56 protein-coding genes (2 of these 56 only partly in view) are annotated in these 55,542 nt (G+C 61.2%); 25 read left to right on the forward strand and 31 right to left on the reverse strand.

Annotated elements, in window-relative coordinates; genetic code table 11:
• Positions 1-113, reverse strand: the 5' end (the start) of a protein-coding gene (locus ACP7BX_RS21650; protein WP_426129935.1) for a DUF2076 domain-containing protein. 625 nt of this gene lie to the left of the window's left edge; only the first 113 of its 738 coding nucleotides appear in the window; it begins with the start codon at positions 111-113; its stop codon lies beyond the left edge, outside the window.
• A 176-nt stretch (positions 114-289) separates the two neighbouring features.
• Between ACP7BX_RS21650 and ACP7BX_RS21655 the strand changes: the two genes are divergently transcribed.
• The gene (locus ACP7BX_RS21655) at positions 290-949 is read left to right on the forward strand and encodes a YciC family protein (RefSeq protein WP_426129933.1); all 660 of its coding nucleotides are present in this window, start codon (positions 290-292) and stop codon (positions 947-949) included.
• Positions 950-989: 40 nt separating this feature from the next.
• Positions 990-2,078: an endonuclease/exonuclease/phosphatase family protein gene (locus ACP7BX_RS21660; protein ID WP_426129931.1), complete on the forward strand. Its 1,089-nt coding sequence runs from the start codon at positions 990-992 to the stop codon at positions 2,076-2,078.
• On the opposite strand, the gene hrpB is transcribed toward ACP7BX_RS21660, so the two are convergent.
• The 4 genes from hrpB to ACP7BX_RS21680 form a co-directional block, all read right to left on the reverse strand.
• Positions 2,079-4,586, reverse strand: coding sequence for an ATP-dependent helicase HrpB (hrpB, locus tag ACP7BX_RS21665; RefSeq protein ID WP_426129929.1), 2,508 nt, complete (start codon positions 4,584-4,586; stop codon positions 2,079-2,081).
• A 54-nt stretch (positions 4,587-4,640) separates the two neighbouring features.
• A complete protein-coding gene (locus tag ACP7BX_RS21670; RefSeq protein ID WP_426129927.1) occupies positions 4,641-5,318 on the reverse strand; it encodes a hypothetical protein in 678 nt (225 codons plus the stop codon).
• A gap of 240 nt (positions 5,319-5,558) precedes the next feature.
• On the reverse strand, positions 5,559-7,028 hold the full coding sequence (locus ACP7BX_RS21675; RefSeq protein WP_426129925.1) for an N-6 DNA methylase: 1,470 nt from the start codon (positions 7,026-7,028) through the stop codon (positions 5,559-5,561).
• A complete protein-coding gene (locus ACP7BX_RS21680; RefSeq protein WP_426129923.1) occupies positions 7,021-7,593 on the reverse strand; it encodes a restriction endonuclease subunit S in 573 nt (190 codons plus the stop codon). The genes ACP7BX_RS21675 and ACP7BX_RS21680 overlap by 8 nt, the downstream gene beginning before the upstream one ends.
• A gap of 253 nt (positions 7,594-7,846) precedes the next feature.
• On the opposite strand from ACP7BX_RS21680, the gene ACP7BX_RS21685 reads away from it, so the two are divergent.
• Together ACP7BX_RS21685 and ACP7BX_RS21690 are read left to right on the forward strand one after the other, a co-directional pair.
• On the forward strand, positions 7,847-8,266 hold the full coding sequence (locus ACP7BX_RS21685; protein WP_010206751.1) for a hypothetical protein: 420 nt from the start codon (positions 7,847-7,849) through the stop codon (positions 8,264-8,266).
• A gap of 15 nt (positions 8,267-8,281) precedes the next feature.
• A complete protein-coding gene (locus tag ACP7BX_RS21690) occupies positions 8,282-9,175 on the forward strand; it encodes a cation diffusion facilitator family transporter (RefSeq protein WP_033896460.1) in 894 nt (297 codons plus the stop codon).
• On the opposite strand, the gene ACP7BX_RS21695 is transcribed toward ACP7BX_RS21690, so the two are convergent.
• Complete coding sequence (locus tag ACP7BX_RS21695; protein ID WP_033896459.1) at positions 9,172-10,248, reverse strand: DUF6515 family protein; 1,077 nt, start codon at positions 10,246-10,248, stop codon at positions 9,172-9,174. The genes ACP7BX_RS21690 and ACP7BX_RS21695 overlap by 4 nt on opposite strands.
• Positions 10,249-10,645: 397 nt before the next feature.
• Between ACP7BX_RS21695 and ACP7BX_RS21700 the strand changes: the two genes are divergently transcribed.
• Positions 10,646-11,125 (forward strand): Lrp/AsnC family transcriptional regulator, encoded by a 480-nt coding sequence (locus ACP7BX_RS21700; RefSeq protein ID WP_003194418.1) that lies wholly within the window; start codon positions 10,646-10,648, stop codon positions 11,123-11,125.
• Positions 11,126-11,326: 201 nt separating this feature from the next.
• Entirely contained in the window at positions 11,327-11,536 is a 210-nt protein-coding gene (locus ACP7BX_RS21705) for a DUF2788 domain-containing protein (protein WP_347906284.1), read from the forward strand.
• Here the strand turns inward: ACP7BX_RS21705 and ACP7BX_RS21710 are convergent.
• The 4 genes from ACP7BX_RS21710 to ACP7BX_RS21725 form a co-directional block, all read right to left on the reverse strand.
• Positions 11,531-12,166 carry a pseudouridine synthase gene (locus ACP7BX_RS21710; protein ID WP_314535096.1) on the reverse strand — a complete coding sequence of 212 codons (636 nt, stop codon included), beginning with the start codon at positions 12,164-12,166 and terminating at the stop codon, positions 11,531-11,533. The genes ACP7BX_RS21705 and ACP7BX_RS21710 overlap by 6 nt on opposite strands.
• Positions 12,167-12,237: 71 nt before the next feature.
• The gene (gene amn, locus ACP7BX_RS21715) at positions 12,238-13,710 is read right to left on the reverse strand and encodes an AMP nucleosidase (protein ID WP_161630243.1); all 1,473 of its coding nucleotides are present in this window, start codon (positions 13,708-13,710) and stop codon (positions 12,238-12,240) included.
• 66 nt (positions 13,711-13,776) lie between these two features.
• Positions 13,777-15,423 carry an acyl-CoA dehydrogenase family protein gene (locus tag ACP7BX_RS21720; protein ID WP_314535100.1) on the reverse strand — a complete coding sequence of 549 codons (1,647 nt, stop codon included), beginning with the start codon at positions 15,421-15,423 and terminating at the stop codon, positions 13,777-13,779.
• A 68-nt stretch (positions 15,424-15,491) separates the two neighbouring features.
• Positions 15,492-17,882, reverse strand: a complete 2,391-nt coding sequence (locus ACP7BX_RS21725) for a hybrid sensor histidine kinase/response regulator (protein WP_426129919.1) — start codon at positions 17,880-17,882, stop codon at positions 15,492-15,494.
• Positions 17,883-18,158: 276 nt separating this feature from the next.
• On the opposite strand from ACP7BX_RS21725, the gene ACP7BX_RS21730 reads away from it, so the two are divergent.
• From ACP7BX_RS21730 to ACP7BX_RS21745, 4 genes are all read left to right on the forward strand, one after another.
• Complete coding sequence (locus ACP7BX_RS21730) at positions 18,159-18,956, forward strand: hydroxymethylpyrimidine/phosphomethylpyrimidine kinase (RefSeq protein WP_426129917.1); 798 nt, start codon at positions 18,159-18,161, stop codon at positions 18,954-18,956.
• Between the two features lie 18 nt (positions 18,957-18,974).
• On the forward strand, positions 18,975-19,598 hold the full coding sequence (gene thiE / locus ACP7BX_RS21735) for a thiamine phosphate synthase (RefSeq protein WP_314535106.1): 624 nt from the start codon (positions 18,975-18,977) through the stop codon (positions 19,596-19,598).
• A gap of 17 nt (positions 19,599-19,615) precedes the next feature.
• Positions 19,616-20,899, forward strand: a complete 1,284-nt coding sequence (hemL, locus tag ACP7BX_RS21740; RefSeq protein ID WP_016973898.1) for a glutamate-1-semialdehyde 2,1-aminomutase — start codon at positions 19,616-19,618, stop codon at positions 20,897-20,899.
• 225 nt (positions 20,900-21,124) lie between these two features.
• Positions 21,125-21,679, forward strand: coding sequence for a tetratricopeptide repeat protein (locus ACP7BX_RS21745; protein WP_314535109.1), 555 nt, complete (start codon positions 21,125-21,127; stop codon positions 21,677-21,679).
• Between the two features lie 8 nt (positions 21,680-21,687).
• Here the strand turns inward: ACP7BX_RS21745 and ACP7BX_RS21750 are convergent, their stop codons facing one another.
• A complete protein-coding gene (locus ACP7BX_RS21750; protein WP_003194436.1) occupies positions 21,688-22,014 on the reverse strand; it encodes a DUF1820 family protein in 327 nt (108 codons plus the stop codon).
• Between the two features lie 131 nt (positions 22,015-22,145).
• Here ACP7BX_RS21750 and miaB point away from each other — a divergent pair, with 131 nt between their 5' ends.
• The 5 genes from miaB (at position 22,146) to lnt (ending at position 27,456) form a co-directional block, all read left to right on the forward strand.
• A complete protein-coding gene (gene miaB / locus ACP7BX_RS21755) occupies positions 22,146-23,474 on the forward strand; it encodes a tRNA (N6-isopentenyl adenosine(37)-C2)-methylthiotransferase MiaB (protein ID WP_038847522.1) in 1,329 nt (442 codons plus the stop codon).
• 113 nt (positions 23,475-23,587) lie between these two features.
• On the forward strand, positions 23,588-24,592 hold the full coding sequence (locus tag ACP7BX_RS21760; protein WP_033896449.1) for a PhoH family protein: 1,005 nt from the start codon (positions 23,588-23,590) through the stop codon (positions 24,590-24,592).
• Positions 24,585-25,043 (forward strand): rRNA maturation RNase YbeY, encoded by a 459-nt coding sequence (gene ybeY / locus ACP7BX_RS21765; protein ID WP_426129914.1) that lies wholly within the window; start codon positions 24,585-24,587, stop codon positions 25,041-25,043. The genes ACP7BX_RS21760 and ybeY overlap by 8 nt, the downstream gene beginning before the upstream one ends.
• Before the next feature lie 41 nt (positions 25,044-25,084).
• Positions 25,085-25,924 carry an HlyC/CorC family transporter gene (locus ACP7BX_RS21770; RefSeq protein WP_010206772.1) on the forward strand — a complete coding sequence of 280 codons (840 nt, stop codon included), beginning with the start codon at positions 25,085-25,087 and terminating at the stop codon, positions 25,922-25,924.
• A gap of 8 nt (positions 25,925-25,932) precedes the next feature.
• Complete coding sequence (lnt, locus tag ACP7BX_RS21775; RefSeq protein WP_426129912.1) at positions 25,933-27,456, forward strand: apolipoprotein N-acyltransferase; 1,524 nt, start codon at positions 25,933-25,935, stop codon at positions 27,454-27,456.
• 14 nt (positions 27,457-27,470) lie between these two features.
• Here the strand turns inward: lnt and ACP7BX_RS21780 are convergent, their stop codons facing one another.
• Positions 27,471-28,232 carry a YdcF family protein gene (locus ACP7BX_RS21780; RefSeq protein ID WP_269132107.1) on the reverse strand — a complete coding sequence of 254 codons (762 nt, stop codon included), beginning with the start codon at positions 28,230-28,232 and terminating at the stop codon, positions 27,471-27,473.
• Positions 28,233-28,346: 114 nt separating this feature from the next.
• Positions 28,347-28,664 (reverse strand): hypothetical protein, encoded by a 318-nt coding sequence (locus tag ACP7BX_RS21785; RefSeq protein ID WP_426129910.1) that lies wholly within the window; start codon positions 28,662-28,664, stop codon positions 28,347-28,349.
• Positions 28,665-28,925: 261 nt separating this feature from the next.
• Between ACP7BX_RS21785 and leuS the strand changes: the two genes are divergently transcribed.
• The 5 genes from leuS to ACP7BX_RS21810 all read left to right on the forward strand — a co-directional run bounded on the left by leuS (position 28,926) and on the right by ACP7BX_RS21810 (position 34,939).
• Positions 28,926-31,532: a leucine--tRNA ligase gene (gene leuS, locus ACP7BX_RS21790; RefSeq protein WP_426129908.1), complete on the forward strand. Its 2,607-nt coding sequence runs from the start codon at positions 28,926-28,928 to the stop codon at positions 31,530-31,532.
• A gap of 88 nt (positions 31,533-31,620) precedes the next feature.
• A complete protein-coding gene (lptE, locus tag ACP7BX_RS21795) occupies positions 31,621-32,226 on the forward strand; it encodes an LPS assembly lipoprotein LptE (protein ID WP_314535124.1) in 606 nt (201 codons plus the stop codon).
• Positions 32,227-32,265: 39 nt separating this feature from the next.
• On the forward strand, positions 32,266-33,303 hold the full coding sequence (gene holA / locus ACP7BX_RS21800) for a DNA polymerase III subunit delta (protein ID WP_426129905.1): 1,038 nt from the start codon (positions 32,266-32,268) through the stop codon (positions 33,301-33,303).
• Positions 33,304-33,387: 84 nt separating this feature from the next.
• Entirely contained in the window at positions 33,388-33,552 is a 165-nt protein-coding gene (gene arfA / locus ACP7BX_RS21805; RefSeq protein WP_003176285.1) for an alternative ribosome rescue factor ArfA, read from the forward strand.
• 61 nt (positions 33,553-33,613) lie between these two features.
• On the forward strand, positions 33,614-34,939 hold the full coding sequence (locus ACP7BX_RS21810) for a lytic murein transglycosylase (protein WP_033896442.1): 1,326 nt from the start codon (positions 33,614-33,616) through the stop codon (positions 34,937-34,939).
• 125 nt (positions 34,940-35,064) lie between these two features.
• On the opposite strand, the gene ACP7BX_RS21815 is transcribed toward ACP7BX_RS21810, so the two are convergent.
• The 13 genes from ACP7BX_RS21815 to ACP7BX_RS21875 form a co-directional block, all read right to left on the reverse strand.
• Positions 35,065-35,982, reverse strand: coding sequence for a S66 peptidase family protein (locus ACP7BX_RS21815; RefSeq protein WP_426129903.1), 918 nt, complete (start codon positions 35,980-35,982; stop codon positions 35,065-35,067).
• 151 nt (positions 35,983-36,133) lie between these two features.
• Positions 36,134-37,135 (reverse strand): lipoyl synthase, encoded by a 1,002-nt coding sequence (lipA, locus tag ACP7BX_RS21820; protein ID WP_017735632.1) that lies wholly within the window; start codon positions 37,133-37,135, stop codon positions 36,134-36,136.
• A 26-nt stretch (positions 37,136-37,161) separates the two neighbouring features.
• A complete protein-coding gene (lipB, locus tag ACP7BX_RS21825; RefSeq protein ID WP_426129901.1) occupies positions 37,162-37,809 on the reverse strand; it encodes a lipoyl(octanoyl) transferase LipB in 648 nt (215 codons plus the stop codon).
• Positions 37,809-38,084 (reverse strand): DUF493 domain-containing protein, encoded by a 276-nt coding sequence (locus ACP7BX_RS21830; protein WP_010206784.1) that lies wholly within the window; start codon positions 38,082-38,084, stop codon positions 37,809-37,811. Before ACP7BX_RS21830 ends, lipB begins: the two co-directional genes overlap by 1 nt.
• 84 nt (positions 38,085-38,168) lie before the next feature.
• Entirely contained in the window at positions 38,169-39,326 is a 1,158-nt protein-coding gene (locus ACP7BX_RS21835) for a D-alanyl-D-alanine carboxypeptidase family protein (RefSeq protein WP_033896439.1), read from the reverse strand.
• A gap of 180 nt (positions 39,327-39,506) precedes the next feature.
• The gene (locus tag ACP7BX_RS21840) at positions 39,507-40,505 is read right to left on the reverse strand and encodes a septal ring lytic transglycosylase RlpA family protein (RefSeq protein ID WP_033896438.1); all 999 of its coding nucleotides are present in this window, start codon (positions 40,503-40,505) and stop codon (positions 39,507-39,509) included.
• Positions 40,505-41,515 (reverse strand): lytic murein transglycosylase B, encoded by a 1,011-nt coding sequence (mltB, locus tag ACP7BX_RS21845; RefSeq protein ID WP_010206788.1) that lies wholly within the window; start codon positions 41,513-41,515, stop codon positions 40,505-40,507. Before mltB ends, ACP7BX_RS21840 begins: the two co-directional genes overlap by 1 nt.
• Before the next feature lie 17 nt (positions 41,516-41,532).
• Positions 41,533-42,636: a rod shape-determining protein RodA gene (gene rodA / locus ACP7BX_RS21850; protein ID WP_314535250.1), complete on the reverse strand. Its 1,104-nt coding sequence runs from the start codon at positions 42,634-42,636 to the stop codon at positions 41,533-41,535.
• Positions 42,637-42,667: 31 nt separating this feature from the next.
• Complete coding sequence (gene mrdA, locus ACP7BX_RS21855; RefSeq protein WP_033896437.1) at positions 42,668-44,566, reverse strand: penicillin-binding protein 2; 1,899 nt, start codon at positions 44,564-44,566, stop codon at positions 42,668-42,670.
• A 15-nt stretch (positions 44,567-44,581) separates the two neighbouring features.
• A complete protein-coding gene (gene rlmH, locus ACP7BX_RS21860; RefSeq protein ID WP_003176297.1) occupies positions 44,582-45,049 on the reverse strand; it encodes a 23S rRNA (pseudouridine(1915)-N(3))-methyltransferase RlmH in 468 nt (155 codons plus the stop codon).
• A 9-nt stretch (positions 45,050-45,058) separates the two neighbouring features.
• On the reverse strand, positions 45,059-45,553 hold the full coding sequence (gene rsfS, locus ACP7BX_RS21865; protein ID WP_003237041.1) for a ribosome silencing factor: 495 nt from the start codon (positions 45,551-45,553) through the stop codon (positions 45,059-45,061).
• A 69-nt stretch (positions 45,554-45,622) separates the two neighbouring features.
• Positions 45,623-46,267: a nicotinate-nucleotide adenylyltransferase gene (gene nadD / locus ACP7BX_RS21870; protein WP_033896435.1), complete on the reverse strand. Its 645-nt coding sequence runs from the start codon at positions 46,265-46,267 to the stop codon at positions 45,623-45,625.
• A complete protein-coding gene (locus ACP7BX_RS21875) occupies positions 46,267-47,532 on the reverse strand; it encodes a glutamate-5-semialdehyde dehydrogenase (RefSeq protein WP_038847496.1) in 1,266 nt (421 codons plus the stop codon). The genes nadD and ACP7BX_RS21875 overlap by 1 nt, the downstream gene beginning before the upstream one ends.
• Before the next feature lie 175 nt (positions 47,533-47,707).
• Here ACP7BX_RS21875 and ACP7BX_RS21880 point away from each other — a divergent pair, with 175 nt between their 5' ends.
• Positions 47,708-48,391: a DNA-3-methyladenine glycosylase gene (locus ACP7BX_RS21880; protein WP_426129896.1), complete on the forward strand. Its 684-nt coding sequence runs from the start codon at positions 47,708-47,710 to the stop codon at positions 48,389-48,391.
• A gap of 16 nt (positions 48,392-48,407) precedes the next feature.
• Positions 48,408-49,724 carry a bifunctional DedA family/phosphatase PAP2 family protein gene (locus ACP7BX_RS21885; RefSeq protein ID WP_177059117.1) on the forward strand — a complete coding sequence of 439 codons (1,317 nt, stop codon included), beginning with the start codon at positions 48,408-48,410 and terminating at the stop codon, positions 49,722-49,724.
• Here the strand turns inward: ACP7BX_RS21885 and ACP7BX_RS21890 are convergent.
• From ACP7BX_RS21890 to ACP7BX_RS21900, 3 genes are read right to left on the reverse strand one after another with little or no spacing between them, the layout of a single operon-like run.
• Positions 49,721-50,311, reverse strand: coding sequence for an LON peptidase substrate-binding domain-containing protein (locus ACP7BX_RS21890; RefSeq protein ID WP_314535221.1), 591 nt, complete (start codon positions 50,309-50,311; stop codon positions 49,721-49,723). The genes ACP7BX_RS21885 and ACP7BX_RS21890 overlap by 4 nt on opposite strands.
• Before the next feature lie 21 nt (positions 50,312-50,332).
• A complete protein-coding gene (locus tag ACP7BX_RS21895) occupies positions 50,333-51,049 on the reverse strand; it encodes an LrgB family protein (protein ID WP_061434303.1) in 717 nt (238 codons plus the stop codon).
• Positions 51,046-51,399 carry a CidA/LrgA family protein gene (locus ACP7BX_RS21900; protein ID WP_016978575.1) on the reverse strand — a complete coding sequence of 118 codons (354 nt, stop codon included), beginning with the start codon at positions 51,397-51,399 and terminating at the stop codon, positions 51,046-51,048. Before ACP7BX_RS21900 ends, ACP7BX_RS21895 begins: the two co-directional genes overlap by 4 nt.
• A 177-nt stretch (positions 51,400-51,576) precedes the next feature.
• Between ACP7BX_RS21900 and ACP7BX_RS21905 the strand changes: the two genes are divergently transcribed.
• The 3 genes from ACP7BX_RS21905 (at position 51,577) to ACP7BX_RS21915 (ending at position 54,527) form a co-directional block, all read left to right on the forward strand.
• Complete coding sequence (locus ACP7BX_RS21905; protein WP_269132112.1) at positions 51,577-52,032, forward strand: MaoC family dehydratase; 456 nt, start codon at positions 51,577-51,579, stop codon at positions 52,030-52,032.
• Between the two features lie 105 nt (positions 52,033-52,137).
• Entirely contained in the window at positions 52,138-53,856 is a 1,719-nt protein-coding gene (locus tag ACP7BX_RS21910; RefSeq protein ID WP_426129893.1) for a C13 family peptidase, read from the forward strand.
• Between the two features lie 29 nt (positions 53,857-53,885).
• Entirely contained in the window at positions 53,886-54,527 is a 642-nt protein-coding gene (locus tag ACP7BX_RS21915; protein WP_426129891.1) for an oxidoreductase, read from the forward strand.
• Between the two features lie 122 nt (positions 54,528-54,649).
• On the opposite strand, the gene ACP7BX_RS21920 is transcribed toward ACP7BX_RS21915, so the two are convergent.
• Positions 54,650-54,934: a YceK/YidQ family lipoprotein gene (locus ACP7BX_RS21920; protein ID WP_016978571.1), complete on the reverse strand. Its 285-nt coding sequence runs from the start codon at positions 54,932-54,934 to the stop codon at positions 54,650-54,652.
• Positions 54,927-55,542, reverse strand: the 3' portion of a protein-coding gene (ubiX, locus tag ACP7BX_RS21925) for a flavin prenyltransferase UbiX (RefSeq protein WP_017735613.1). 14 nt of this gene lie beyond the right edge of the window; 616 of the gene's 630 nt are visible here — the last part of the coding sequence; its start codon lies off the right edge, out of view; its stop codon occupies positions 54,927-54,929. The genes ACP7BX_RS21920 and ubiX overlap by 8 nt, the downstream gene beginning before the upstream one ends.

Consider the following 55,542-nt stretch of genomic DNA (forward strand, 5'->3'; position numbering starts at 1 on the left):
ATGTGCTCCTTGATCCGCGCTTCGGCCTGGGCGTCGCGGGGGGCTGAGTCCGTTTCGGCTTGTTGCAACCGTGAAAACAGTCCATCGATCAGGGTTTGCTCTTCGCTGTTCATGGCGACCTCGTTAGATTGCCGGTAGAAATCGTGGTCTCGCCTTTAATCAGGCGCCGTCCTAGTTATGGGGGTGTTACGAGTTGTTTCAATGGTCTTTACTCAAGGTTTACGTTTGCTTACCTCCGGTGATGATCGGTTAAAGTGTTGCCCTTGCTTTCAGGCCTGCGATGAACTTGATGAATCCGTTAGACGTGCTGCGCGACTCCTTCCGTTTCACCCAACGCAACCTGGGCGCCATCGTCCAACTGTGTCTGCCGTTGGTGATTTTCGAAGCCCTGCTGCAACAGGTGCTCAACCACGTCGTCGGCCCGGATGCGTTTCCCGGCTATAGCGTGGTGGTGGGGTTGCTGGTGTACCCGCTGTATACCGGCGCGCTGATCCTGTTTCTGGATGCTCGCACCCGTGGCGAGTCGCCGGGCATTAAAGATGTCTGGGCCATGGCCCTCACCCTATGGCCGCGCTTCGCCCTGCTGACGGCCATGAGCACGCTGCTGATTCTGCTGGGGCTGTCGCTGTATTTCCTGCCGGGGCTGTGGCTGATGGTGGTCCTGGCGTTTGCCGAGTACTTGCTGGTGCTGCGCGGCATGCCGGCGTTGGAGGCAATGAAGGAAAGCTTCCGCCTGAGCCGTGGGCATTTCTGGCTGATCCTGGTGTGCCTGCTGTGCGTGATGACGCCGCTGTGGTTGCTCAAAGGCGCCAGCGTCGCGGCATATCCAACGCCCGCGCCGCTGCTGGGGCTGTTTCTGGACAGCGCCCACAGCTTCCTGCAGTTGTTTACCAGCGTGGTGCTGTTCCGTTTATTCATGCTGATCGGTGGCGATGCCGACGCGCGGTGATATGCTCCGTGCCACCTCTGAAACGCTATAAGCCGAGCCGATGACCCGTTTATTGCGCATCACCTTGCTGGGCCTGCTGATCATCGCAGGCCTGCTCACCGCCCTGATCTACAGCCTGACCTGGCGCCCCGAGGCGAAGGAAACCCTGCCGGTGAGCTGCGTCGCACCCCGCGCGCCCACGCTGTTGCCGGGGCAGGCGCTCAAGGTCATGACCTGGAACGTGCAATACCTGGCCGGCAAGAATTATGTGTTCTGGTACGACACCGCCGACGGCAGCGGCCCCGACGACCGCCCCACCGTGGAAGACATGGCCGCCAGCCTCGACGAAGTGGCGCGGGTGATTCGCGATGAACAGCCCGACATCCTCCTGCTGCAGGAACTCGACGAAAACGCCAAGCCCTCCCACTATCAGGACCAACTGGCCCTTTTGCAGGAGCGCCTGGTCGACCTCTACCCGTGCAGCGCCCAGGCCTTCGACTGGAAAGCCGACTTCGTGCCAGACCTGCACATCTTCGGCAGTGTCGGCCGCAAACTGGCGACCCTCAGCCGCTACCAGATCGAACACGCCGAACGCCTGCAACTGCCGACGCCCGAGGCCAATATCCTCAGCCGCCAATTCCAGCCCAAACCCGCCTTGTTGTTGACCTACCTGCCCTTGAGCGACGGTGGCCAACTGGCGGTGCTCAACACACGCCTGGACGGCGATGCTCCTGGCCGCAGTGCGGTGCTGGAACAGGTCAAAACCACGGTCAAACTGCTGGATAAATTCGAAGGCCGTGGCACGCCCTGGCTGATCGGCGGGGACTTCAACCTGCTGCCCCTTGGCCAGTTCCTGCGCCTGGACGCCACCAAGCGCGGGCAGTATTCACCGGACAGCGAGCTGCATCTGCTGTGGGACAAATACCCGATGATCCCGAGCAACAGCCAATCCAGCGGGATTGACCGTGAGCAATGGCTGACGCACTTCCCCAACGACCCGAGCGTGGACGGGCCGGATCGTACGCTGGATTACCTGTTCTACAGCCCGCGGATCAAACGGGTGGAGGCCAAGGTGCGGCAGGAGGATACGTTGCGTATTTCCAACCATTTGCCGGTGATTGCGCGGTTCCTGCTACCGGCCGCGCAATAGTCACTTGCGCGGTTTGATCCGCGCCGTCGCCTCGGCCACCAATGGATCATCCGGCCAATAGTGCTTGGGGTACCGCCCCTTCAAATCCTTCTTCACCTCGGCATAAGTACTGCGCCAGAAGTTCGCCAGATCCTGCGTGACCTGCACCGGCCGCCGCGCCGGGGACAGCAAATGCAGCTTCACCACCTGGCGGCCGCCAGCAATGCGCGGGGTGTCGGCCAGCCCGAACAGTTCCTGCAAACGCACCGCCAGGATCGGCGGCTGTTCGCTGTAGTCCAGACGCACTGACGAACCCGACGGCACTTTCACATGTTGCGGCGCCAGTTCGTCCAAACGTTGGGGCAGCGGCCAGGGCAGCAGGTTGTGCAGGAAGCTTGAGATATCCAGGTTGGCGAAATGGCTCAAGCGCGAGACTTTGCCCAGGTAGGGCATCAGCCAGTGTTCGAGGCTGGCGAGTAGCGCCTTGTCACTGAGGTCGGGCCATTCGCTGGTTTTGCCGGCGTCGAGCTGGCGCAGCAACATGACGCGGGCCTGCCATTGGCGCAGTTCCGGCGTCCACGGCAGCAGCTCCAGGCCTTTGCGGCGGACCAGGTTGACCAGAGCCTGGCTGCGGGCGGACTCGTCGAGGCCGGTGAGCGGTTCGCGGCTGAGCACCAGTTCACCGACTTTGCGTTGGCGTTCGGCGCGCAGGACGCCTTCGCGTTCGTCCCAATCCAATTGGTCGACATTGCGCACTTGCTCGGCCAGCACCGTGTCGAACAGCGCTGGATCAAAATCTGCCGCCAGGTAGATGCGCTCTTCACGCTGGCCCTGGCGGCTGCCCAGGTCGGCGATGACCAGCCAGGCTTGTTTCATCAGGCTGTCCGCTTCGGCGAACAACGCCGCGCGGCCGTTGGCCAGGCGATATTCGGCACCGCCGGGGCGACGCTGCTGGGCGACGCGATCCGGGTAGGCCAGTGCCAGCAAGGCGCCAAGCCAGCGCGAGTGATCGGGGTCGGCAACCGCTTGAGTCGCCTGGCCTCTCAAGTAACCGCGATATTGTCGCGCCAGTTGCTTGGCCCGCTGCACGCCGCCTTGGGTGCCGCGTGCGCGTTCTTCGCCGGACAACAGCGCCAAGCGACTGTGCAAATCCGCACCGCCACCGCGCAAGATATCGCGCTCTCCCAACAAGGCTGCCACGTCGCAGGCCGTCGCGGCCAACCCAAGATCCTGCCCGCGCAGCAGCAGGTGGGCGATACGCGGATGGGCCGGCAGCTCGGCCATTTTCTGCCCATGGGCGGTGAGTTTGTCTTCATTCAACGCACCGAGGCGCACCAGCAAGTCCTGGGCCTGGGCATACGCGGCGGTTGGCGGCACATCCAGCCACACCAGTTGATTGGGCGTGACGCCCCAGCGCGCCAGTTGCAAGGCGAGGCCGGCCAGGTCGGCGGCGAGGATTTCCGCACTGCCATAAGCGGCCAGGCCTTCGTGCTGGTCTTCGGACCACAGGCGATAACACACGCCCGGCTCCAGGCGCCCCGCCCGACCGGCGCGCTGGGTGGCGCTGGCGCGAGAGATACGTTGGGTGTCGAGGCGGGTCATGCCGCTGCCGGGGTCGAAACGCGGCACCCGCGCCAACCCAGCGTCGATCACCACGCGCACGCCGTTGATGGTCAGGCTGGTCTCGGCAATGTTGGTCGCCAGCACCACTTTGCGTTTGCCGGCCGGGGCCGGGTCGATGGCGGCGCGTTGGGCGTTGAGGTCCAGTTCGCCATGCAGTGGGCACAACAGCACATCGGCGCGCTCACCGAGGGCGTCGGCCAGTTGCTGGTTGACCCGACGAATCTCGGCCTGCCCCGGCAGGAACACCAGCACGCTGCCGGTTTCGTCATGCAGGGCTTCGAGAATGGTCTGCACCACACGCGGTTCGATGAATTCACCGGGTTGATAGGGGCGCCCCCAGCGCATCTGCACCGGGAACATGCGGCCTTCGCTGCGCAGGATCGGCGCGTCGTCCAGCAGACTGGCCAGGCGCTCGCCTTCAAGGGTGGCGGACATCAGCAGGATTTTCAGCGGTTGATCATCGCGAAACAGTTCGCGGCCGTTGAGGCTCAGGGCCAGCGCCAGGTCGGCGTCGAGGCTGCGTTCGTGGAACTCGTCGAAGATCAGCAAACCCACGCCGTCCAGCGCCGGGTCATCCTGCAGGCGGCGGGTGAGGATGCCTTCAGTGACCACTTCGATGCGCGTATTGGGGCCGACCTTGCTGTCCAGACGAATGCGATAGCCGACGGTTTCACCGACCTTTTCGCCCAACTCACTGGCCAGGCGTTCGGCCGCCGCACGGGCTGCGAGACGGCGGGGTTCGAGCATCAGGATGGTCTGCCCGGCCAACCAGGGCTCGTTCAACAACGCCAAGGGCACGCGGGTGGTTTTACCGGCGCCGGGGGGCGCTTCGAGCACGGCTTCATGGCGATTCGCCAAGGCGTCACGCAGTGCAGGTAAAACGTCATCGATGGGCAACGAATTCATACTGGCTCCCGAATAGGTCGGGAATGATAACAACGGCCTCTCTAAATGCACGAATCAAAAAGGTCGCGCATCCAGTACTGCAATCACCCGTTCAGCCTGGAGCATCATGGCTGCCGTATCAGCACAACGGAACTCGACCAATTCACAAATTTTCAGTAAATCGCTTCTGAGATTACGATTGAAAATGGGCTCGTGGTGAGCAATACGATTTCGAAGGCGGCGTACAGCCTCCAAGTCGCTAGCGATTCGCTGTCGATGGATTTTCACCGAGCCCCTAGGGTCCAGGTTAGGAAACAACTTAAAAAGATAGGGCTCCCAAAGCCGCTGATCGTTTCGTTTTGTAAATTGTTTTTCCCAAAATACGTTTTTCAACTCTGCAACCACGCCCCCAGTTGTTCGGTGTTTTTTACTGGTTAGGCTAAGGTCCATCTTTGCGTCATAGCCCGCCCCTCCACCCGTTGGAAGGCTGCGCAGTAAACCCACGCTCCAAGGCCACTCAGGTCCATACTGACGAATCAGCGCTTCAGATACAGCGTTGCGCACCACGACTTCGCAGATATGTAAAGGCGTCAGGAAAACGCTGGATACTTCCGCGTTCCATGCGTAAAGCTCCACCGCCCGTTCAATTGGCAAGCCGGCGCCCGCAGCGGCCTGCTCATAGGTCGCAACTCTTGCGAGAGAAAGCGACGCACGCAATGCGTCAAGGTGTTGAATCTGGGGTCCGGTGTCCACGAAACAAAAAGGCCTCGGCCCCTCAATCTGTACCGTTACAGCCACCTCTGTGTGGATGGCACACGGCTCTGTCGATGAAGTTGACATTGACGACATCCCAGTACTTCCCTATAGTCGACCCACTTGCCGAGGGACTTGTTGGCGAAAGCCTCCCCCCACGGACGTACGAAAGTGATTCAAAAAAAGCCCACCCCACGGTGGGCTTTTTCGTTTCTGCTGAGTTCAGCAGCTACCTAATGATCAGCCATCACGTAACCCTTCACAAAGCATCGTCAGCTTCGCCTCAAGTACTTCAAATTCTGTCTTGAGCCGAGCCCGCTCTATCCGCAGCGCAGACAAATCCACCTGCACTTCATCCTCGGAAAGATCGATATAGCGCGCAATATTAAGCGTGTAGTCATTCGCTTCAATCTCCTTGAGTGAGGCGCACATCGCGTATCGCGCCACGCTTTGTCGGCTAGTGTAGGTCTGCTCAATTTTGTCCAGATCAAAATCGCGTAGGACGTTACAAACTTTTCCCGGTTGAAAATCACGACTGGCATCGATAAACAAGACATCTTCACTTGACTTGTTCCGACGCAGAACAAGAATCGCCATGGCGATGGGCGTATGCGAAAGCAGTTTTGGGGGCAGTCCAATTACTGCATCAACCAAATTTTCCTCAATCAATTGTTTTCTAATTTGCTGCTCTGAGGCCCCTCGAAACAGCACGCCCAGCGGAACGAGCACGGCCATACGACCCACGCCCGCTGCAAGGGTCTCCACCATATGGCTTATGCATGCATAATCACCCAATGCGCGCGGAGGCACACCTCGCCGAAAACGGTGGTATGCATCGCGTTCAGCGTGCTCAAAGCCCCAATCCCTGAGTGAAAAAGGAGGGTGAGATACCACAATCTCGAATTTCTTCAGGTGGTAGCAATCCAATAATTTTGGATCGCGCAGCGTATCGCCCCACTCCAATTGAAACTGGGTTTCCCCATGAAGAATCATGCTCATACGTGCTAGAGCCAACACGCTGCCGTTTGCATCTTGTCCGTATAGCCCCCCCCCCCATTCGCCGTGTGTTTTCAGGGCATATTCTCTGCAGGCAATCAAAGTTGCGGCTACGCCACAAAAGGGATCACTAATACGGTCCCCCTCCACGGGCCGCATCACACGGGCCATCAACTTAGAAATCTGAGGCGCGGTAAAAAACTCGCCCCCTCGCTTCCCACTGCTGCTTGAGGCATAAGTAATAACTGCATCACAGGCATAGGCAGCAACTTCCTGCGCTAAGTCTCGATCCCCACGAAATTCAAGTGCAGGGCTCCTAAACGCATCGAAAAAATTGCCGAGTACGCGGTCTTTTGGCGTTTTGCTGCTCACCGCAATGGCATCAAAATTTATGCCCCAAAACACATCATTCATCTGAAGGTTGGCATTCTGCAAAGCCTGCATGGCCCGGTTCAAACGCCAGCCAATATCGGGCTCGCGAGCATTGTTCAACAAGCGATAGAAGTCGGACTCCTCAGGCACCAACAGATAGGGGTCTTCTATTGCTTTACGCCCTTCGCCAGTGTTCTCAAAAAGAACATCTGACAGAAACTTGAGCAAGAGCAGAGCCAAGGTGAAACCAACACTTTCAATGGGTTCACAGTAACCTCGGAATACTTCAACGGCGCTCAAAACAGCCGCATCAATTTCACTTTTCTTTTCTTGATCAAGCATGGCCAATCCCCTGCCGCAAGATGAGACTGGTCAGAACTGACGTTTCTAAACGATCCAGCTCGTTCAGCCGGAGTCTGATAGCAGCCATTTTTTCTGTGGTCTCATCCATTTCAGCGATTTTTTTTTGTCGGTCCATTGCGGGGACTTCAATATCCAAAGAAAGCAGTGCCGCCTTTGTAAGTGCCTTGATACCGGTGCCTGTCAACATCACATTAATCTTGGCTTGCGTTGCAGGTTGATTGATATACCAAGCGAGATAACGCCCCTCTAACCCTTCACCTGGAGTAATAATGTTCAACTGCCCCATTGGAAACACCGGCTCTTCAGCTCCGCCGAAAAACCAAGCTTGGTAGTAGTCTCCGCGCGAGGGCAGCACAACATCACCTGGCCGAAGGCAATGAGACAGGTACTTACTTTCCAAGCTCAAGCGAGGCAATTCACACCATTGCAAAGGCTTTCGTGCGACCAGGTCTCGAATCGCCACAGCGCGCACATTACCGTCAGGATTTTCCTGAGGCGGATTGTTTCGAAATACCACTGCCGTGCGAATTTGGGTAAGCTTCATAGGGCACTCACTGTAGAGCTCTTCTGTAACGACGAAGCAATCATATGCTACCTATCTTAAACATGCAAACAGTAGCGAAGTACTGCATGAGTTTTTTGATATCCACGGAACCTACTCCCCCAAAAACAAGCCTCAAGGCGTTTTTCACGCGGAAAAAACACAAGCCGCGAGCAGCACATCCTGATTACACGCGTTATCGTTGACGCCTTTCGCGAGCAAGCTCGTTCCTACACCTAAACTACGGAGATTCCCCATGCGTATCGCTTCCCGTGTCATTGGCGGTGTCCTCGCCGTCACCCTGCTGAGCCAACTGACGGCCTGCGGTTCGATCTTCTATCCGGACCGCCGTGGCCAGATCGACGGCAAGATCGACCCAACCATCGCCGTGCTCGACGCCGTGGGCCTGCTGTTCTATGTGATCCCTGGCCTGATCGCGTTCGGCGTGGACTTCGCCACCGGCGCCATCTACTTCGAACCGGGCAAGACCGCCCAGGTCGACCCGCAAAAACTTCATGAAGCCATCGGCGCCGACGGCAAGGTCGACAACGCCAAGCTGCAAAGCATCATCCAGAAGGAAACCGGCCGCAGCCTGCCGCTGGACGACCCGCGCATGATCCAGTTCAAGGGCAGCGTGCAACAGCTCGCCAGCCTGGGTCTGCAACCCGCCGCTTAAGGATTCGAGCCGCCTATGACCAGCAGTCCCGAACACGCCAGGCTCTTGCGCCTGGCCACTCGCGCCTCGGTGGGCGTGGCTTGTGCGCTGATTATCACCAAGGCCATCGCCTGGTGGCTCAGCGGCTCGGTGAGCATGCTCGCCGGGTTGACCGACTCACTGCTGGACGGTGTGACCTCGCTACTGAACCTGCTGGCAGTGCATTACGCCCTGCGCCCGGCCGATGACGATCACCGTTATGGGCACGGCAAGGCGGAGTCGCTGTCGGGCATGGCCCAGGCGCTGTTTATCGGTGGCAGTGCGGTGTTGATCGCGTTTCAGGCGTATCAGCGTCTGCAACACCCGGAACCGGTGGGCGCGCCGTGGTTGAGCATTGGCGTGATCGTGTTTTCCCTGGTGCTGACCGTGGCGTTGCTGATGCTGCAACACCGGGTGATCCGCGAAACCGGCTCCAATGCCGTGCGCGCGGACTCATTGCATTACCGCTCCGACCTGATGCTCAACGGCAGCATTTTGGTGGCGCTGGTGTTGGCGGGGTTTGGCTACCATCAGGTCGACGCCTGGTTCGGCCTGGGCATTGCCGCCTACATTTTGTGGAGCGCCATCCAGATCGCCCGTGAAAGCTTTGCGGTATTGATGGATGAAGAACTACCACCGGACGTCAGCCAGCACATGCTGGAACTGGCCCGTGGGGTACCGGGCGTCTTGGGCGCGCATGATTTGCGCACGCGGATTTCCGGCAGCCACTGGTTTGTGCAGCTGCACCTGGAATTGCCGGGGGAATTGACGCTGTCAGTGGCCCACGGCATCAGCGACCAGGCCGCCGATGCGATTCACAAGGCTTACCCGCGTGCCGAAGTGCTGGTGCACGCCGACCCGCGGGAAGTGGTCACCGGCAATAAAACCTAGTACTGCACCTGATAACCACGACTGCTCAGGCAGTTGCCCTGGGCCTGGCGGTAGGTTTGCACCACCGCCGGGTCGGGGGCGTAGGTCACTTGCTGCGGGTCGAAGCCACTTTGCTGCACGGCCCAGCGATAACAGTCATACCCGTCCTGCTGCACCTGGGCCGGTGACTGGCCGTTGGCGGGGTACGCCACCACGTCATAGCCATTGCCTTGCGGCGCGGGCTGCGGTGCCGGTACGGCGGCCGGCGGTTGCACCACCACGTACTGCTGGGAGCTGCTTTCGTAGGTGTAGTAGGAGCCTGCCGCGAGGAAGAACAGCGCGCTGCCGATCCACACTTCACGCGCGTAGTCCGGCAGGTAATGCACACGGATACCATAGGGCGGCGTCACCACCACATAGCGCGGGCCTTGCGGGCGATACCAATAGCCGCCGGAGTAGAAGTAATCCTGGCCACGGTAAGGCACGCGGTAATTGCGATCTGGGAAACGGTCGATCACATAACCGGGGCGATGTTGCGGGCCAGGGCCCCATCCGTTGCCATGGCCGTCGGGGCGACCGGGCCAGCGGTTGTCGCCGGGATGACCATTGCCATTGTTGTACCCACCGCCATTGTTACCGGGACGTGAGCCTGGGCCGCCGGCTTCCCAGTGCTGGTTGCCGTCATTGCGTCGAGGAATGTCGCGGTAATAGCCCTGGCGTGGTTCCTGGGTCTGGCGCACGGTGTCCGGACGGCTTTGGATCGGCAAGTTATTTGAAGGCTGCGGTTGTGGCTGCTGCACTGGCCGCCCCTGCTCATTGCCTTGCGGACGCCCTTGCCATTGACCACCACCGTTCTGGCCTGCGCGATCAAAATGCTGATTCTGCGGGCGTGGCTGATTGTTTTCCGGCCGTGGCTGATTGTTCTGCGGACGCGGCTGTTCATTACCTCCCCCTGGCCGTCCGCCCTCCGGCCCTCTTTCATGCTGACCACCGCCCTCACCGCGCGGCCCGTTGTCCCGTTCGTCGGCTACTGCCTGGGCGCCAACGGTGACCACCAGCAAACCTACACCTGCCAAACGCCAGATGCGCTTCATGCTATTCCTCACTGCGGATTAGGGCCTGTCCATGAGACTGGAAAAGCCAGGCCCGGTTCTCGGACAGGTTATCAGCAGGCAAAAGAAAAGGGGTGACCCGTCGGCCACCCCTTGAGAACTTCGTCCTGGCTCAACGCTTTTGACGTTGGCTCACCTCACGCCGTCTTGTGGACAGTGTGCAGCCTGGAGGCCGGCTCAACCCTGCTGGGGTGGCGGCCGCAGCGGGCCTGATTGGGCGGGCTGCTGTGGACTGTTGTCCAGGCGGTGATTCTGTTGATAACGATACCCGCCAGAGCCCGGCAAATGATTGCGAAGATTGCGTCAATAAACAGTGCTTGCGCAATTTTTAACCCTTCATGGATAATTCACCGCAATAGTTACGACAAAGGCCATCCCAATGAGCAAGCTTGACCGATACGACCTGAGTATTTTGGCGGAATTGCAACGTGATGCGCGGATCTCCAACCAGGAGCTGGCCGAACGCATCGGCTTGTCGCCGTCGCCGTGCTCGCGCCGGGTCAAGCAGTTGGAGGACGACGGTTACATCGCCCGCCAGGTCGCCTTGCTCGACCGCAAGATGCTCGGCCTGAGCCTGACCGCCTATGTATTGATCGGCATGGACCGCCACACCCCCGAACGTTTCGAGAATTTCGAAGCGGCGATCCGCACCCTGCCCCAGGTGCTGGAATGCAGTTTGGTCACCGGGATGGATGCGGACTATCAGCTGAAAGTAGTGGTGCCGGACATGGACCACTACCAGAAACTGCTGCTGGGACACCTGACCCGCATTGAAGGCGTGACCAGCGTGCGCTCCAGCTTTGTGCTGAACCAGGTGCTCAACAGCACCGAGTTGCCGCTGACGCACCTGCGCACCTGATCTCAAGAACAATGCAGATCCCCTGTGGGAGCGGGCTTGCTCGCGAATGCAGTCTGTCAGTTAATACCTATATGACTGATACACCGCATTCGCGAGCAAGCCCGCTCCCACATTTTGACCGTGCACGACTCAGGTCAATGTTGCGCCTTTGACGCTGCCGTATACTGCCCTCTTGCCCTGTCGGAAGCCCCCATGAACAACATCGACCCCGCCCTCTTCGAAGAATGGATGATGACCGGCCTGGTCACCATCCTGATCATTTTCATGGGCTTTATCGTCTGGGACCTGGCGAAGAAGTCCAAGGCCGGGCGTTTTGGCTCGTTTATCCTGTTCTTCGTGTTGGGCCTGGGCGTGGCCGCGTTCATCATCAAGAGCGTGGTGATCGGCCTGATCGAGTCCGGCACCTTATAAGCGCGCCGGTACTGCCTTCCACTGGCCTTGATCCAGGCCGTCGATCGTCCACTCGCCAATGCGCACCCGCACCAGGCGCAAGGTGGGCAACCCCACGGCAGCGGTCATGCGCCGTACCTGGCGGTTACGCCCCTCGCGAATCACCAATTCAAGCCAGTACGTCGGGATATTTTTGCGAAAGCGCACCGGCGGGTTGCGTGGCCATAACTCGGGCTCATCCAACTGCCGCGCTTCGGCCGGTAAGGTTTTGCCATCATTCAACTCGACGCCATCGCGCAGGCGTTGCAGTTGCTCTTCGGTCGGTTCGCCTTCCACCTGCACCCAGTAGGTTTTCGCCAGCTTGTGCTTGGGGTCGGCAATCCGCGCTTGCAACTGGCCATCGTTGGTCAGCAGCAACAAGCCTTCGCTGTCACGGTCCAGGCGGCCTGCCGGGTAGATGCCGGGAATGTCGATGAAATCCTTGAGGGTCGCGCGCCCGCCTTCGTCGCTGAACTGGGTCAGCACGTCGAAGGGTTTATTGAACAGGATCAATTTCGGCTCGGCCGGTGGCGCCTTGGCGACACGCCGCGCGGCGGAATACGGAGGTTTCACGCCAGGGCGGCGCGAATCGGGACGGGTGGGACGGGACATGGCTTCGGTACATCTAACAGTCAGGACCGACAATGCTAGTGGCCTGACCGTTAAATGACCATCCCAACCGCTTAGCGGAACGGCGGCTCGTCGAAGCTGCGCAGTTTGCGCGAGTGCAGCGAATTGAGTTCGGTGCGCAGCAAATCCACCGCTTCGATGCCGATCTTCAAGTGCTGGCTCACCGCGCGCTCATAGAACGCGTTGGCCGAGCCCGGCAGCTTGATTTCGCTGTGCAGCGGTTTGTCCGAAACACACAGCAACGTACCGTACGGCACCCGCAAGCGATAACCCTGGGCGGCGATGGTGCCGCTTTCCATGTCCACGGCCACGGCGCGGGACAGGTTGATCAGCGGCCGCTCCTGGGCCCAGCGCAGTTCCCAGTTGCGGTCGTCGTAGGTCAGCACGGTGCCGGTGCGCAGGCGTTTTTTCAGTTCTTCGCCTTTTTCGCCGGTGACGTTGGCCGCCGCTTGCTGCAAGGCCAGCTGCACCTCAGCCAGGGCCGGGATCGGGATGTTCGGCGGCACCACGCGGTCGAGAATCCCGTCGCGGCGCATGTAGGCATGAGCCAGTACATAGTCGCCGATGGTCTGGGATTGGCGCAGGCCGCCGCAGTGGCCGATCATCAGCCAGCAATGCGGACGCAGCACGGCCAGGTGGTCGGTGATGTTCTTCGCGTTGGACGGGCCGACGCCAATGTTGACCAAGGTCACGCCGTGGCCGTCAGTGGCTTGCAGGTGATAGGCCGGCATCTGGTAGCGATGCCACACCACCCCGGCAGCAATGGCGGAGGCCTCGCCATGGTCCATGCTCTTGTCGATCACCACGTTGCCCGGCAACACCATGCGGATAAAACGCGGGTCACTGCGCAGTTGCTCCAGGCCATGCAGGATGAACTGGTCGACATAACGGTGGTAGTTGGTCAGCAGGATCCACGGCTGCACATGGCGCCAGTCGCTGCCGGTGTAGTGCACCAGGCGGCGCAGGGAAAAGTCCACGCGCGCCGCATCGAACAGTGCCAGGGGCAGCGGGTCGGTGTTTTCCCAGTCGTACAGGCCATCGGCAATGCCATCGGTGGCGGCCGACAGGTCGGTGCTCGGGAACACACGGGCCAGGGTCGCCGCAGTCACGCCGGAGCCGGCCAGTTCATCGCCCTGCTCCACCACGTACGGGTACGGGATGTTCTGCTGGCTGACGCCGACTTCCACCGTCACGGTGAAGTCGTGCATCAGCGGCACCAGTTGCTCCAGCAGGTATTTACGGAACGCCGCAGGATGGGTGACGGTGACGCTGTAGGTTCCCGGCAACTGAACCTTGGCATATGCGCGGGTGGTCTGTGGGACTTCGCCGTGGCAGTGGTAGGTCAAGCGCAGTTCCGGGTAGCGAAACAGCGCACGTTGTTCGGCGTCGGGTTCGACGCGGTCCTTCAGATATTGCTTGAGGGCTTGATTGAGCGCGCCCGTGGCGCGCTCATGCAGGGCCGCCAGCCGATCCACGGCTTCTTCGGCGGTTTGAACGACAACAAAAGCTTCGGTCACGGTAAGCATCCTGTGTTCTGACGTGCAGGCCTTTATCTTGCCTGTATCCCCGTCAGACGCAAACTTTGAATGCAATCAACAAGGTGTGGACCTGGCGACAATCGCCGCTACATCCACACCTCGCGGCAACGTGCCATACACCCGACCGGACGATTCGCCCAAGCGACTGGCGATAAACCCATCGCTGACCGCTGCATTGCCCGCTTCCAGCAACAGCTTGGCCTGCAACGCCACGGCGATGTCTTCGGTGAGCTGCCGCGCGCGGTATTGAATGTCCTGGGTGTCCATGAACGCCGACTTCAGCTGTTCGATATGCCGCGCCAGCAACCGGTCGCCGTGCCCATCCCCCAGTTCGACAAACAACGTCTCCAGCACGCCCGGCTCTTTCGACAAGGCGCGCAGCACGTCCAGGCATTGCACGTTGCCGGAGCCTTCCCACGTCGAGTTCACCGGCGCCTCACGGTACAGGCGCGGCAAGATGCTGTCCTCGACGTACCCGGCACCGCCCATGCACTCGGCGGCTTCATTGATCATGGCCGGGGCGCGTTTGCAGATCCAATACTTGCCCACCGCCGTCACCAGCCTGGCGAACTTGGCTTCCTGCTCATCGCCCAGGTTATCCAGGGCCCTGCCCATGCGCATGCTCAGGGCCAGCGCGGATTCGCTTTCCAGCGCCAGGTCCGCCAGCACGTTTTGCATCAAGGGCTGTTCACTGAGTACCCGGCCCCCCACCGAACGGTGGGCACAATGATGGCTGGCCTGGGTCAGCGCCTGGCGCATCAATGCACTAGAACCGACCATGCAATCGAAGCGGGTCATGGCAACCATCTCGATGATGGTCGGCACGCCACGCCCTTCTTCACCGATCATCCAAGCCAGGGCGCCACGGAACTCCACTTCGCTGGAGGCATTTGAGCAGTTGCCGAGTTTGTTTTTCAGGCGCTGGATGTAGAACTCGTTGCGCGTGTCATCCGGGCGGTGCCGGGGCAACAGGAAGCAGGTCAGCCCCTTGTCGGTTTGCGCCAGGGTCAGGAAGGCATCGCACATCGGGGCCGAGCAGAACCACTTGTGGCCCACCAGTTCATACGGCTGGCCCGGCCCGCCGGCACCCACCGGGTAGGCGCGAGTGGTGTTGGCGCGCACGTCGGTGCCGCCCTGTTTCTCGGTCATGGCCATGCCGATGGTGGCGCCCGCCTTGTGGGCGATGCCGACATTGCGCGGGTCGTATTGGGTATTGAGGATCTTCGGCAGCCAGGTCTTGGCCAGGTCGGGTTGCAAGCGCAGGGCCGGGACACAGGCGAAGGTCATGGTCAGCGGGCAACCGGTGCCGGCTTCAGCCTGGCTGTGCAGGTAGGTCATGGCGGCGCGGGCCACATGGGCGCCGGACTGCGGATGCGCCCAAGGCAGCGACGGCAAGCCATGTTCGACGGCGGTGCGCATCAGTTCGTGGTAAGCCGGGTGAAACTCCACCAGGTCGATGCGATGACCATAACGGTCATGGCTGCTGAACACCGGTTTGTTTTGGTTCGCCAGGAACCCCGCTTCCATCAGCGGCCCACCCGCCAGCGCACCGTAAGCATCGATACGCGCCTCTGCCCAACCCGCGCCAAAGCGGCGCGACCAGTCCTGCAGGGGTAAATCGATGCGGTACAGGTTGGTGCCGTCCAGGGACGGTGGCTGGTTGGTGACGTCGTGGGTTTCGGCAAACTGATGCAGGTTCATGACGGGCCTCCTGGAAAAAGGCCCCGTTCAGTTGAGGCCTTAAATTCAGTTAAGCACCGTCATACCGCTTAAAAAAGTGGCATACCCGCCGATTGTCCGGCGCTTTCGCCCTCTACCGGACACATCAACCGACGCGCCAACACCGCCTGCAAAGCCTCGAAACGCACAGGCTTGGCCAGGCGCTCAGAGAGGCCGATACCATGACAGTGCTCGCGCTCTGACACATTCAGCGACGCACTCAAAGCAATCACCGGCAGCTCACCGCAGCCAGGCAGAGCACGGATCTGACAGCACAACGAGAAACCACCTTCAGGAATATCCAACAATACCGCGTCGAAATCTCCTGCTTGCAAGGCGGCCAAAGCGTTCGGGCCAGTGTCCACGGTTTTCACCCGGTAACCGAGTTTGAGCAGCATGCCACGCACCACCAGTTGGCCGACGCTGTTGTCGTCCACCAGCAGCACCGAGCACTCCTGAGGTGCGCGCTGCTTATCCGGCGCAGGCTTGGATTCAGGTGCTAGCGGGCTGACCTCCACTTCCAGCTGGAAACGACTGCCTTTGCGCGGCTCGGAATGATGGGTCAGACGCCCGCCCAGCAGCTCGATCAGTTGCCGGCAGATCGCCAGGCCGATACCCAGGCCGCCGTACTCGCGGGTCATGGAACCATCCAGTTGGAAGAACCGCTGATACAGGGTCGCCTCGTCAAGGAATGCAAAGCCGATACCGGTATCGGTCACGATAAAGCTCAAGCGCAAGCCACCGTCACTCTGGGGCACGCCGACCACGCGCAGGCGCACCGAGCCTTCGTGGGTGAACTTGAACGCGTTGTCCAGCAGGCAATCCAGGCACTGCAGCAGTTTGTCGACGTCGCCCAGTACGCGGTCCGGCAACTCGTCCGCCACATCAATGGAGAACGCCAGGCCTTTGCTCTGGGCGCTGGCGGTGAACTGCTGGCGCAAAGTGTCGAGCGTGCCGCGCAGGCTGAACACCTGGGGTTGCGCGCTCAAGCGGCCGGCCTGCAGTTCGGTGAGGGTGAGGATGCCGTTGACCATGCGCATCATGTCCCGCGCCGAACCGGCGGCGGTTTGATGGTATTGCGCCAGGTCCGCGTCCAGAGGCACGGTCTGCATCAGTTCGAGGGAGCCGATCACGCCGTTCATGGGCGTACGCAGTTCGTGGGTCAGGGTGGCGAGGAACTCATCCTTGAGACGGTTGCTGCGCGCCAATTGCTGGTTGAGCACTTCAAGTTTCTGGCTGGCATCGAACAGGATCTGCGCCTGTTGCTCGCGCATGGAATTGATGCGGTCGGCCAGGGCCAGGGACAGCAGCGCCACTTCAATCGCCGAGCCGATCTGGCTGGCGTACATGGTCAGGAATACGTTAGGCAGATAACCCAGCACCATCAGCGTATTCACTACCCCACCCAGCAAGAACGCCGACCAGGCGATGATGAAATAGCGCGCCACCCGCTGGCCGCAATACCAGGCCTTGATGGCGGCGACAAAAATAGTCACGGTAAACACCAGGGCCAAACCGGTGGCCAGGCGCAACGCCAGGGCGTAGCTGGTCATCAACGACAGCAGCATCACCACGCCACCGCAGGCCACCAACGCCAGCAGCAGCCGGTTGATCCAGCGACTGTGCTGGGCCGTGTGCAAAAAGCTGCGCGCAAACAGGCTGCCGAACAACGCCGCCGAGCCGATCAGGAACGGCGTCGCGGCATTCGCCCACCAGGGATTGTTCGGCCAGAAATACTCCACCGCCGCACCGTTGACCGACAGCTGATACATGCCAAACGAGGCGATATAAAAGATGTAATAGAGGTAGCTGGTGTCGCGCACGCTGAGGTAGATGAACAGGTTGTAGACCAGCATCCCCAGCAACACGCCATAGATCAGGCCCAGTACATACAGGCGCAGCGGCTGTTGCTCCAGGTAAGCGGTGCTGGACCAGAGCGTCAGAGGCGCCTGGATCGAACCTTCGCTTTGCAGGCGCAGGTACAGGGTTTTTGCCTCGCCCGGCGTAAAGTCGACCTTGAACAGGTAATTGTTCTGGCGGATCTCACGGGCGGAAAACGGCAGCGCATCCCCGGTGCGCCCGGCCAGGCGGTAGGTGCCGGTGTTGTCGGGCAGGTAGAGGTCAAGATGGTCGAGCGGTGGGTACGCCAGCTCCAGCAACCAGGTGCGCTGCGCTTCGGGATTCGTGGGCAGGTACTGCAGGTTGACCTTGAGCCAGAACACCGAGCGCGAGTAGCCGGCATTCAGGGTGTCTTTATCGTGGGGTTTGAACTGCGCAGTGGCGGACGGCGCACTGACATCCGCGATGGTGAGGGCATCGGTCGGGTCTTCGAGCACTTGCATGGCTCGGCCCAACGGCAGGCTTCGCGTGTCCTGGTTGAACTCGATGGCGTTGGCGAGCAGCGGCAGCCCGCACAACAATAAAATCAGCAAATAGCGCATAGAGCCCCAGCGTGGCCTGTCCGGTTATGTCAAAAAGCCCCCCATTCCTTTTGAGAAGACGTACACCGGCAATACAGTTAGTCGTTTGGATCCACTCTAGCATAGCTGCTAAAGGCCACTAGGCACCATTGAAATAATTTTTTGAAAGGCTCTAGAACGCGGCTTCCAGCGATTTTTATCGACCGTAAAACCGCCAAAAAAGCGTCACTTCGATGGCAAAATTCAACCATCGCCAGACGGCCCCGCCAAAAGCGTTTGGTGGTAAGCTCGCGCACCATGAATATCTACAGCTCTCGTCCCGTTGTCCTCTGTCTCTCCGGCCATGACCCCAGTGGTGGCGCCGGCTTGCAGGCAGATATCGAAGCCCTGCTCGCCCAGGGTTGCCATGCCGCTCCGGCCGTCACCGCCTTGACCGTGCAAAACACCGTCAATGTCAGCGATTTCCGCGTGCTCGACCGCGAGTGGGTACTGGCCCAGGCCAATGCCGTGCTCGGCGACTCCGAAGTGGCGGCGGTCAAGCTGGGCATGCTCGGCTCCACCGCGATGGTCGACACCGTCGTCGAACTGCTGCAAGCGCATCCGCACCTGCCAGTGGTGTGCGACCCGGTACTGCGCGCCGGCGGCGGTGGCAGCCTGGGCAAGGATGAAGTCGGTTATGCAATGCGCGAGCGGCTTTTCCCGCTGTCGTTGATCGCCACGCCCAACCTGCCGGAAGCGCGGATCCTCGCGGAGCTGCCTGAAGGCACGGCGGACGAATGCGCCGAGAAGCTGTTGCCGTACATCAAGCACCTGCTGATCACCGGCGGCCATGGCGACGAGCATGAAGTGCACAACCGCCTCTACAGCCGCGACGGCACACGCCAGACCTTTACCTGCCAGCGCCTGCCCGGCAGCTATCACGGTTCGGGCTGTACGTTGGCCAGTGCGTTGTCCGGTCGGATTGCCCAGGGCGAAGGCTTGGTGAGCGCCGTACAATCGGCCCTCAACTACACTTGGCGCACCCTGCGTGACGCCGAACAACTCGGCCAGGGCCAGTTCGTACCGCGCCGGTTGCCGCTGGACTTCTGCTCTTAAGATCAAGGGGCCTGCCCGATGAAATTACGTGGCCTTTACGCCATTACCGACAGCCAACTGTTGGCCGGTAAATTCCTCGCCTACGTCGAAGCCGCGTTGGACGGTGGCGTGACCCTGCTGCAATACCGCGACAAAAGCAGCGACGAAGCCCGGCGCCTGCGTGAAGCAGAAAAACTGCGAGAGCTGTGCTCGCGCTACAAGACCCAGTTGATCATCAACGACGACGCCGAACTGGCTGCGCGCCTCGGCGTCGGCGTGCACCTGGGCCAGACCGACGGCCCGCTGACCCCGGCCCGCGCCCTGCTGGGCTCCAAAGCCATCATCGGTTCCACCTGCCACAGCCAGATCGAGCTGGCCGAGCAGGCCGCCAAGGAAGGCGCCAGTTATGTCGCCTTCGGCCGCTTCTTCAATTCCAACACCAAGCCTGGCGCACCGGCCGCCACCCCAGAGATGCTGGCCCAGGCCCGTACACGTTTGCAGCTGCCGATCTGCGTGATTGGCGGCATCACCCTGGAGAACGCCCAGCCCTTGGTGGCCCACGGCGCCGACCTGCTGGCGGTGGTGCATGGCCTGTTTGGCGCCGACAGCACCCAGGAAGTCACGCGCCGCGCCCGTGCGTTCAACGCCCTTTTTCAGATTTGATTCAAGAGAGCCCGATCATGTCCCGTTCCGAAACGCTGTTTGCCAATGCCCAGAAACACATCCCCGGCGGTGTGAACTCCCCCGTGCGTGCGTTCAAGAGCGTGGGCGGCACGCCGCTGTTCTTCAAGCATGCCGAAGGCGCCTACGTCACTGACGAAGATGACAAGCGCTACGTGGATTACGTCGGCTCCTGGGGCCCGATGATCCTCGGCCATAGCCACCCGGACGTGCTGGACGCAGTGCGCAAGCAACTGGAACACGGCCTGTCCTACGGCGCGCCGACCGCCATGGAAACCGAGATGGCCGATCTGGTCTGCTCGATCGTGCCGTCGATGGAAATGGTGCGCATGGTCAGCTCCGGCACCGAAGCCACCATGAGCGCGATCCGCCTGGCCCGTGGTTTCACCGGCCGCGACAGCATCATCAAGTTCGAAGGCTGCTACCACGGCCACTCCGACAGCCTGCTGGTGAAAGCCGGTTCCGGCCTGCTGACCCAAGGCGTGCCAAGCTCCGCCGGTGTGCCGGCGGCGTTCGCCAAACACACGCTGACCCTGCCCTTCAACGACATCGCCGCCGTCGAGCAAATGCTCAATGAAGTGGGCCAGGACGTGGCGTGCATCATCGTCGAGCCGGTCGCCGGCAACATGAATTGCGTGCCCCCGGCGCCAGGCTTCCTCGAAGGCCTGCGCGAGCAGTGCGACAAGCACGGCGTGGTGTTGATTTTCGACGAAGTGATGACCGGTTTCCGCGTCGCCCTGGGTGGGGCCCAGGCTCACTACGGCGTCACGCCGGACCTGAGCACGTTCGGCAAGATCATCGGCGGTGGCATGCCGGTGGGCTGCTTCGGCGGCAAGCGCGAAATCATGCAGCACATCGCGCCACTGGGCCCGGTGTACCAGGCGGGCACCTTGTCGGGTAACCCGTTGGCCATGGCCGCCGGCCTGACCACCCTGCGCCTGATCAGCCGCCCGGGCTTCCACGCCGAGCTGACCGACTACACCACGCGCCTGCTCGACGGCCTGCAACAGCGCGCCGATGCCGCCGGCATCCCGTTTGTCACCACTCAGGCGGGCGGCATGTTCGGCCTGTATTTCAGCGGCGCCGACGATATCGTCACTTTTGATGACGTGATGGGCAGTGACGCCGATCTGTTCAAGCGCTTCTTCCACCTGATGTTGGAAGGCGGTGTGTACCTGGCGCCAAGCGCTTTCGAAGCCGGCTTCACCTCGATCGCCCACGGCGAAGCCGAGCTGAAACTGACCCTCGATGCCGCCGAACGCGCGTTTGCCGCATTGAAATAATGGGGCGTACAGATCAGGCACCGCGCAAACGGTGTCTGATTTGCTACTTTGCTTACAGAGATTTCCGCGTTTTTTAGAGAAATCACCTGCAATCCGGCAGATAACTTGCCCAAGCAGCAGAAAAACGAGTAAAGACTTTGTAAGCAGAGGCCTGCTTATTTCATAATGCGCGCTTATTGGATCCCCCGAGGGTCCGCGCGCCCCGTCAGAGGTAAGTCGATTCCCATGAAACGCACCGGCCGCACCCTGGTTCTGGGCTGCCTGTTGCTCCTTCAGCCGCTGCTGGCACATGCACAAGCAGGCGGCAACTCGTTGTTAATCCCAGCGATGGGTCGTTGCACCCTCAATACCCAGCCAGACAGCCAGGCCGAAGCCCTGAGCGCGTGCCAGAAACAGGCCGACGGCGGGGATGCGCAGGCGCAATACGAGTTGGGCGAGTACTTCCACGACAGCAAAAACCCCGCCCGCGACCTCAACAAGGCCTTGAGCTACTTCGAGAAAGCCTCGCTGCAGGGCCACGCCGACGCTCAATTCAAGCTGGGCACCATGTTCTTCAAAGGCGAAGGCGTGCCGGCCAATAACGTCCAGGCGTATATCGTGCTGAAAATGGCCGCGGTCAACGGCGCCGAAGACGCGTTGGACACCGCCGATGAAGTCGCCGAGCACATGCAGCGCGATGAATTGGAAGTGGCAACCCAGGTGCTGGGGCAGATCTTCCGCAATTATCTGCAGGAATTGCAGAGTGCCGACGGGCGTTCGCCCTTCTCACCCCTGCCCTGACAGCGCCTTTACTTCTCTGGCATCGGCATCGGGAATGGCATCACATTGCTGGTGCCACGCGCTTCGCTGATCTTCGGCGTGCCCAAACGCTCGACCTCATCGATGCGCACAATCGAATGCATCGGCACAAAGCTGCGCACCACGCCTTCGAATTGCGCCTTGAGCTTCTCTTCGCCCGGATCGACGACCAACTGGGTGCGCTCGCCAAAGACGAACTCTTCCACCTCCAGGAAACCCCACAGATCGCTCTGATAGATCTGCTTGGCGTACATTTCGAACACCTGGCCCTGGTTGAGGAAAATCACCTTGTAGATTGGAGCTTCACGTTTGGTCATGGTGGGCGAATAACACATCGGGGATATAAAAGAGGGCGCGAACTATAGCATGGCACCCGATGCACAACGCTAGGAACCAATGGGCATGCCCCCTATAATGCGCGGTTCTTTACCACCAGTTGACGATTCCCATGGCCAAGAAGCTTTACATCGAAACCCACGGTTGCCAGATGAACGAGTACGACAGCTCGCGCATGGTCGATCTGCTGGGTGAACACCAGGCCCTGGAAGTCACCGCCCGCGCCGAAGATGCCGACGTGATCCTGCTCAATACCTGCTCGATCCGCGAGCGGGCCCAGGACCGTGTGTACTCCCAGCTGGGCCGCTGGCGCGAATTGAAACTGGCCAACCCGGACATGGTGATCGCCGTCGGCGGTTGCGTGGCCAGCCAGGAAGGTGCCGCCATTCGCGACCGCGCGCCCTATGTCGACGTGGTGTTCGGCCCGCAGACCCTGCACCGTCTACCGGAAATGATCGACGCCGCGCGCTTTACCAAGCTGCCCCAGGTCGACGTGTCATTCCCTGAAATAGAAAAATTCGACCATTTGCCCGAGCCACGCATCGACGGTCCGAGCGCCTACGTGTCGGTGATGGAAGGTTGCAGCAAGTACTGCACCTTCTGCGTGGTGCCCTACACCCGTGGCGAAGAAGTCAGCCGGCCGTTTGACGATGTGCTGTCGGAAATCATCCACCTCGCAGAAAACGGCGTGCGCGAAGTGACGCTGCTGGGCCAGAACGTCAACGGCTATCGCGGCCAGACCCATGATGGCCGGCTCGCTGACCTGGCGGAGTTGATCCGCGTGGTCGCCGCCGTGGACGGTATCGAGCGCATCCGCTACACCACCTCGCACCCCCTGGAATTCTCCGACAGCCTGATCCAGGCACACGCCGAAGTGCCGGAACTGGTCAAGCACTTGCATTTGCCGGTGCAATCGGGCTCGGACCGCATCCTCGCGGCGATGAAGCGCAACCACACGGCCCTGGAATACAAATCCAAACTGCGCAAATTGCGCGCGGCGGTGCCGGGTATCTGCATCAGCTCGGACTTTATCGTCGGTTTCCCCGGTGAAACCGAGAAAGACTTCCAGCAGACCATGAAGCTCATCGAAGACGTCGGCTTCGACTTCTCCTACTCGTTCGTCTACAGCCAGCGCCCCGGCACGCCGGCGGCCGACTTGGCGGATGAAACCCCGGAAGCGCTGAAAAAAGAGCGCCTCAACGCGCTGCAACACCGCTTGAACCAGCAGGGTTTCGAGATCAGCCGACAAATGGTCGGTTCCACCCAGCGCATCCTGGTCACCGACTACTCGAAAAAAGACCCGGGCGAACTGCAAGGCCGTACCGAGAACAACCGAATCGTAAACTTCCGTTGCGATAATCCGACCCTGATCGGCCAGTTTGCCGATGTGCACATCGACGCGGCGCAGCCCCATTCACTGCGCGGGTCGTTGATCCCGTAATCACTCTTTGAATTATCGCCAGCCAACATGTGCCGTTTAAGTGCTTTCGCACACAGCCGGCTGGCGTTATTCTCTATTTCACCTCAACAGCCAAAGGGCGGCTAAAAGCGACCTTGAACGCACCCATAGCAGAACCCCATCGTTTTATTCTCGAGCCCTTTGAGGCTCTACGTTTCGCCAACCTGTGCGGACAGTTCGACGAGCACCTGCGCCTGATCGAACAACGCCTGGGCATCGAGATCCGCAACCGCGGCAATCAGTTCGAGCTCATTGGCGAAGCCCAACACACCAAATCTGCAGAAAACCTGCTGCGCCGTCTCTACCGCGAAACCAAGGGTAGCGAGCTGTCGCCAGAAATCGTGCACCTGTATTTGCAGGAATCGGCTGTGGAAGACTTGGCCAACAACCCAGTCGCTGAAGCCAGCGTGGCCCTGCGTACCAAGAAAGGCATGATTCGCCCAAAGGGCTTGAATCAGCAGAAGTACGTCAAGGCAATCCTGGGTAACGACATCAATTTCGGCATCGGCCCCGCCGGTACCGGCAAGACCTACCTGGCCGTGGCCTGCGCGGTCGACGCGCTGGAACGCGAGCAAGTACGCCGCATCCTGCTGGTGCGCCCGGCAGTCGAAGCGGGCGAAAAGCTCGGTTTCCTGCCTGGCGACCTGGCCCAGAAGATCGACCCGTACCTGCGCCCGCTCTACGACGCGCTGTACGAGATGCTTGGCTTTGAATACGTGGCCAAATTGATCGAGCGCCAGGTGATCGAGATCGCCCCGCTGGCCTACATGCGCGGCCGCACCTTGAGCAACAGTTTCATCATCCTCGACGAAAGCCAGAACACGACGGTCGAGCAAATGAAGATGTTCCTGACCCGCATCGGGTTCGGCTCCACGGCCATTATCACCGGCGACATTACCCAGGTTGACCTGCCCAAGGGCACCAAGTCGGGCTTGAGCCACGTGATTGAAGTGCTCAAGGACGTGCCGGGCATCAGTTTCACGCACTTCTCGCCCAAGGACGTGGTGCGTCACCCGCTGGTGCAGCGCATTGTCGAAGCCTACGAGCGCTTTGAACACCGCGATGACGGGCTGTCCAAGGACGTTCGCCGCGATGCTTGAGCTTGACCTGCAGCTGGCCACCGATGCGCCCGCCCCCAGTGAAGCCCAGTTCCGCCAATGGTGCGCCCTGGCCCTGCGCCAGCGCACCGCCGACTCGGAGCTGACCATTCGTCTGGTGGACGAGCCCGAGGGCCGCGAACTGAATCACACCTGGCGCCAGAAGGACTACGCGACCAATGTGCTGTCCTTTCCCGCCGACGTACCGGATGAGCTGCTGGATATCCCGCTGCTGGGCGATCTGGTCATCTGTGTCGCCGTGGTGGAGCGCGAGGCAAAGGAACAAGGCAAGGAACTTGAGGCCCATTGGGCCCATCTAGTCATCCACGGCTGCTTGCATCTCTTGGGTTACGACCATATAGACGATGACGAAGCCGAGGAAATGGAAAAACTGGAACAAACGTTGCTAGCAGAATTGGGTCATCCGGACCCGTATGCCGACGACGAAGTTTAAAAACACTCAACTGTAACAATAAAGGATTCAGAGTAATCGCTATGAGCGAAGACCGATCGAGCAACGGGCAGAAGTCATGGCTGGGTAAACTGACCCAGGCTTTTGCCCACGAGCCGAAAAACCGCCAGGAGCTGCTTGAGCTGCTGCGCGAGGCCCATCAGAACAAGTTGCTGGACAGCGAAGCGCTGGCCATCGTCGAAGGCGCCATCCAGGTGGCTGACCTGCAAGTACGCGACATCATGGTCCCGCGCTCGCAGATGATCAGCATCAAGGCGACCCAGACCCCACGGGAATTCCTCCCGGCCGTGATCGACTCGGCGCACTCGCGCTACCCGGTGATCGGTGAAAGCCATGACGACGTCATGGGCGTCCTGCTGGCCAAGGACCTGCTGCCGTTGATCCTCAAGGAGAACGGCGACAGCTTCAACATCAAGGACCTGCTGCGTCCGGCCACCTTCGTGCCCGAGTCCAAGCGCCTGAACGTGTTGCTGCGTGAATTCCGCGCCAACCACAATCACATGGCCATCGTGATCGACGAATACGGCGGCGTGGCCGGCCTGGTGACGATTGAAGACGTGCTGGAACAGATCGTCGGCGACATCGAAGACGAACACGACGTCGAAGAAGACAGCTACATCAAGCCACTGCCCAGCGGTGACTTCCTGATCAAGGCGTTGACGCCGATCGAGAACTTCAATGAGTTCTTCGACAGCGAATTCTCCGATGACGAGTTCGATACCGTGGGCGGCCTGGTGATGAGTGCGTTCGGGCATCTGCCAAAACGTAACGAGACCACCGAGATCGGCGCGTATCGCTTCCGCATCCTGAATGCCGACAGCCGCCGGATTCACTTGATTCGCCTGACACCTATTGCCCGCTAAGGAATGACATGCAGCGCCTAACCCGCCCCGGCTGGCCCGGTAATCTGCTGGCCGTGGTGGCCGGCGCCATCACCACCCTGGCGCTGGCGCCGTTCGACCTGTGGCCGTTTGCGTTGGTCGCGGTCGGCCTGTTCTATGTCGGGCTGCGGGACCTGAGCCCGCGCCAGGCATTGGGTCGCGGCTGGTGTTTCGGCTTCGGCCTGTTCGGCGCCGGCACCAGTTGGATCTACTACAGCATCCACCACTTCGGCGGTGCTTCGGTGCTGCTGGCGGGTTTCCTGATGCTGCTGTTTACCGCCGCCATCGCCTGGTTCTTCGCCCTGCCCGCCTGGCTGTGGGCGCGCTGGTTGCGGCGCAATGAGGCACCGTTGGCGGATGCGCTGACGTTTGCGGCGTTGTGGGTGGGCCAAGAAGCGTTTCGCGGCTGGTTCCTGACGGGGTTCCCGTGGCTGTACTCCGGTTACAGTCAGCTTGACGGCCCGCTGACGGGCTTGGCGCCCGTGGGCGGCATGTGGCTGATTTCCTTTGCCCTGGCACTCACGGCGGCGCTGCTGTGCAACCTGCCGCGCCTGCTGGCCGGCAAGCGCAACGCCTTTATCGGCGCAGGCCTGGTGCTGCTGGTCGCGCCCTGGGCCATCGGCCTGGCGCTCAAGCATCACGCCTGGACCAGCCCGTCCGGTGCGCCACTGACCGTGGCCGCCATCCAGGGCAACGTCGAGCAAAGCATGAAATGGGACCCGGAGCAGCTCAACGCACAGCTCGCGTTGTACCGCGACATGAGCTTCAGCTCCAAGCCCGTCGACCTGCTGGTATGGCCGGAAACCGCTGTGCCGGTGCTCAAGGAGTCTGTCGAAGGCTACCTGGGCATGATGGGCAAGTTTGCTGCCGACCGGCACACCGCGCTGATCACCGGCGTACCGATCCGCCAGGAAGTGCATCACCAGAAGCGCTACTTCAACGGCATCACCGTGGTTGGTGAGGGCGAAGGCACCTACCTCAAGCAGAAGCTAGTGCCGTTTGGCGAGTACGTGCCGCTGCAGGACATGCTGCGCGGCCTGATTGCGTTCTTTGATCTGCCAATGTCGGACTTCGCGCGCGGCCCTGCCGACCAGGCAATGCTGCAGGCCAAGGGCTATCAGATCGCGCCGTTCATCTGCTACGAAGTGGTCTACCCGGAGTTCGCTGCCGGCCTGTCAGCCCAGAGCGATCTGCTGCTGACCATCAGCAACGACACCTGGTTCGGCCGCTCCATCGGCCCGTTGCAGCACCTGCAAATGGCGCAGATGCGTGCACTGGAAGCCGGGCGTTGGATGATCCGCGCCACCAACAATGGGGTGACCGGCTTGATCAACCCGTTCGGGCAGATCACCGCGCAGATCCCGCAGTTCGAACGCGGCATTCTCTACGGTGAAGTGGTGCCGATGCACAACCTCACCCCGTACCTGCAATGGCGTTCGTGGCCGTTGATCATTGTGTGCCTGGGCCTGTTTGGCTGGGCGCTGCTGGCGGGCAGGATGTCGAAAACCCTGTAGGTTTCGCGACGGGGTTATCGGTAGAACAACCGGTAACCCAACTGCCCCACGGCCTCATTGATCAACTGCCCACTGCGCCACACTGAGACGAACTCCGGCATCCACCCACCCAGCGGCCGAGCGTTGTCCACGCCCAGGAAACCCACGGGTGCCGGCACCACGGTGAAGCCAGCCTTCTCAAAGCTCCACACCGAACGCGGCATGTGCCAGGCCTGGGTCACCACCACCACGCGTTTAATGCCCTCCGGCAATAGAATCTCGGCGCTCATCTGCGCATTTTCCCAAGTGGTACGGCTGCGCTCTTCCTTCCAGCGCACCGCTACGCCGAAGTCATCCTGCATCGACACCGCCATCAACTCCGCTTCGCTGGGCGGCGTGCCGTAATGCAGGCCGCCGGTAGTCAGCACCGGCAGGCCGGAGGCTTTGGCCAACCGAGCGGCGTAGCGCTGGCGTTCCAGGCCGATCCCGGTGGGCTGGTCGGTGCCCCAGGCCGGGTCACCGCGCTCACGTCCGGAACCCAGTACCACAATGGCGTCAGCGCGCTGGGCCAAAGTCGACCAGTCTTCCCTGGCCAATGGCGGTTCGGTTTCCAGGGCCCGAGCGCCCCACTCCACCATGACTGGCAAGCTGATCAACCACATCCCCCCAAAACCCAGGGTAAAGCAGCACGCCGCCAAACGCGGGCGGCTACGGCGAAACCACCAGGCAAGCGCCAGCAACAGCAAGAGAATGCCGGGCGGCAGAAGCAGTTGTTTGATGAAATAACGAATAGGCATCGGGCATCTCCATAGATGCCCGAAGCCTAAGGTGTAACGGGGTTTAGCGACAATCTTTACGGTGACATGCTTACAGTGAAACGGCGTGGTGAAGCCGTTCAGGGGGGCAATGAATTACTTGTAGCGGGCGGACCGGAGCTTTTCCGGGCCACGACCGGTCGACAAGTCCTTGAGCCACACCACCTTGGCTGAATGCGTAGGCTCCTTGATTGGCGGGGTTGCCACCCAAGGAGGCGCACTGCGCCCATTCCTTTCCAGATACGCCTTGATCAGTTCCAGCTCCGCGCGACTCAGACCGCGCAGTTCCAACTCCACAGGCCGTTCATCACGCAATCGGCCCGCTGTCCTCGCTGCATCCAATGCACGACCCAAGCGGTCGATCAGTCCTTCGTAGACATCCGGTTTCGATACGATTCTTTGCGATTCAACCATCCCCTCACCTCATTGAAGAAAGACTTGCTCCCCAATAAACAGCGTAGTCCTCGTGGCCGTGCACGCCTGGCGCCGCGACAGACGGCCCTGCCTGCGCAATCAGGGTTTCCCTCGATAGAGTGGGGTCATGTATGCTACGGCGCTTCCTGTAACTCCACTTCCCGCAGGGTTTGGGCACGGACGCGCCGCTTTTTGGTGTCGATCAACCTGAACGTTGCACCGAAGAGGATTAGGCCACCCCTATTCAGTTCAAAAGTAGCCATGCACGAACAATATCAGCCCCGTGAAATAGAAAATGCCGCCCAAACCTTCTGGGACGAGCAAAAGTCCTTTGAAGTCAGTGAACAGCCAGGCAAGGAGACTTACTACTGCCTATCGATGTTCCCTTACCCCAGCGGCAAGCTACACATGGGGCACGTGCGTAACTACACCATCGGCGACGTGATTTCCCGCTACCAGCGCATGCAAGGCAAGAACGTCCTGCAACCCATGGGTTGGGACGCCTTCGGCATGCCGGCGGAAAACGCCGCGATGAAAAACAACGTGGCCCCCGCCAAGTGGACCTACGAAAACATCGCCTACATGAAGACCCAGCTGCGCAGCCTGGGCCTGGCGGTGGACTGGTCCCGCGAAGTGACCACCTGCAAGCCGGACTACTACCGCTGGGAACAATGGCTGTTCACGCGCCTGTTCGAAAAAGGCGTGATCTACAAGAAGAGCGGCACCGTGAACTGGGACCCGCTGGACCAGACCGTATTGGCCAACGAGCAAGTGATCGACGGTCGCGGCTGGCGCTCCGGCGCGCTGATCGAAAAGCGCGAAATCCCGATGTACTACTTCAAGATCACCGCCTACGCGGATGAACTCTTGTCGAGCCTCGACGACCTGCCGGGCTGGCCTGAACAGGTCAAGACCATGCAGCGCAACTGGATCGGCAAATCCAAGGGCATGGAAGTGCAGTTCCCGTACAACGTCGATTCGATCGGCGAAGCGGGCGCACTCAAAGTCTTCACTACCCGTCCGGATACCCTGATGGGCGCGACCTACGTCGCCGTGGCCGCCGAACACCCGCTGGCCACCCAGGCCGCACAGAACAACCCTGAGCTGCAGGAGTTCATCGCCGAATGCAAAGGCGGCAGCGTGGCTGAAGCCGACGTCGCCACCCAGGAGAAAAAAGGCCTGCCAACTGGCCTGTTCGTTGAACATCCACTGACTGGCGAGAAGCTGCCGGTGTGGGTCGCCAACTACGTGCTGATGCACTACGGCGATGGCGCCGTAATGGCTGTGCCGGCTCACGACGAGCGCGATTTCGAATTCGCCACCAAGTACAGCCTGCCGATCAAATCCGTGGTGCGCACCAGCTCGGGCGATACCAACCCGGCCCCATGGCAAGACGCCTACGGCGAGCACGGCACCCTGATCAATTCCGGCGAGTTCGACGGCCTGGATTTCCAGGGCGCTTTCGATGCGATCGAAGTGGCATTGATCAAGAAAAGCCTGGGCGCCTCGCGCACTCAGTTCCGCCTGCGCGACTGGGGCATCAGCCGCCAGCGCTACTGGGGCTGCCCGATCCCGATCATCCACTGCGAAAGCTGTGGCGACGTGCCAGTACCGGAAGACCAACTGCCGGTGGTCCTGCCGGAAGATGTGGTGCCGGACGGCGCCGGTTCGCCATTGGCGCGCATGCCTGAGTTCTACGAGTGCAGCTGCCCGAAATGCGGCCAGCCTGCCAAGCGTGAAACCGACACCATGGACACCTTCGTCGAGTCCTCCTGGTACTACGCCCGCTACGCCTCGCCGCACTACGAGGGCGGTCTGGTGGAAAAATCCGCAGCCGACCACTGGTTGCCGGTGGATCAATACATCGGCGGTATCGAACACGCCATTCTTCACCTGCTGTACGCACGTTTCTTCCACAAGCTGATGCGTGACGAAGGCCTGGTGAGCTCCGATGAGCCGTTCAAGAACCTGCTGACCCAGGGCATGGTGGTCGCCGAGACTTACTATCGCCGCGAAGCCAACGGTGCCTACACCTGGTTCAACCCGGCTGACGTGGAGCTTGAGCGCGACAGCAAAGCCAAGGTCATCAGCGCCAAGCTGATCGCCGACGGCCTGCCGGTGGAAATCGGCGGCACCGAGAAGATGGCCAAGTCGAAGAACAACGGCGTTGACCCCCAGTCGATGATCGACCAGTTCGGCGCCGACACCTGCCGCCTGTTCATGATGTTCGCCTCGCCGCCTGACATGAGCGCCGAATGGTCCGACTCCGGCGTCGAAGGTTCGCACCGCTTCCTCAAGCGCGTCTGGCGCCTGGCGCACGCCCACATCAGCCAGGGCCTGCCGGGCAAACTGGACGTGGCCGCCTTGACCGACGAGCAGAAACTGATTCGCCGCAGCACCCACCTGGCCATCAAGCAAGCCAGCCAGGACGTGGGCCAGAACCACAAGTTCAACACCGCCATCGCCCAGGTGATGACGCTGATGAACGTGCTGGAAAAAGCGCCACAAGCCACCGAACAGGATCGCGCATTGGTACAGGAAGGCCTGGAAACGGTCACCCTGCTGCTGGCGCCGATCACGCCGCACATCAGCCACGACCTGTGGAACCGCCTGGGCCACAGCGACGCCGTTATCGACGCACGCTGGCCGGTGCAGGATGACAGCGCCCTGGTACAGGACACGCTGCAACTGGTGATCCAGGTCAACGGTAAACTGCGTGGCCAGATCGACATGCCGGCCACCGCCAGCCGCGAAGACGTCGAGGCGGCTGCCCGCGTCAACGAAAACGTGCTGCGCTTTACCGAAGGCCTGACGATCCGCAAAGTGATCGTGGTGCCTGGCAAACTGGTCAATATCGTCGCTAGCTAATCGGATCGGGCGCAGGGTTCGAACCCTGCGCCGAATAAAGCCTTCAGGGCCTCGATAAGGCCCACATGGTTTCAAGGGGAGCAACACAATGATCAAACGCAATTTGCTGGTGATGGGCCTTGCCGTACTGCTGAGCGCTTGCGGCTTCCAGCTGCGCGGCACCGGCACCAACGAACTGGCGATCAAGGAACTGGACGTCAGTGCCCGCGACGCCTACAGCGAAACCGTGACCCAGCTGCGCCAGGTCCTGGAAAACAGCGGCGTTCACGTCTACACCGGCGCGACCTACAAGCTGTTCCTGGCCAATGAAAAAGAAACCCAGCGCAACCTGAGCTACGCCAGCGCCGGGCGTGCGTCCGATATCGAACTGGCAACCCAGCTCAACTTTGAAGTCCAGGGCCGTGACCACCTGCCTTTGATGGGTGACAGCATCCAAATACAGAAGATCGTCAGCCACGACGGCAACAACCTGGTGGGTTCGGACTCCGAAATCATCCAGGTACGCAAGGAAATGCGTCGCGAACTGGTACAGCGCATGGTGCTGCGTCTGTCGATGCTCACTCCGGAACAACTGGAGACCTTGCAGCAACAGGCTGACAACAAGGCCAAGGCCGACGCCGACGCGCTGAAAGCCGCCCAAGAGTACGAAGACAACACGCCGAAACAATCGCCTGTTGAAGTCCCTGTCGAGTAAGCCCGACGGGGCGCCCCAAGCGCCCCGTTCGCCCTGCCTATGAAACTCGCTCCCGCCCAACTCGCCAAACACCTGCAAGGTGGCCTTGCGCCTGTCTATATCGTCAGCGGCGATGACCCGTTGCTGTGCCAGGAAGCCGCCGACGCCATCCGCACCGCTGCACGCCAGCAAGGCTTCGACGAACGCCAGGTGTTCAGCGCCGACGCCAGTTTCGACTGGGGTACGCTGCTGCAAGCCGGCGCGAGCATGTCGCTGTTTGCTGAAAAGCGCCTGCTGGAACTGCGCCTGCCTTCGGGCAAGCCTGGGGACAAAGGCGCCGCCGCCCTGATGGAATACTGCTCACGTCCCGCCGAAGACACGGTGTTGTTGATCAGCCTGCCCAAGCTTGACGGCAGTGCGCAGAAAACCAAGTGGGGCAAGGCCTTGGTGGAAGGGGCGCAAACCCAGTTCATCCAGATCTGGCCAGTGGACAGCAACCAGTTGCCGCAGTGGATTCGCCAGCGCCTGTCACAATCGGGGCTGTCGGCGACCCAGGACGCGGTGGAGCTGATCGCCGCCCGGGTCGAAGGCAACTTGCTGGCCGCCGCCCAGGAGATCGAAAAGCTCAAGCTGATGGCCGAAGACGGGCAGATTACCGTCGAGACCGTCCAGGGCGCCGTGGCCGATAGCGCGCGCTTTGATGTGTTCGGACTGGTGGACGCAATCCTCAATGGCGAACCCGCCCACGCCCTGCGCATGCTCGAAGGCCTGCGCGGCGAAGGCGTGGAACCCCCGGTCATTCTCTGGGCCCTGGCCCGGGAGTTGCGAGTACTGGCCAATATTGCGCTGCAATACAGCCAGGGCACGCCGTTGGACAAATGCTTCAGCCAGGCCCGACCACCGGTGTGGGACAAGCGCAAACCGCTGATGAGCAAAGCCCTGCAACGGCACTCGGCGCAACGCTGGGCGCAGCTCTTGCTGGAAGCGCAGCGCATTGACGCGCAGATCAAGGGCCAGGCGGCCGGTTCGCCGTGGATGAGGCTGAGCCGTTTGTCGCTGTTGATGGCCGGCCAGCGCCTGACACTGCCTGCAGAATAGTCCTACCTCTCGAAGGGCTTTACAGCGGCGCAACATCGGCAGATGATTTGCACCGCTTCATCCCACCGACTGAGAGTAACGACCATGAGCAAAAAGCCATCCAAGCATGGCCCCAACAAGGCCAAATCCATCATCGCCCAGCCACTGTTCCGCAGCCGTCAAGAACGCGCCGGCAAGGGCAAAGGCAGCTACCGCCGCGAAGCCTTCCAGTCTAATAGCTGGGAGGCTTCTTACTTTCTGGCTGCCTGAAGGCAAGCCCCCCTCTGGCATGATAAGGTCTGCACCTGATTTGTAATCCCTGGACCTGTGCATGCCCTCTAGTCTTTCCCGTCGTTGGCACCTTCGCCAATTGATCGCTGCCTCCAGCCTCATTCTGCTCGTCGCCTGCGCGGAAAAACCCACCGCCGCCGACGCTCAACCCCTGCCCAAGCTCCAGACCGCCCCCGTGGTAGCGCCCGCTGTCGTGGCCCCGCTGGCTGTGGACAATCTGGATATCCAACCGACCCAGACCTTCGCCGAATGGCAGGCGGGCTTCCGTGTGCAAGCCCTGCAGGCCGGCATCACTGCCGCCGTGTTCGACAACGCGTTCGCCAACGTCACCCCCGACATGGCGGTCATCCGCGCCGACCGCAGCCAGCCGGAGTTTTCCCGCCCAGTGTGGGAATACCTCGACGGCGCCCTCTCGCCCCTGCGCGTACGCAATGGCCAGGCGCTGTTGATCAAGTACGCTGACATCCTGCAGAGCATCGAACAACGTTATGGCGTCGACCGCCAGGCATTGGTGTCGGTCTGGGGCATGGAGAGCAACTTCGGCCAGTTCCAGGGCAATAACTCGGTGATCCGCTCCCTCGCGACCCTGGCTTACGAAGGGCGTCGCCCGGCATTCGCCCAGGCGCAATTGCTGGCCGCGTTGCAGATCATCCAGCACGGCGACATCCAGGCCGACCAGATGAAAGGCTCCTGGGCGGGCGCCATGGGCCAGACCCAGTTTATCCCGACCACCTACAACACCCACGCCGTGGACTTCGATGGCGACGGTCGCCGCGATATCTGGAACAGCCCGGCCGACGCCCTCGCCTCCACCGCGCACTACCTGCAAAGCTCCGGCTGGCAGAAAGGCCAGCCGTGGGGTTTCGAGGTGAAACAACTGCCGGCGAACTTTGATTACGCCCTGGCCGATGGTGGTGTACGCAAGACGGTTGCCGAGTGGATGAAACTCGGTATCCAGTTGCCCTTTGGTGCAAGCATGCCGCCAAATGTCGACCAACTGTCCGCCGCCCTGCTATTGCCGGCCGGTTACCGTGGCCCCGCGTTCCTGGTGCTGGATAACTTCCGCGCGATCCTCAAATACAACAACTCATCGTCCTACGCACTGGCGGTCGGCTTGTTGTCGGAACGCTTCGGTGGTGGTGGCGTGATTCGTGGCGATTGGCCGAAGGATGAGCTGCCATTGAGCCGCTCGCAGCGCATCGACTTGCAGACGGCCTTGAGCGCCAATGGCTACGACGCGGGCAACCCGGACGGGATTATCGGCGCCAATACGCGCAAGGCGATTCGTGCGGCGCAGCAAGCGCTGGGCTGGCCGGCGGATGGGTATCCGACGGTGAAGTTGCTGGAGTCGCTGCAAAACCGTTAGATTTGCGTATGGCGACTACCGTCTTCGCGAGCAAGCCCGCTCCCACATTTGACTGCATTCCAAAGTTGGAACTCGGTTGAATGTGGGAGCGGGCTTGCTCGCGAAAGCGGCATCACAGGCAACAGCTATTTAAAGACCACATCCTGCTCCAACACCAACCGCTGCTCCCCCGCATCCAACCGCACCAACGCGCCCATCGGCAGCGTCAGGTTCGGATCGCAATGCCCACTGCGCCAGCCGGACAACACCGGAATGCGCAACGGTTCGAAGGTCTGCTTGAGCAGCCGCTCCAGCGCAACGCCATCCACGCCCGCCACATCCCCCACCAGCACGCCGGCAACCTGCGCCAACTTGCCGGCCAAACGCAGGTGCGTCAGCAGGCGGTCGATGCGGTAGATCGGCTCGTTGACGTCTTCGATCAGCAGAATGATGCCTTCAGCGTCGATCTCAAAAGGCGTGCCCATGACCGCCGCGATCATCGACAGGTTGCCACCCAACAGGCGTCCACAGGCGATGCCAGGTTCGATGGTGGTCAGCGGATAGGCTGCCGGGTGCGCCAGCACGCTGCCAGCGCCCAATTGGCCGCGCAACAGGCTGAACAGTGAAGACTCGGTAGGTTGTTGCTTGTCACCCAACAGGTCGGCGTTGAACATCGGACCGTGGAAGGTCACAAAACCGGCGTAGCGGCTGATGGCCAGGTGCAACGCGGTGATGTCGCTGTAGCCTACGAAGGGCTTGGGGTTGGCGCGCAGCAGGTCAAAGTCCAGGCTATCGAGCAGGCGTGGCGTGCCGTAACCGCCGCGCAGGCAGAAAATGGCGTCGATGTCAGGGTTGGCAAAGGCGTTGTGCAGGTCGTTGAGACGGGTTTTATCGCTACCGGCAAGGTAGCCGTCGCGCTCATAGACGCCGGGGAAGATTCGCAGGTCGTAGCCGCGAGCGCGCATCCATTGACCGGCTTTTTCCACGTCCAGGGTGGCGGGGCCGGCGGGGGCGATCAAGGCGATGGTGCCTTCGGGTCGCAAGGCAGGTACGGCAATGCTCATCCACAACTCTCCTTGGCTGACGCGGAACCAAATGTGGGAGCGGGCTTGCTCGTGAAAGCGGTGTTTCAGTCAACTGATCCAGTGACTGACACTCCGCTTTCGCGAGCAAGCCCGCTCCCACATTGGACCAGCGGTGTTATCCAGGTCTGTATTACGAAACCAAGCTCGCCTTGACCAGCTTGGCCTGCTCGTCCGCATGGTACGAGGAACGCACCAACGGGCCCGACGCCACGTTCTTGAAGCCCATCTTGTAACCTTCCTCGGCGAACCAGGCGAAGGTGTCCGGGTGCACGAAACGCTGCACCGGCAAGTGGCTGCGGGACGGTTGCAGGTACTGGCCCAGGGTCAGCATGTCGATGTCGTGTTCGCGCATGCGCTTCATGACTTCGATCACTTCTTCGTCGGTCTCGCCCAAGCCCAGCATCAGGCCGGATTTGGTCGGGATGTGCGGCATCATCTGCTTGAATTTCTGCAGCAGGGTCAGCGACCACTGATAGTCCGAACCCGGACGCGCAGCCTTGTACAGGCGCGGCACGGTTTCCAGGTTGTGGTTGAACACATCCGGTGGCTCGGCGGCGGTGATTTCCAGCGCCACGTCCATGCGGCCACGGTAGTCCGGCACCAGGGTTTCGAGCATCACGTTCGGCGACAGCTTGCGGATCTCGCGAATGCAGTCGGCAAAGTGCTGGGCACCGCCGTCACGCAGGTCGTCGCGGTCTACCGAAGTGATCACCACGTACTTGAGGCGCAGGTCGGCGATGGCAATGGCCAGGCTTTCCGGCTCGTTGACGTCCAGTGGCTTCGGACGGCCGTGGCCGACGTCGCAGAACGGGCAACGACGGGTGCAGATGTCACCCATGATCATGAAGGTCGCAGTGCCGCCGGAGAAGCACTCACCCAGGTTCGGGCAGGACGCTTCTTCGCACACGCTGTGCAGCTTGTGTTTGCGCAGCAGGGCCTTGATACGGTCGACTTCCGGCGAAACCGGGATGCGCACGCGGATCCAGTCGGGTTTCTTCGGCAGTTCGGTGGTCGGAATGATCTTCACCGGGATGCGTGCAACCTTCTCGGCGCCGCGCAGCTTGACGCCGGCTTCCACCTTGGCACGCGGGGCCGGGGCCGGACGGTCGGTAACGTCCACCGTCGGGATCATGGTTTGCACTGCATCAGTAGTCATAATCAGTCGATTCCGCCCGTAAGGGTCGTCTGCTCAGCATAGTCGAGGTGTTTGACGAGCTGCGCACGCAGCCGGGCACTCACCTCGGCAAATTTAATCGGTGAAGCATGGTCACTCAGTTGCGTCATCGCCAACCCGGCATAGCCACACGGGTTGATCCGCCGGAACGGTGCCAGATCCATGTCCACGTTCAGGGCCAGGCCATGGAAGGAACAACCATGGCGAATCCGCAGCCCCAGGGAAGCGATTTTCGCGCCGTCGACATACACACCCGGTGCATCGGGCTTGGCCGCAGCGGTCACGCCGTAACTGGCCAACAGCTCGATCAGGCAAGTCTCCATGCGACTAACGAGGTCACGCACGCCAAACCCCAGCTTGCGCACGTCCAGCAAGAGGTATGCGACAAGTTGTCCAGGGCCATGGTAAGTCACTTGGCCACCTCGGTCGACCTGCACCACCGGAATATCCCCCGGCAGCAGCAGATGCTCAGCCTTGCCGGCCTGGCCCTGGGTGAAGACCGGCGGGTGTTCCACCAGCCAGATTTCATCGGGGGCCAACGTGCCGCGTTCATTGGTGAACCGCTGCATGGCGTGCCAGACGGGCTCATAGTCCATCCGGCCGAGCTCGCGAAAGCCCAGGATTTGAGACATCACAACACCATATGCACGAAGCCGGTGGCCCGCAGTTCGCTGTTGATGTTGTAGAGCTGGTCTTGATCAATCGCAACGATGTGCAACTGGATCGTGGTGTATTTGCCGGTCGAGCTGGATCGCTCGTCCACGCGCTGATCGTTGATCGTTGCGTGCTTGCGCACGATCTCGAGGATCAGGTCTTTACGGCCGACACCGGTATCGCTGATTACCTTGATGGGATAGTCCACCACCGGGAATTCGATCTTTGGCGCCTTTACTTCTTTATCGGTCATGGCGTAACGGCCTCGTAAGCGTAAGCCGTGGCGACGGGCAAAGCCCCGCGTCGGATCAACACGGGGCTTTGCAGGTGCACACTATCAGTTGAACAAGCTGTAGAAGAATAGACGGATGCTATCCCAGACGCGGCGGAAGATACCACCTTCGTCGACGGCGTCCAGCGCGATCAGGTCGGCGCTGTGCACCACCTTGTCGTCCAGCTTCACTTCGACCTTGCCGATCACATCACCCTTGGCGATTGGAGCAACCAATTGCGGGTTCATGGTCATGCTCGCCGCGAGCTTTTTCAGCTGGCCTTTAGGCATGGTCAGGGTCAGGTCTTCGGCCAGGCCGGCTTTGACCTGGGAGGTCGCGCCTTTCCACACCGGCGCGGTCGCCAGTTCAGCACCCTTCTGGTAGAAGGTCTGGGTTTCGAAGAAGCGGAAACCGTAGGTCAGCAGTTTTTGCGTCTCGGCCGCACGGGCCTGCTCGCTATTGGTGCCGAAGACCACGGCGATCAGGCGTTGGCCGTCACGCACAGCAGACGACACCATGCAGTAGCCGGCTTCGTCGGTGTGGCCGGTTTTCAGACCGTCGACGGTCTTGTCGCGCCACAGCAGCAGGTTGCGGTTAGGCTGCTTGATGTTGTTCCAGAAGAATTCCTTCTGGGAGTAGATCGCGTAGTGCACCGGGTCAACGCGGATGATCGCGCGTGCCAGGATCGCCATGTCGTGAGCCGACGAGTAGTGCTCTGGGTTCGGCAGACCGGTCGGGTTCATGAAGTGGCTGTTGGTCATGCCCAGGTCGGCCACGGTTTTGTTCATCATGTCGGCGAACGCGTCTTCGCTGCCGGCGATGTGCTCGGACAGGGCAACACTGGCGTCGTTACCCGACTGGATGATGATGCCGTGCAGCAGGTCGCTCACAGTGACTTGCGAGCCGACCTTGATGAACATCCGCGAACCGCCGGTACGCCAGGCGTTTTCGCTGACGGTGACCGGGTCGTTTTCGCCGATCTGGCCGCGACGGATTTCCAGGGTCGCGATGTAGGCGGTCATCAGTTTGGTCAGGCTGGCCGGCGGCAGGCGCTGGTCACCGTTGCTCTCGACCAGCACGTTGCCACTGGCGGCATCCATGAGGACCCAGGACTTGGCGGCCAGTTGCGGGGAAGCCGGCACCATTTCAACGGCCCAGGCGGCCGGGGTGATGATCAGCGAAAGAAGCAGGCACGTGCGTTTGGCTAAGGTGGTGATGTTCATCCGTCTCTCGAAATTGCTTATGGAAACTTGCCCTCGCGGGCAAAACTTATTCAGACAGCCCGTTGCCAGACTGTCGCGTGTTCGGTTGCCCGCTCACCCCTTGCCCCTGGGTTTTTATTGTTCAACGAGCCAACAACCAGGGTTCGAGCCCGCGCACGAGCCTGAACCATCAATTCTCTATTATTCGGCAGTGACCACGCTGGGTTGCCCCAGGTTGGCCATGCGTACGCTGTTCTGTACTTGTGCCACTTCGCTCGGCGATCCGATCGGGCCCATGCGCACACGGTGCAATGTCTGCTGGTTACGCACGATGGAGCTGATGAACACCGGCGCGTTGACCATGCCACTGAGCTTGGACCTTAACAGTTCTGCCGCATCCGGGTTGGCGAAAGCGCCGACCTGCAGGTATTGCCCGCCGGCCATCGAAGCGCCAGGCGCGGCATGGGGCACGACCACCGTGTCAGGCGCGTGCTGTGCCGGTGGCGGCGTCCACTGCTCGATCTTGCCGGTAGAGGCGGTCACTTGCGGCTGCTGGGTTTGCGGCTCGTTGAGCATCAACGGCGCGGGTTTGCCACGCTGGGCCCAGTACTGCGCCGGGTCGATACCTTCGACCTTCACGCGTGCGGTGCCGGTTTCGGCGTAACCGAGTTTCTTCGCGGCAGCGTAGGACAAGTCGATGATGCGGTCCGAGTAGAACGGGCCACGGTCGTTCACACGCAGGATCACTGTGCGGTTGTTGTCCAGGTTGGTCACACGGACATAGCTGGGCAGCGGCAAGGTCTTGTGCGCGGCGCTCATGCCGTACAGGTCATACACTTCGCCGTTGGCGGTGTTCTGGCCGTGGAATTTGGTGCCATACCAGGACGCCGTGCCCGACTGCACGTAGGTCTTGGATTCCTGCAGCGGGAAGTAGCTCTTGCCCAGCACGGTATAGGGGTTGGCCTTGTATGGACCGGTGTGCAGGGTCGGCGTGGCATCCGGGATCTTCGACACGTCGACGTCCCACCAAGGCGCGCCGTCCTTGTGTGCGCGGTTGATGTCCAGGCCCGGCTGGGAACGGACGACCGCCCCCCCGGACTTCTGCGCCGGGCCACGGCTGGTGGAGCAACTGACGACCAGCAGGGACAACGCGGCGAACGCCACCAGCTTGAGCGGTTGATTGAACGGCGATGCCCGCATTACTTGTTGCCCCGTGCTTGGACCAGCATGTCTGACAGCTGATGCACGGCCATGGCGTACATCACACTGCGGTTATAACGCGTGATTGCGTAGAAATTCTTCAGGCCCATCCAGTATTCCGGGCCGTTTTCGCCTTCAAGGCGGAACGCCGTGACCGGCATATCATCCGGCAGCGCATTCTGACTCGACCAGCCCAGCGCCCGCAACTCCCCGACCGTCTTGGCCGGCTCGATGCCCTGGGTCAGGCCTTCATCGGCGCGGTCACCAGTGACATCGGCGCGGATCACCACCGGCTCGCCGGCTACCCAGCCGTGGCGCTTGAAGTAGCTGGCCACGCTGCCAATAGCATCGTCTGGGTTGCTCCAGATATTGATATGCCCGTCGCCGTCAAAATCCACTGCATAGGCGCGGAAGCTGCTCGGCATGAACTGCGGCAAGCCCATCGCTCCGGCGTAGGAGCCTTTTAGGGTCAGCGGGTCGACCTGCTCTTCGCGGGCCAACAGCAGGAATTCGCGCAGTTCCTTGCGGAAGAAGTCGGCGCGTGGCGGGTAATCGAAGCCCAGGGTCGACAAGGCGTCGATCACCCGATAACTGCCGGTATTGCGCCCGTAAAAGGTTTCGATGCCAATGATCGAGACGATCACCTGGGCCGGTACGCCGTATTCCTGTTCGGCACGGGCCAGTACCGCTTCGTGCTGGCGCCAGAAGTCCACACCCCGTGCCACGCGGGCGTCGGTGAGGAACATCGGGCGGTATTCCTTCCACTGTTTCACCCGTTCGGCAGGGCGGGAGATGGCGTCGAGGATCGCCTGCTTTTTCTGGGCCTCGCGGAACACGCCCATCAGTTGCTCACCGGCGAAACCATAGTCGCGGGTCATTTCACCGACAAACTCGGCGACCTGGGGTGAACCATCGTAGTCACCGGCCTGCGCCTCTTGCGTTGCGCCCAGCAGGCCAATCAGGCCCATCCAGGACGCGTGCCGAGTCGCCCAGCCGCGCATTACTTGCATTGACATCTTCACCTTATTCAAACCTGCGCGATCCATTTGCGATGCGTATGGATCGACATCAAAACCCCAAACGCTGACAGCAATGTCACCAGCGAAGTTCCGCCATAGCTAATGAACGGCAACGGCACCCCAACCACCGGCAACAGGCCACTGACCATACCGATGTTGACGAAAACGTAAACAAAAAAAGTCATGGTCAAGGCACCGGCCAGCAATTTGCCGAATAGTGTCTGCGCTTGCGCAGTGATCACCAGGCCGCGACCAATCAACAGCAAATAGATCAGCAACAGCGCGCAAATGCCCACCAGGCCGAACTCTTCGCCCATCACCGCAATGATGAAGTCGGTGTGGCTCTCAGGCAAAAAGTCCAGATGCGACTGGGTGCCCAGTAACCAACCCTTACCAAATACTCCACCAGAACCGATGGCCGCCTTGGACTGGATGATGTTCCAGCCGGTGCCCAGCGGGTCGCTTTCCGGGTCAAGGAAGGTGAGGATCCGCTGCTTCTGGTAGTCGTGCATAAAGAAGAACCACATGGCGATGGCCACGGGCACGGCGGCGGCCAGTACGCTGAGGATCCAGCGCCAGCGCAGACCGCCCATGAACAGTACGAACGCACCGCCCGCCAGGATCAGCAGCGAGGTGCCGAGGTCCGGCTGGCGCACGATCAGGATGAAGGGTATGCCGATCAGGATCAGGCTGACGCCCACGTGTTTGAGTTGCGGCGGCAAGGTGCGCTTGGACAAATACCAGGCGATGGTCGCCGGCATCAGGATCTTCATGAATTCCGACGGCTGGAAGCGAATCACCCCCGGAATGTTGATCCAGCGGGTCGCGCCCATGGCGTTGTGACCCATCACATCCACCACCACCAGCAGCAATACGCCTGCCACATAGCCCAAGGGCACCCACCGCGCCATGAAGCGCGGCTCAAGCTGGGCAATCACCACCATCGACAGCAGGCCCAGACCGAACGAGGAGGCTTGCTTGATCAGCAGGTCCCAGTTCTTGCCGCTGGCCGAATACAGGACGAACAGGCTGCCGGCCGCCAGGGTCAGCAGCAGGATCAGCAACGGGCCATCAATGTGCATGCGTTGCAGCAACGTCGCACGGCGACGCATCACATCTTCGCTGGAGAGGATGCGGTCAAAATTACTCTTCACGGGCCGTAACCTCAGTGCTTGAAGGGGGGCCGCCATATTCGGGCTTGAGCCTGCCGTCGTCGGCCAACAGCCAGGCGTCCATCACTTGGCGCACCACCGGCGCCGCGACGCCGGAGCCGGACTCGCCGTTCTCGACCATCACCGCGACCACGATTTTCGGGTCATCCGCCGGCGCGAAGCCGACAAACAAGGCGTGGTCCCGGTGGCGTTCCTGGACCTTGGTGCGGTCGTACTTCTCGCCCTGCTTGATCGCCACGACCTGGGCGGTACCGCTCTTGCCGGCAATGCGGTACTGCGCGCCAACGGCTGCCTTGCGTGCGGTACCACGGGCGCCGTGCATCACTTGCTGCATGCCATGGTTGACCTTGGTCCAGTCCGACGCGTCGCGCAGCACAATGTCGGGGATCGGGTTGTCGTCCACCGGTTTTTCACCTTCGATGGTCTTGGCCAGGTGCGGACGGTTCCAGATGCCTTTGTTGGCCACCAGCGCCGTGGCCTGGGCCAGTTGCAGCGGTGTGGCCTGCATATAGCCTTGGCCGATGCCGAGGATCAGGGTTTCACCCGGGAACCACGCCTGGCGACGGGTCGCGCGCTTCCACTCCCGCGACGGCATCAGGCCGGGGGATTCCTCGAACATGTCCAGGGAGACTTTCTGGCCGAGGCCGAACTTGCCCATATAGGTGGACAAGCGGTCGATCCCCAGCTTGTGCGCCAGGTCATAAAAATAGGTGTCGTTGGACCGCATGATCGCGGTGTCCAGGTCGACATAGCCGTCACCGGTGCGGTTCCAGTTACGGTATTTGTGATCGTAGTTGGGCAGCATGTAATAGCCCGGATCGAACACCCGGCTGGAGGCTGTGACCACACCCGCGTCCAACCCCGCAATCGCCACCGCCGGTTTGATCGTCGACCCCGGCGGATACAGGCCGCGCAGTACGCGGTTGAACAGCGGGCGGTCGATGGAATCACGCAACTCGGCATAGGCCTTGAAGCTGATGCCAGTCACAAACAGGTTAGGGTCAAAGCTGGGCTGGCTGACCATCGCCAGCACTTCGCCGGTCTTCGGGTCCAGCGCCACCACCGCGCCACGACGACCACCCAGGGCCATCTCGGCGGCTTCCTGCAACTTGATGTCCAGGCTCAGGACGATGTCCTTGCCCGGTACCGGGTCGGTACGCTTGAGCACCCGGAGCACGCGGCCACGGGCGTTGGTCTCGACTTCTTCGTAACCGACCTGGCCGTGCAACTCCGGCTCGTAGAAACGCTCGATGCCGGTCTTGCCGATATGGTGGGTACCGCTGTAATTGACCGGATCGAGGGTCTTCAGCTCTTTCTCGTTGATCCGCCCCATGTAGCCGACGGAGTGAGCAAAGTGTGGCCCTTGCGGGTAATGGCGCACCAACTGCGCCACCACTTCCACACCCGGCAAACGGAACTGGTTCACCGCGATCCGCGCGATCTGTTCTTCGGTCAGCTCAAACAGGATTGGCACCGGCTCAAACGGCCGACGCCCCTGCTTCATGCGTTTCTCGAAGATCACCCGGTCTTCCGGCGTCAGTTGCAGCACCTCGACGATCACATCGAGGATCTGCTGCCAGTCACCGGAGCGCTCGCGGGTCATGCTCAGGCTGAAACTGGGCCGGTTATCCGCCACCACCACGCCATTGCGGTCGAAAATCAGCCCACGGGTTGGCGGAATCGGCTGCACATGCACCCGGTTGTTTTCCGACAAGGTGGAGTGATAGTCGTACTGGATCACCTGCAAGAAATACAGGCGCGCGATCAGCACACCCAACAACGCCACCACCATGATTGCGCCAAACACCACGCGAGCGCGTACAAGACGTGCGTCTTTCTCGTGGTCCTTGATGCGGATCGGCTGGGTCATCGGGAGGGGCGCAGATTATTTGTGGTAAGGGTGCCCGGACAGAACTGTCCAGGCGCGATACAGCTGTTCACCGATCAGAATCCGTACCAACGGGTGCGGCAAGGTCAACGCCGACAGCGACCAACGCTGATCCGCCCGCGCACAGACCTCCGGCGCCAGCCCTTCGGGGCCGCCGACCATGAAGTTGACGGTGCGCGAATCCAGGCGCCAGCGATCCAGTTCCACCGCCAACTGCTCGGTGCTCCAGGGTTTGCCGTGCACTTCAAGGGTAACGATGCGCTCGTTGGGGCCGACCTTGGCCAGCATGGCTTCGCCTTCCTGACGGATAAAGCGCGCCACATCGGCATTCTTGCCCCGGGTGTTAAGCGGTATTTCCACCAGCTCAAGCGACAGCTCAGCGGGCAGACGTTTGGCATACTCATGCCAGCCTTCTTCCACCCACTTGGGCATGCGTGAACCGACAGCGATCAGACGCAGGCGCACAGCCGTTCCTTATTCCTGGTCTTTGTTCAGCTTGTCGAAGTGCGCGTGGCCCACTTCCGGGCTGTGGTGCTTGCCATCGGCGGCACGGCTCTGCTCGGCGCCTTTCCACAGACGCTCCAGGTCGTAGAACTGACGGGCATTGGAGGTCATCATGTGAACGATCACGTCGTCCATGTCCAGCAGCACCCAGTCGCTGTCGCCCTTGCCTTCTTCACCCAGTGGCTTGACGCCTTGGGCTTTGACAGCTTCGCGGACCTTGTCCAGCATCGCGCCGATCTGGCGGTTCGAAGTACCGGTGGCGATGATCATGTAGTCGGTGATGCTCTGCTTGTCGCGCACGTCCAGCACCTGGATGTCCTGGGCTTTAACGTCTTCCAGGGCAGCCACGGCGACTTTTACCAGCTCTTCGCCAGCCAGCTCTGGGCCAACGTGGGCTTCTACCGGCAGCGGGGCGCTTTTGAAGGTGCCTTTGCGCTTAACTTTGCTTACGTCTTTGTTCGTCATATAAAACTCGTTTTGCTCGTATGTTCGGGCGCTCGCTGCACGACATTTCGTGCGTTCAAGCGCGCCTTTTCAGTTCGACGCACGGTAAAGCCCGTGCGCATCGATGTAGGCCAGGACCGCGTCAGGCACCAGGAAACGTACCGACTTACCGCTGGCCAGCAGTTGACGGATCTGGGTGGCGGACACCGCAAGCGGGGTCTGCCAGACGAATGCAATATTCCCGTTCGGCCCGGTCAGGGCCAAGGGGTCACTTACCGACCGCGCGGCCAGCAGGTTGCGCAAGGCATCCGGCGGTTCGCTGTCGGCATCCGGGCGTTGCAAAACCAGGATGTGGCAATGCTGGAGGAGTTCCTCCCAGCGATGCCAAGAGGGCAGGCCGCAAAATGCGTCCCAGCCCAAAAGCAGAAACAACTGGTCATCTGCGGCCATTTCAGCGCGCATCACTTCCAGGGTATCGACAGTGTAGGACGGTTTGTCACGCTTGAGCTCGTGGTCGTCCACCACCAGCGGCGTTATGCCCTCCACCGCCAGGCGTACCATTTCCAGGCGCTGCTGCGGCGACACTTGCGGCGTATCGCGATGGGGCGGCCGAGCGTTGGGCATCACGCGCAACTCGTCCAGCGCGAGGGCATCCGCGACTTCCAGGGCGCTGCGCAAATGGCCGATGTGCACGGGGTCGAAAGTACCGCCGAGCAACCCGATGCGTTTACCCATCAAGTGCGCACATGACCATCGCCGAACACCACGTACTTCTCGCTGGTCAGGCCTTCCAGGCCAACCGGGCCACGGGCGTGGAGCTTGTCGGTGGAAATACCGATCTCCGCCCCCAGGCCGTACTCGAAGCCGTCGGCAAAACGCGTCGAGGCGTTGATCATCACCGAAGCGGAATCCACTTCGTTGAGGAAACGCCGGGCATCGCTGAAATGCTCAGAGACAATGGCGTCGGTGTGCTTGGAGCCGTAGGTGTTGATGTGTTCGATGGCTTCGTCCAGATCGTCGACCAGCTTGATCGACAGGATCGGCGCCGTGTATTCGGTGTACCAATCCAGTTCGGTCGCCTCGATCACGTCCGCGCCCAATAGCGCACGGGTACGCTCACAACCGCGCAATTCCACACCTTTGTCCCGGTAGATGGCAGCCAGCGGCGGCAGCACGCGCTCGGCAATGCCTGCGTGCACCAGCAGGGTTTCCATGGTGTTGCACGGGGCGTAACGGTGGGTCTTGGCGTTGTCGGCGATGCGGATCGCTTTGTCGATGTCGGCGGCAATGTCGATGTAGACATGGCACACGCCGTCCAGGTGCTTGATCACCGGCACCTTGGCATCACGGCTGACGCGCTCGATCAGGCTCTTGCCACCGCGCGGCACGATCACGTCGACGAATTCCGGCATGGTGATCAGCGCGCCCACAGCGGCACGGTCGGTGGTTTCCACCACTTGCACCACTTCGGCGGGCAACTCGGCCACGGCCAGGCCCTGCTGGATGCACGCGGCGATGGCGCGGTTGGAATTGATCGCCTCGGAACCGCCACGCAGGATGGTGGCATTGCCGGACTTGAGGCACAGGCTCGCGGCGTCGATGGTCACGTTCGGGCGCGACTCATAAATGATGCCGATCACGCCCAGGGGCACGCGCATCTTGCCGACCTGGATGCCGGACGGCAGGTAACGCATATCGCGAATTTCACCAATGGGGTCAGGCAGCTTGGCCACCTGACGCAGGCCTTCGATCATGTCGTCGATACGTGCCGGGGTCAGCGCCAGGCGGTCCAGCAGGGCCGGTTCCAGGCCATTGGCGCGGCCGTTGGCCAGGTCTTGCTCGTTGGCGGCAGTGAGCTCGGAGCGCGAAGCATCCAGAGCGTCGGCGGCGGCCAGCAGGGCGCGGTTCTTCTGCGCGGTGCTCGCACGGGCGATCAACCGCGAGGCCTGACGGGCAGCGCGACCCAGGCGGGTCATGTAGTCAAGAACGGACTCAGTCATGGTCAGGGAGTCTTGGCAGGGAGGAAAGCGGCAGATTATAGCTGTGACGCCGCCCGACTGACAGCGGTGAGGGGCGGATGGTCGAAATGAACTGTAAAAACCTGGGGTTCAGCGGTAATTAAGGTGGGAGTTGTTATGATTCCGTCACATTTAGCCGTATTTACCCCTGACTGCCATGCCCAGCCCATCGCCCCAACTCCCCGCCAGCGCCCTGCCGGACAGCTTCTTCGACCGTGACGCGCAAATTCTTGCGCAGGCATTGCTCGGAAAAATCATCCGTCATCGCGTGGGAAAAATCTGGCTTTCAGCGCGAATTATTGAAACCGAAGCCTATTACGTGGCCGAAAAAGGCAGCCATGCTTCATTGGGCTACACAGAAAAGCGTAAGGCTTTGTTTCTGGATGGTGGCCATATCTACATGTATTACGCCCGTGGCGGCGATTCCCTGAACTTCAGCGCCCATGGGCCGGGCAATGCCGTGTTGATCAAATCGGCCTATCCGTGGGTCGATGAATTATCCGGCCCGGCGAGCCTGGCGCAGATGCTGCTGAACAACCCGAATGCCGACGGCAGCCCACGCGCCACGCAGAAACTCTGCGCCGGCCAGACCCTGCTGTGCAAAGCCCTGGGGTTGAAGGTGCCGATGTGGGACGCCAAGCGTTTCGATCAGGAACGGCTCTACGTTGAAGACGTGGGCCAGACCCCGATTCAGATCATCCAGACCACGCGCCTGGGCATCCCCAGCGGGCGTGATGAACACCTGATGTACCGCTTCGTCGATGCGGGCTACGCGCCATATTGCACGCGGAACCCGCTGCGTCGGGGCCAGGTCGAAGGCCGCGATTATTTTTTGATTTGAGCAGGGAGTGGATTGTATGGGCCAATGGCTCGATAGCATTACCGGCTGGTTGACGCTAAACCCCGAATGGCTGGCGGTCGCGGTGTTTATTGTCGCCTGCGTGGAGTGCCTGGCCATCGCCGGGTTGATCGTGCCGGGCACGGTGTTGTTGTTTGCCATTGCCGCCCTCGCCGGCAGCGGTGCGCTGTCACTCAGCGAAACGTTGTTGCTGGGCTTCCTCGGCGGTTTGCTGGGTGATGCGGTTTCCTACTTCCTGGGCCGACATTTCCATCAGAACATCCGGCGTTTACCCGGCTTGCGCCACCACCCGGAATGGATGAACAGCGCCGAAACCTACTTCCACAAGTACGGCATCGCCAGCCTGCTGGTCGGCCGTTTCATCGGCCCGCTGCGCCCCATGCTGCCGATGGTGGCCGGGATGTGCGATATGCCCTTCCCGCGCTTTGCGATTGTCAGCATCGTCGCGGCCGCGGGCTGGTCCGTGGCGTATCTGCTGCCAGGCTGGGCGACCGGCGCCGCTTTCCGCCTGCCATTGCCCGAAGGTTTCTGGCCGGAAGCCGGCATCGTTGCCGCCTGTATCGCGGTGGTGGTGGGCCTGAGTTTGAACAGCAGCCTGCGCGGCCATCGTCGCGCCACCTTGTGGATCGGCTGCGCCAGCCTGACCGTATTGATCGCCTTGTTTATCGGCTACCCCCACCTCAATGACTTCGACCAGGGCCTGAGCGCCCTGGTGCAGGAACACCGCAGCCCGTGGCTGGACGAGGTCATGGTACGCATCACCCAACTGGGCGAATTCAAGAAGATGTTCTTCGCCAGCGCCGTGTTCACTGGCCTGTTGCTACTGGCGCGACAATGGCGCCATGCCGTGTTCGTCGGCGCGACGCTGGCCGGAGCTGCGGTGATCAACACCGGGACCAAGTTGTTTTTCGCACGTGGCCGCCCGGAAATCCTGACAGACCCACTGACCAGTTTCAGCATGCCCAGCGGCCATGCGTCCGGTGCGTTCGCGTTTTTCCTGGCGCTGGCGATCCTGGCCGGTCGCGGGCAACCCGTGCGGTTGCGCCTGACCTGGATGCTGCTGGGCTGTATTCCTGCCGCGTTCATTGCGCTATCGCGCGTCTACCTCGGCGCCCATTGGCCCACGGACATCCTGGCCGGCACGCTGCTGGCAATGACAGTGTGCGCGTTCAGCCTGGGCATCACCCAGTACCGCAGCCCGCTGCCGGCCATGTCGCAAAAAACCTGGTGGCTGTTGCTACCGGCGCTGGTCGCGGTGTTGAGCTTCATCGCGCTTACCGGCACGCCCCACGCCCTGCTGCGCTATGCCTATTAAGTGAACAGTTCGCCCTGCAACTCGTCGAGCAGCATCTGGATCGCGTCCAGCCGCTGTTGCGGGTCGTCGAGTTGCAGCAGGTCGATCTTATCGGCCTCGGTAAAGGGCAGCAGATACGCCAACTGATTGCCCAAGGCTTGCTGGCCGTCGGCGTGGGCGTCCATGTCCAGCGAGGCCACCATCGGGTGCTCGGCCAACGCCTGGAGCAGCGCCAGCAGATCGGCGTCTTCCTCTTCCAAGGGTTGGTCCGGCAGCTCTTCGAGCCACTGCACATCAGCCACCAACAATTGATCCTTCTGCACACCGGCATCGCGTACACGGAACCGGCGCCCGCCTTCGACGCGAATACCCAGCAGGCCGTTGTCCTGTTGCTTGAAGTCGCGGATCAGCGCTTCACAGCCGATCAATGCGTAGCCATCCGGCGCCGTGCCCACCTCCTGGCCGTCAAGAATGCACACCACGCCGAAGCTTTCGCCCCTTTTCATGCAACGGGCGACCATGTCCAGGTAGCGCGCCTCGAACAGTTGCAGGTCGAGGGTGCAGCCAGGGAACAGCACGGTATTGAGCGGGAACAGCGCCAGACTCATAAAGGTTTCCTTAAACCTGGTTTAAACGATCACCGACACGGCCAGCGGCAGGAACACTGCCGTGGCCACGCCCATCAGACTCATCGCCAGCGCTGCAAAGGCGCCGCATTCTTCGCTTTCCTGCAGGGCCACCGACGTGCCGACGGCGTGGGCCGTCATGCCCAGCGCCATGCCGCGCGCCTCGGGGCTGTGCACACCCAGGCGCGACAAATAGGCCGGGCCGATCATCGCGCCGACCACCCCGGTGATCAGCACAAACACCGCCGCCAGGGCCGCCACGCCGCCGATCTGCTCGGCCACCAGCATGGCAATTGGCGAGGTCACCGACTTGGGCGCCATGGTCATCAACATCATGTGCTCGGCACCAAACCACCAACCCAGCAGCACACACAGGCCGGTGGCGAGCACCCCACCTATCACCAGCGTAGTAAAAATCGGCCAGAACAATTGCCGAATGCGCCGCAGGTTCAGGTAAAGCGGCACGGCCAGGGCCACCGTCGCCGGGCCAAGCAGGATGCCCATGATCTCGGTGCTCTTGCGGTACTCGGCGTAGCTCAGGCCACAGCTGATCAGCACGCCGATCACCAGCAGCATGGACACCAGCACCGGCTGCAGGAAGATCCAGCGGGTTTTCTCGAACCCTGCCAGTACCAGTTGATAGGCGCCAAGGGTGATGCCGATGCCGAATAGCGGGTGATGAATGACTGCCGTCCACGCGCCCTGCCAGTCGACGATCATTGATCCTTCTCCTTGCGCTTGACCATCTGCTGCATCAACACGCCCACGAAGCCCATGGCAATCACCAGCGACAGCACCAGCGCGCCGACAATTGCCCAGAAATCCGCGGCAATGTCCTTGGCATACACCATCACCCCTACCGCTGGCGGCACCAGCAGCAACGGCAAGTAACGCAATAGGCTGCTGGCCGCCAGGCTCAAGGGCTCGCCGACCTCGCCCTTCCAGATCAGGAACCCCAGCATCAGCAGCAGGCCGATGATCGGCCCCGGCAGCACCGGCAACAGCAAATGATTGATCGCCGTGCCGATCAGTTGAAACAGCACCAGCCAGGTCAGGCCACGTAACAGCATCCGTTCTTCCCCCTCAAGACTCGCCCGCATTATAAGCACGCCCGCCCTATGCACCGGCATTCGCCAAAAGCATGGTGGGTTGACCGAGCCGATTGGCCATGATGATCTACATTGGTTCTCTGTAACCCATAAAAAACCAGACGTTGTACACAGCGTGATGAACCAAGGAGAGACGCAATGCCCTATGTACCCGTAGCGCAGCTCAAAGATTATGTCGGCAAGGAACTGGGACGTTCCGAATGGCTCACCATCGACCAGGCGCGTATCAACCTGTTCGCCGAGGCCACGGGCGATCATCAGTTCATCCACGTCGACCCGGTCAAGGCCGCGCAAACCCCGTTCGGCAGCACCATCGCCCACGGTTTCCTGTCGCTGTCGCTGATGCCCAAGCTGATGGAAGACCTGCTGATTGTGCCCGAAGGCCTGAAGATGGCCGTCAACTATGGCCTGGACAGCGTGCGATTCATTCAGCCGGTCAAGGTCAACTCCAAGGTGCGCCTGAACGTGACGCTCAATGACGTCATCGAGAAAAAACCCGGCCAATGGCTGCTCAAGGCCACCGCTACCCTGGAAATCGAAGGCCAGGAAAAACCGGCTTACATTGCCGAGTCGTTGTCGCTCTACTTCGTGTAAGCCCGTGCCTGTGGTGGGGATATAAACCTCACCACAGTGTATGTAAATTTATGTATGAAACTCGCAGCTGCGGCATACTCGGCGCTCAATTATCCGGATCCCGCTATGCGCCCACTTGCTCCCCTCGCCCTTGCCCTGTTGCTCACCGCTTGCGGAGACGGCGAATCGCTGTTGCCGCCCGATGCGCGCCTGCCCGACGGCGGCCGTTACCGGGGCGATGTGGTCGATGGCTTGCTGCAAGGCCAGGGCCGCGTGGACTACCCCAACGGCAGCTGGTACGCCGGCCAGTTCGATAAAGGCCAGTGGCACGGTCAGGGCGAGTGGCATGGCAGCAATGGCGAAGTCTATAAAGGCCAGTTCCAACAGGGCCTGTTCGACGGCCAAGGCAGCTTGACCACGGCGGGCAGCCACTATGTCGGCGGCTTCAAAAATGGTCGACGCAATGGCGAAGGCACCCTCAAAGAGGGGCAGATGACCTATCGCGGCGAGTTCAAGGACGACCAGTATTCCGGCCTCGGCCGCCTGGAGCTGGCCGACGGCAGCCAATACCAGGGCCAGTTCGCCCACGGCAAGCCGAATGGCGAAGGCCAGCGCAACGACGACAGCGGCAACCAGTTCAGCGGCCATTTCGTCGATGGCCAGCTGGAGGGTAATGGCACGTTCAACAGCGCCGATGGCGACATCTATGTCGGCCAGTTCAAACAGAACCAACTGAACGGCAAGGGCCGCTACGAGAACGCCGACGGCGACGTGTGGATCGGCCAGTTCAAGGAAGGCGCGCTCAGCGGCAAGGGCGAATTGATCGGCGTGGATGGCAGCCACTATGTCGGCCAGTTCAGCGATTGGCGCTTCACCGGCGAAGGCCGCCTGAACCTCACCGACGGCAGCTTCTATATCGGCGGTTTCGAAAGCGACAGCTATCAAGGCAAAGGCACCCTGGTACTCACCGACGGCACCGTACAGGCCGGCACCTGGGTCAACGGTATGCGCGTGCGTGACGCCGACGGCAAACTGCTGCCCGACCCGTTGGAAATCGGCGTATTGGCTCAGGGTCGCCTGCTCGACGCAGCCCTCGCCGCCGTGCCCGCCTCCACTCCGGCGGTGGAGCTGTACACCCTGGCCGTGGCCGGCGATGGCAAGCAGAGCGTGTTCCTGCGCGAAGCCGATTACGTCAGCAACATGCTCGCCACCCGTTTCGGTGCACGCGGGCAGATTCGCCTGGTCAACCACCGCGACCACATTGCCGACCGCCCGCTGGCCACTCGCGAAAGCCTGCGCCGCGCCGTGCAGACCCTGGCCGACCGCACCGGCCCGGAAGACCTGGTGTTTATCTACATGACCAGCCACGGCACCCACGAACACGAACTGGTGCTCGACCAACCGCGCATGGAGCTGGCCGACCTGCCCGCCGATGAACTCGCCGCCGTGCTGGCACCGCTGAAGAATCGCGACAAGATCGTGGTGATCTCGGCCTGCTACTCCGGTGGTTTCATCCCGGCCTTGAAGGACGAGCGCACCCTGATCATGACCGCCTCCCGCGCTGATCGCGTGTCCTTCGGTTGCTCCGAAGAAGCCGACTTCACCTACTTTGGCGACGCCCTCTTCGCCCAAGCCTTCAACCAGACCGACGACTTGCAGCAAGCCTTCAAGCTGGCACAGCTGCATGTGGCCGAACGCGAGCAGGCGGACAACTTCGAAGCCTCCGAACCGCAGATCTGGGCACCCAAGGGTGTGATCGCCCATTGGCAACTATTACGCAAACAGCAGGCACGAAAGGCGCTCGAAAGCGTCTCAATGAATAGCAAGGAAGCCAAAGGCAACTAAGCTGAACTGTGTAACAAGGGGGAAACACCATGTACCTGACGCCTCAGCATATCTTGCTCGCCGGAGCCAGCGGCCTTACCGGCGAACACCTGCTCGATCGCCTGCTCAACGAACCCACCGTGACCCGCGTACTCGCGCCCAGCCGCAAGCCATTGGCCGAACACCCGCACCTGGAAAACCCGGTGGGCGACCCGGCGGTGTTCCTGCCGCAGCTGAGTGGCCAGGTGGACCTGGCCTTCTGCTGCCTGGGCACCACCATCAAACAGGCGGGCTCCGAAGCGGCGTTTCGCGCCGTCGATCTGGACATGGTCGTGGCCTTCGCCAAACGCGCGCGGGAAATGGGCGCACGCCACCTGATCGTGATCAGTGCAATTGGCGCCGATCCAAAATCCTCGATCTTCTACAACCGCGTCAAAGGGGAAATGGAAGAAGCACTCAAAGCCCAAGACTGGCCACAACTGACCATCGTGCGGCCGTCGTTGCTATTGGGGGAACGGCTGGAACCGCGCTTGGCGGAGCAACTGGCCGGGCCGTTGTCGCGACTGATTCCGGGCAAATACCACGGCATTGAAGTGTGCGAACTGGCCCGGGCCATGTGGCGCCTGGCGCTGGAAGAGCAGGACGGGGTGCGGGTGGTGGAGTCGGATGAGTTGCGCAAACTCGGCAAGTAGTTTTGTGCTGAACAGAAGGGCCTCATCGCGGGCAAGCCCGCTCCCACATTTGGAGCTGTGTGAACCCAATCAAATGTGGGAGCTGGCTTGCCTGCGATGAGGCCAGCACAGGCAATACACCTCTATAGGCCCCCTGTGGCATTGAAGCCAACCCCAAGTACCGTCAACACCGACAGCGGCAACAATAAGGTATCGAGCAACGCACTCGCCGGCAGATCCACACCGGGATAAGCCGGCGCCTCGGCACCAAACCTGTCCTTGGCGCAGCAACCGCCATTCATTGCATACAAATCCAACCGCGTTCCGGCATACACCACCGGTGCGCCAGGTTGCGCCGCGTCCAACGTGCGCGCGGTGGCGCAGCCCGTCAGTTGCAGCGCCAGCAGGATCAGCAGCGCCTTATTCATCGCTGCTCAGATGGTGTTCGCCCCAACGCGGCAGCATGTCTTGGGGAATATTCAGCAGGTTGAGAATGCGCGCCACCACAAAATCCACCAGGTCATCGATGGTCTGCGGCTGGTGATAGAAACCCGGCGAGGCCGGCAGAATCGTCACGCCCATGTTCGACAGCTTGAGCATGTGCTCCAGGTGAATGCTCGAATACGGCGCTTCACGGGGCACCAGGATCAACTGGCGGCGCTCCTTCAAGGTCACGTCCGCTGCGCGCTCGATCAGGTTGTTGCAGGCTCCCGTGGCAATGGCCGACAGGGTGCCGGTGGAACACGGCACCACCACCATCGCCGCCGGCGCACCCGAACCAGACGCCACGGGCGACATCCAGTCCTCTTTGCCGTAGACCTTGATCTGCCCCGCCGCCGCACCGGTGTATTCGGTGAGGAAGGCCTGCATCATCTGCACCTTGGGCGGCAGCGCCACGTCGGTCTCGGTGGCCATCACCAGTTGCGCCGCCTTGGAGATCAGGAAGTGCACCTCACGGTCTTCGCGCACCAGACAATCCAGCAGGCGCAAACCATAAGGCGCACCGGAGGCGCCGGTCATCGCCAGCGTGACGCGT

Origin of the sequence: Pseudomonas sp. DWP3-1-3b3, from assembly GCF_049896305.1 — a bacterium.
Classification (GTDB): Bacteria; Pseudomonadota; Gammaproteobacteria; order Pseudomonadales; family Pseudomonadaceae; genus Aquipseudomonas; species Aquipseudomonas azotoformans_A.

Coding starts and splice junctions, on each gene's coding strand:
- mltB (WP_010206788.1), bottom strand. CDS start 41,515: ATGCAAGTAATGCGCGGCTGGGCGACTCGGCACGCGTCCTGGATGGGC.
- mrdA (WP_033896437.1), bottom strand. CDS start 44,566: ATGACCCAGCCGATCCGCATCAAGGACCACGAGAAAGACGCACGTCTT.
- ACP7BX_RS21685 (WP_010206751.1), top strand. CDS start 7,847: ATGCGTATCGCTTCCCGTGTCATTGGCGGTGTCCTCGCCGTCACCCTG.
- ACP7BX_RS21905 (WP_269132112.1), top strand. CDS start 51,577: ATGCCCTATGTACCCGTAGCGCAGCTCAAAGATTATGTCGGCAAGGAA.
- ybeY (WP_426129914.1), top strand. CDS start 24,585: ATGCTTGAGCTTGACCTGCAGCTGGCCACCGATGCGCCCGCCCCCAGT.
- ACP7BX_RS21785 (WP_426129910.1), bottom strand. CDS start 28,664: ATGGTTGAATCGCAAAGAATCGTATCGAAACCGGATGTCTACGAAGGA.
- lipB (WP_426129901.1), bottom strand. CDS start 37,809: ATGTCTCAAATCCTGGGCTTTCGCGAGCTCGGCCGGATGGACTATGAG.
- ACP7BX_RS21725 (WP_426129919.1), bottom strand. CDS start 17,882: ATGCGCTATTTGCTGATTTTATTGTTGTGCGGGCTGCCGCTGCTCGCC.
- ACP7BX_RS21835 (WP_033896439.1), bottom strand. CDS start 39,326: ATGAACATCACCACCTTAGCCAAACGCACGTGCCTGCTTCTTTCGCTG.
- ACP7BX_RS21885 (WP_177059117.1), top strand. CDS start 48,408: ATGGGCCAATGGCTCGATAGCATTACCGGCTGGTTGACGCTAAACCCC.
- ACP7BX_RS21730 (WP_426129917.1), top strand. CDS start 18,159: ATGAATATCTACAGCTCTCGTCCCGTTGTCCTCTGTCTCTCCGGCCAT.
- ACP7BX_RS21830 (WP_010206784.1), bottom strand. CDS start 38,084: ATGACCGATAAAGAAGTAAAGGCGCCAAAGATCGAATTCCCGGTGGTG.
- ACP7BX_RS21750 (WP_003194436.1), bottom strand. CDS start 22,014: ATGACCAAACGTGAAGCTCCAATCTACAAGGTGATTTTCCTCAACCAG.
- ACP7BX_RS21900 (WP_016978575.1), bottom strand. CDS start 51,399: ATGCTGTTACGTGGCCTGACCTGGCTGGTGCTGTTTCAACTGATCGGC.
- lnt (WP_426129912.1), top strand. CDS start 25,933: ATGCAGCGCCTAACCCGCCCCGGCTGGCCCGGTAATCTGCTGGCCGTG.
- ACP7BX_RS21880 (WP_426129896.1), top strand. CDS start 47,708: ATGCCCAGCCCATCGCCCCAACTCCCCGCCAGCGCCCTGCCGGACAGC.
- lipA (WP_017735632.1), bottom strand. CDS start 37,135: ATGATCCCGACGGTGGACGTTACCGACCGTCCGGCCCCGGCCCCGCGT.
- ACP7BX_RS21875 (WP_038847496.1), bottom strand. CDS start 47,532: ATGACTGAGTCCGTTCTTGACTACATGACCCGCCTGGGTCGCGCTGCC.
- amn (WP_161630243.1), bottom strand. CDS start 13,710: ATGCTTACCGTGACCGAAGCTTTTGTTGTCGTTCAAACCGCCGAAGAA.
- ACP7BX_RS21815 (WP_426129903.1), bottom strand. CDS start 35,982: ATGAGCATTGCCGTACCTGCCTTGCGACCCGAAGGCACCATCGCCTTG.
- ACP7BX_RS21695 (WP_033896459.1), bottom strand. CDS start 10,248: ATGAAGCGCATCTGGCGTTTGGCAGGTGTAGGTTTGCTGGTGGTCACC.
- rodA (WP_314535250.1), bottom strand. CDS start 42,636: ATGCGTCGCCGTGCGACGTTGCTGCAACGCATGCACATTGATGGCCCG.
- ACP7BX_RS21720 (WP_314535100.1), bottom strand. CDS start 15,423: ATGAACCTGCATCAGTTTGCCGAAACCCACGACGTCACCAACCAGCCA.
- leuS (WP_426129908.1), top strand. CDS start 28,926: ATGCACGAACAATATCAGCCCCGTGAAATAGAAAATGCCGCCCAAACC.
- lptE (WP_314535124.1), top strand. CDS start 31,621: ATGATCAAACGCAATTTGCTGGTGATGGGCCTTGCCGTACTGCTGAGC.
- ACP7BX_RS21655 (WP_426129933.1), top strand. CDS start 290: ATGAATCCGTTAGACGTGCTGCGCGACTCCTTCCGTTTCACCCAACGC.
- ACP7BX_RS21910 (WP_426129893.1), top strand. CDS start 52,138: ATGCGCCCACTTGCTCCCCTCGCCCTTGCCCTGTTGCTCACCGCTTGC.
- rsfS (WP_003237041.1), bottom strand. CDS start 45,553: ATGACGAACAAAGACGTAAGCAAAGTTAAGCGCAAAGGCACCTTCAAA.
- ACP7BX_RS21840 (WP_033896438.1), bottom strand. CDS start 40,505: ATGCGGGCATCGCCGTTCAATCAACCGCTCAAGCTGGTGGCGTTCGCC.
- miaB (WP_038847522.1), top strand. CDS start 22,146: ATGGCCAAGAAGCTTTACATCGAAACCCACGGTTGCCAGATGAACGAG.
- ACP7BX_RS21660 (WP_426129931.1), top strand. CDS start 990: ATGACCCGTTTATTGCGCATCACCTTGCTGGGCCTGCTGATCATCGCA.
- ACP7BX_RS21745 (WP_314535109.1), top strand. CDS start 21,125: ATGAAACGCACCGGCCGCACCCTGGTTCTGGGCTGCCTGTTGCTCCTT.
- hrpB (WP_426129929.1), bottom strand. CDS start 4,586: ATGAATTCGTTGCCCATCGATGACGTTTTACCTGCACTGCGTGACGCC.
- ACP7BX_RS21890 (WP_314535221.1), bottom strand. CDS start 50,311: ATGAGTCTGGCGCTGTTCCCGCTCAATACCGTGCTGTTCCCTGGCTGC.
- arfA (WP_003176285.1), top strand. CDS start 33,388: ATGAGCAAAAAGCCATCCAAGCATGGCCCCAACAAGGCCAAATCCATC.
- ACP7BX_RS21810 (WP_033896442.1), top strand. CDS start 33,614: ATGCCCTCTAGTCTTTCCCGTCGTTGGCACCTTCGCCAATTGATCGCT.
- ACP7BX_RS21710 (WP_314535096.1), bottom strand. CDS start 12,166: ATGTCCCGTCCCACCCGTCCCGATTCGCGCCGCCCTGGCGTGAAACCT.
- ACP7BX_RS21770 (WP_010206772.1), top strand. CDS start 25,085: ATGAGCGAAGACCGATCGAGCAACGGGCAGAAGTCATGGCTGGGTAAA.
- ACP7BX_RS21675 (WP_426129925.1), bottom strand. CDS start 7,028: ATGCTTGATCAAGAAAAGAAAAGTGAAATTGATGCGGCTGTTTTGAGC.
- ACP7BX_RS21690 (WP_033896460.1), top strand. CDS start 8,282: ATGACCAGCAGTCCCGAACACGCCAGGCTCTTGCGCCTGGCCACTCGC.
- holA (WP_426129905.1), top strand. CDS start 32,266: ATGAAACTCGCTCCCGCCCAACTCGCCAAACACCTGCAAGGTGGCCTT.
- thiE (WP_314535106.1), top strand. CDS start 18,975: ATGAAATTACGTGGCCTTTACGCCATTACCGACAGCCAACTGTTGGCC.
- ACP7BX_RS21700 (WP_003194418.1), top strand. CDS start 10,646: ATGAGCAAGCTTGACCGATACGACCTGAGTATTTTGGCGGAATTGCAA.
- hemL (WP_016973898.1), top strand. CDS start 19,616: ATGTCCCGTTCCGAAACGCTGTTTGCCAATGCCCAGAAACACATCCCC.
- ACP7BX_RS21780 (WP_269132107.1), bottom strand. CDS start 28,232: ATGCCTATTCGTTATTTCATCAAACAACTGCTTCTGCCGCCCGGCATT.
- ACP7BX_RS21895 (WP_061434303.1), bottom strand. CDS start 51,049: ATGATCGTCGACTGGCAGGGCGCGTGGACGGCAGTCATTCATCACCCG.
- ACP7BX_RS21680 (WP_426129923.1), bottom strand. CDS start 7,593: ATGAAGCTTACCCAAATTCGCACGGCAGTGGTATTTCGAAACAATCCG.
- nadD (WP_033896435.1), bottom strand. CDS start 46,267: ATGGGTAAACGCATCGGGTTGCTCGGCGGTACTTTCGACCCCGTGCAC.
- ACP7BX_RS21915 (WP_426129891.1), top strand. CDS start 53,886: ATGTACCTGACGCCTCAGCATATCTTGCTCGCCGGAGCCAGCGGCCTT.
- ACP7BX_RS21920 (WP_016978571.1), bottom strand. CDS start 54,934: ATGAATAAGGCGCTGCTGATCCTGCTGGCGCTGCAACTGACGGGCTGC.